Annotated in this window: 41 protein-coding genes and 2 pseudogenes; 26 read left to right on the top strand and 17 right to left on the bottom strand. The window is 65.4% G+C overall.

Annotation, left to right across the window (positions count from 1 at the left end):
• Both AB0M45_RS30400 and AB0M45_RS30405 read left to right on the top strand, forming a co-directional pair.
• A pseudogene (locus AB0M45_RS30400) lies at positions 1–340 on the top strand (hypothetical protein); the annotation flags it as partial.
• Between the two features lie 138 nt (positions 341–478).
• The gene (locus AB0M45_RS30405; protein ID WP_364336336.1) at positions 479–1,717 is read left to right on the top strand and encodes a WD40 repeat domain-containing protein; all 1,239 of its coding nucleotides are present in this window, start codon (positions 479–481) and stop codon (positions 1,715–1,717) included.
• 248 nt (positions 1,718–1,965) lie between these two features.
• Here AB0M45_RS30405 and AB0M45_RS30410 read toward each other — a convergent pair whose 3' ends face one another.
• Complete coding sequence (locus AB0M45_RS30410) at positions 1,966–2,970, bottom strand: YafY family protein (protein ID WP_364336264.1); 1,005 nt, start codon at positions 2,968–2,970, stop codon at positions 1,966–1,968.
• 63 nt (positions 2,971–3,033) lie between these two features.
• Here AB0M45_RS30410 and AB0M45_RS30415 point away from each other — a divergent pair, with 63 nt between their 5' ends.
• The 6 genes from AB0M45_RS30415 to AB0M45_RS30440 all read left to right on the top strand — a co-directional run bounded on the left by AB0M45_RS30415 (position 3,034) and on the right by AB0M45_RS30440 (position 10,832).
• Positions 3,034–5,316, top strand: a complete 2,283-nt coding sequence (locus tag AB0M45_RS30415; protein ID WP_364336266.1) for an excinuclease ABC subunit UvrA — start codon at positions 3,034–3,036, stop codon at positions 5,314–5,316.
• Between the two features lie 110 nt (positions 5,317–5,426).
• On the top strand, positions 5,427–6,305 hold the full coding sequence (locus tag AB0M45_RS30420) for a glycosyl hydrolase family 32 (RefSeq protein WP_364336268.1): 879 nt from the start codon (positions 5,427–5,429) through the stop codon (positions 6,303–6,305).
• Between the two features lie 117 nt (positions 6,306–6,422).
• Complete coding sequence (locus AB0M45_RS30425; protein WP_364336270.1) at positions 6,423–7,835, top strand: L-fucose/L-arabinose isomerase family protein; 1,413 nt, start codon at positions 6,423–6,425, stop codon at positions 7,833–7,835.
• A gap of 2 nt (positions 7,836–7,837) precedes the next feature.
• Positions 7,838–9,319: an FGGY-family carbohydrate kinase gene (locus tag AB0M45_RS30430; protein ID WP_364336338.1), complete on the top strand. Its 1,482-nt coding sequence runs from the start codon at positions 7,838–7,840 to the stop codon at positions 9,317–9,319.
• Between the two features lie 56 nt (positions 9,320–9,375).
• The gene (locus tag AB0M45_RS30435) at positions 9,376–9,825 is read left to right on the top strand and encodes a thioredoxin domain-containing protein (protein ID WP_364336272.1); all 450 of its coding nucleotides are present in this window, start codon (positions 9,376–9,378) and stop codon (positions 9,823–9,825) included.
• On the top strand, positions 9,822–10,832 hold the full coding sequence (locus tag AB0M45_RS30440; RefSeq protein WP_364336274.1) for a glycoside hydrolase family 172 protein: 1,011 nt from the start codon (positions 9,822–9,824) through the stop codon (positions 10,830–10,832). The genes AB0M45_RS30435 and AB0M45_RS30440 overlap by 4 nt, the downstream gene beginning before the upstream one ends.
• Here AB0M45_RS30440 and AB0M45_RS30445 read toward each other — a convergent pair.
• Positions 10,823–11,320, bottom strand: a complete 498-nt coding sequence (locus tag AB0M45_RS30445; RefSeq protein WP_364336276.1) for a hypothetical protein — start codon at positions 11,318–11,320, stop codon at positions 10,823–10,825. The genes AB0M45_RS30440 and AB0M45_RS30445 overlap by 10 nt on opposite strands.
• Before the next feature lie 154 nt (positions 11,321–11,474).
• Between AB0M45_RS30445 and xylB the strand changes: the two genes are divergently transcribed.
• The 5 genes from xylB to AB0M45_RS30470 all read left to right on the top strand — a co-directional run bounded on the left by xylB (position 11,475) and on the right by AB0M45_RS30470 (position 18,589).
• Complete coding sequence (gene xylB / locus AB0M45_RS30450; RefSeq protein WP_364336278.1) at positions 11,475–12,881, top strand: xylulokinase; 1,407 nt, start codon at positions 11,475–11,477, stop codon at positions 12,879–12,881.
• Between the two features lie 107 nt (positions 12,882–12,988).
• Complete coding sequence (locus tag AB0M45_RS30455) at positions 12,989–13,186, top strand: hypothetical protein (RefSeq protein WP_364336280.1); 198 nt, start codon at positions 12,989–12,991, stop codon at positions 13,184–13,186.
• 66 nt (positions 13,187–13,252) lie between these two features.
• Positions 13,253–13,753 carry a hypothetical protein gene (locus AB0M45_RS30460; protein WP_364336282.1) on the top strand — a complete coding sequence of 167 codons (501 nt, stop codon included), beginning with the start codon at positions 13,253–13,255 and terminating at the stop codon, positions 13,751–13,753.
• Positions 13,754–14,106: 353 nt separating this feature from the next.
• Positions 14,107–17,688, top strand: a complete 3,582-nt coding sequence (locus AB0M45_RS30465; protein ID WP_364336284.1) for an NACHT domain-containing protein — start codon at positions 14,107–14,109, stop codon at positions 17,686–17,688.
• A 37-nt stretch (positions 17,689–17,725) separates the two neighbouring features.
• Positions 17,726–18,589 (top strand): hypothetical protein, encoded by an 864-nt coding sequence (locus AB0M45_RS30470; protein ID WP_364336286.1) that lies wholly within the window; start codon positions 17,726–17,728, stop codon positions 18,587–18,589.
• A 53-nt stretch (positions 18,590–18,642) separates the two neighbouring features.
• On the opposite strand, the gene AB0M45_RS30475 is transcribed toward AB0M45_RS30470, so the two are convergent.
• Positions 18,643–19,167, bottom strand: a complete 525-nt coding sequence (locus AB0M45_RS30475) for a hypothetical protein (protein ID WP_364336288.1) — start codon at positions 19,165–19,167, stop codon at positions 18,643–18,645.
• Positions 19,164–19,532, bottom strand: coding sequence for a hypothetical protein (locus AB0M45_RS30480; protein ID WP_364336290.1), 369 nt, complete (start codon positions 19,530–19,532; stop codon positions 19,164–19,166). The genes AB0M45_RS30475 and AB0M45_RS30480 overlap by 4 nt, the downstream gene beginning before the upstream one ends.
• 21 nt (positions 19,533–19,553) lie before the next feature.
• Between AB0M45_RS30480 and AB0M45_RS30485 the strand changes: the two genes are divergently transcribed.
• Positions 19,554–20,147, top strand: coding sequence for a helix-turn-helix domain-containing protein (locus AB0M45_RS30485; protein WP_364336292.1), 594 nt, complete (start codon positions 19,554–19,556; stop codon positions 20,145–20,147).
• Here AB0M45_RS30485 and AB0M45_RS30490 read toward each other — a convergent pair whose 3' ends face one another.
• A complete protein-coding gene (locus AB0M45_RS30490) occupies positions 20,148–20,819 on the bottom strand; it encodes an HAD family phosphatase (RefSeq protein ID WP_364336294.1) in 672 nt (223 codons plus the stop codon).
• A gap of 242 nt (positions 20,820–21,061) precedes the next feature.
• Between AB0M45_RS30490 and AB0M45_RS30495 the strand changes: the two genes are divergently transcribed.
• Positions 21,062–21,736: a PaaI family thioesterase gene (locus AB0M45_RS30495; protein ID WP_364336296.1), complete on the top strand. Its 675-nt coding sequence runs from the start codon at positions 21,062–21,064 to the stop codon at positions 21,734–21,736.
• A gap of 174 nt (positions 21,737–21,910) precedes the next feature.
• Positions 21,911–21,973, top strand: a pseudogene (locus AB0M45_RS30500) (hypothetical protein); the annotation flags it as partial.
• A 360-nt stretch (positions 21,974–22,333) separates the two neighbouring features.
• Here the strand turns inward: AB0M45_RS30500 and AB0M45_RS30505 are convergent.
• Positions 22,334–23,535 (bottom strand): IS3 family transposase gene (locus AB0M45_RS30505; protein ID WP_364336298.1). Its coding sequence is split into 2 segments (ribosomal slippage): positions 22,334–23,259 and positions 23,259–23,535, totalling 1,203 coding nucleotides; the frame shifts between segments, so codons are not numbered across the junction.
• Positions 23,536–23,600: 65 nt separating this feature from the next.
• Positions 23,601–23,930, bottom strand: a complete 330-nt coding sequence (locus AB0M45_RS30510; RefSeq protein WP_364336300.1) for a hypothetical protein — start codon at positions 23,928–23,930, stop codon at positions 23,601–23,603.
• 14 nt (positions 23,931–23,944) lie between these two features.
• On the opposite strand from AB0M45_RS30510, the gene AB0M45_RS30515 reads away from it, so the two are divergent.
• Positions 23,945–24,625, top strand: a complete 681-nt coding sequence (locus AB0M45_RS30515; RefSeq protein ID WP_364336302.1) for a hypothetical protein — start codon at positions 23,945–23,947, stop codon at positions 24,623–24,625.
• 145 nt (positions 24,626–24,770) lie between these two features.
• On the opposite strand, the gene AB0M45_RS30520 is transcribed toward AB0M45_RS30515, so the two are convergent.
• From AB0M45_RS30520 to AB0M45_RS30535, 4 genes are all read right to left on the bottom strand, one after another.
• Positions 24,771–26,207 carry a hypothetical protein gene (locus tag AB0M45_RS30520; protein WP_364336304.1) on the bottom strand — a complete coding sequence of 479 codons (1,437 nt, stop codon included), beginning with the start codon at positions 26,205–26,207 and terminating at the stop codon, positions 24,771–24,773.
• A complete protein-coding gene (locus AB0M45_RS30525) occupies positions 26,204–26,815 on the bottom strand; it encodes a TetR/AcrR family transcriptional regulator (protein ID WP_364336340.1) in 612 nt (203 codons plus the stop codon). Before AB0M45_RS30525 ends, AB0M45_RS30520 begins: the two co-directional genes overlap by 4 nt.
• A gap of 260 nt (positions 26,816–27,075) precedes the next feature.
• The gene (locus AB0M45_RS30530) at positions 27,076–27,306 is read right to left on the bottom strand and encodes a helix-turn-helix domain-containing protein (RefSeq protein WP_364336306.1); all 231 of its coding nucleotides are present in this window, start codon (positions 27,304–27,306) and stop codon (positions 27,076–27,078) included.
• Between the two features lie 46 nt (positions 27,307–27,352).
• The gene (locus AB0M45_RS30535) at positions 27,353–28,312 is read right to left on the bottom strand and encodes a sigma-70 family RNA polymerase sigma factor (protein WP_364336308.1); all 960 of its coding nucleotides are present in this window, start codon (positions 28,310–28,312) and stop codon (positions 27,353–27,355) included.
• Between the two features lie 205 nt (positions 28,313–28,517).
• On the opposite strand from AB0M45_RS30535, the gene AB0M45_RS30540 reads away from it, so the two are divergent.
• On the top strand, positions 28,518–29,282 hold the full coding sequence (locus AB0M45_RS30540; protein ID WP_364336310.1) for an SDR family oxidoreductase: 765 nt from the start codon (positions 28,518–28,520) through the stop codon (positions 29,280–29,282).
• A 29-nt stretch (positions 29,283–29,311) separates the two neighbouring features.
• Positions 29,312–30,070, top strand: a complete 759-nt coding sequence (locus AB0M45_RS30545) for a DUF899 domain-containing protein (protein ID WP_364336312.1) — start codon at positions 29,312–29,314, stop codon at positions 30,068–30,070.
• 308 nt (positions 30,071–30,378) lie between these two features.
• Here AB0M45_RS30545 and AB0M45_RS30550 read toward each other — a convergent pair whose 3' ends face one another.
• From AB0M45_RS30550 to AB0M45_RS30560, 3 genes are all read right to left on the bottom strand, one after another.
• Positions 30,379–31,095, bottom strand: coding sequence for an SDR family NAD(P)-dependent oxidoreductase (locus AB0M45_RS30550; RefSeq protein ID WP_364336314.1), 717 nt, complete (start codon positions 31,093–31,095; stop codon positions 30,379–30,381).
• Positions 31,092–31,607, bottom strand: coding sequence for an NAD(P)-binding oxidoreductase (locus AB0M45_RS30555; RefSeq protein ID WP_364336316.1), 516 nt, complete (start codon positions 31,605–31,607; stop codon positions 31,092–31,094). The genes AB0M45_RS30550 and AB0M45_RS30555 overlap by 4 nt, the downstream gene beginning before the upstream one ends.
• 176 nt (positions 31,608–31,783) lie before the next feature.
• Positions 31,784–32,494, bottom strand: a complete 711-nt coding sequence (locus tag AB0M45_RS30560) for a DsbA family oxidoreductase (RefSeq protein ID WP_364336318.1) — start codon at positions 32,492–32,494, stop codon at positions 31,784–31,786.
• 131 nt (positions 32,495–32,625) lie between these two features.
• Between AB0M45_RS30560 and AB0M45_RS30565 the strand changes: the two genes are divergently transcribed.
• Entirely contained in the window at positions 32,626–33,012 is a 387-nt protein-coding gene (locus AB0M45_RS30565; protein ID WP_364336342.1) for a helix-turn-helix domain-containing protein, read from the top strand.
• 119 nt (positions 33,013–33,131) lie between these two features.
• Positions 33,132–33,362 (top strand): EthD domain-containing protein, encoded by a 231-nt coding sequence (locus tag AB0M45_RS30570; protein WP_364336320.1) that lies wholly within the window; start codon positions 33,132–33,134, stop codon positions 33,360–33,362.
• A gap of 82 nt (positions 33,363–33,444) precedes the next feature.
• On the opposite strand, the gene AB0M45_RS30575 is transcribed toward AB0M45_RS30570, so the two are convergent.
• The 3 genes from AB0M45_RS30575 to AB0M45_RS30585 are packed head-to-tail and all read right to left on the bottom strand — an operon-like array spanning position 33,445 to position 36,557.
• Complete coding sequence (locus AB0M45_RS30575) at positions 33,445–34,608, bottom strand: sulfotransferase (protein WP_364336322.1); 1,164 nt, start codon at positions 34,606–34,608, stop codon at positions 33,445–33,447.
• 9 nt (positions 34,609–34,617) lie between these two features.
• Positions 34,618–35,394: an SDR family oxidoreductase gene (locus AB0M45_RS30580; protein WP_364336324.1), complete on the bottom strand. Its 777-nt coding sequence runs from the start codon at positions 35,392–35,394 to the stop codon at positions 34,618–34,620.
• Complete coding sequence (locus AB0M45_RS30585; RefSeq protein ID WP_364336344.1) at positions 35,394–36,557, bottom strand: hypothetical protein; 1,164 nt, start codon at positions 36,555–36,557, stop codon at positions 35,394–35,396. Before AB0M45_RS30585 ends, AB0M45_RS30580 begins: the two co-directional genes overlap by 1 nt.
• An 84-nt stretch (positions 36,558–36,641) precedes the next feature.
• On the opposite strand from AB0M45_RS30585, the gene AB0M45_RS30590 reads away from it, so the two are divergent.
• From AB0M45_RS30590 to AB0M45_RS30610, 5 genes are all read left to right on the top strand, one after another.
• A complete protein-coding gene (locus tag AB0M45_RS30590) occupies positions 36,642–37,541 on the top strand; it encodes a helix-turn-helix domain-containing protein (RefSeq protein ID WP_364336326.1) in 900 nt (299 codons plus the stop codon).
• Positions 37,542–37,550: 9 nt separating this feature from the next.
• Positions 37,551–38,483 carry a sulfate adenylyltransferase subunit CysD gene (cysD, locus tag AB0M45_RS30595; RefSeq protein WP_364336328.1) on the top strand — a complete coding sequence of 311 codons (933 nt, stop codon included), beginning with the start codon at positions 37,551–37,553 and terminating at the stop codon, positions 38,481–38,483.
• Complete coding sequence (gene cysC / locus AB0M45_RS30600; protein WP_364336330.1) at positions 38,483–40,321, top strand: adenylyl-sulfate kinase; 1,839 nt, start codon at positions 38,483–38,485, stop codon at positions 40,319–40,321. The genes cysD and cysC overlap by 1 nt, the downstream gene beginning before the upstream one ends.
• A gap of 476 nt (positions 40,322–40,797) precedes the next feature.
• The gene (locus AB0M45_RS30605; protein ID WP_364336332.1) at positions 40,798–42,312 is read left to right on the top strand and encodes an FAD-dependent monooxygenase; all 1,515 of its coding nucleotides are present in this window, start codon (positions 40,798–40,800) and stop codon (positions 42,310–42,312) included.
• A 110-nt stretch (positions 42,313–42,422) separates the two neighbouring features.
• Positions 42,423–43,481 (top strand): hypothetical protein, encoded by a 1,059-nt coding sequence (locus AB0M45_RS30610; RefSeq protein ID WP_364336334.1) that lies wholly within the window; start codon positions 42,423–42,425, stop codon positions 43,479–43,481.
• Positions 43,482–43,592 lie beyond the last annotated feature (111 nt).

Raw genomic sequence — 43,592 nt, forward strand, 5'->3', positions numbered from 1 at the left:
CGGCCACACCGATTCCGTGCGGGATGTGGCATTCAGCCCGAACGGCACACGCATCATCTCCGGCAGCGATGATCAAACGTTGCGACTGTGGGATGCGGCCACCGGGCAACCCATCGACCCACCCCTGACCGGCCACACCGATTCCGTGCGGGATGTGGCATTCAGCCCGAACGGCACACGCATCATCTCCGGCAGCGATGATCAAACGTTGCGACTGTGGGATGCGATCACCGGGCAACCCATCGGCCCACCCCTGACCGGCCACACCGATTCCGTGTGGAGTGTGGCATTCAGCCCGAACGGCACACGCATCATCTCCGGCGGCCCCGATCAGACGCTGCGGTTCTGGGACGCGGCCACCGGACAGCCCGTCGGCGTACCGCTCTCGCCGGTGGAAGCTATTCCACTATCCCCGGAGGATGTGTGGCGGGCCGCGATGAACGACGGAGTGCCAGGGGCAGCGAACCGTCTAGCCCTTGTGAACAGCATCGCCATCGATCCGGAAGGAAAATGGATCGCCGCTGGTTACACCGACAACGTCGTACGGCTGTGGAGCCCTGCTACAGCCCGCCCGGTGAGCTTGCCCCTGGCGGGAGCCACCGACTCTGTTTGGAGTGTGGCGGCGAGTCGCGATGGGACGCGCGTTGTTTCCGGCAGCGGTGATGGCACACTCCGGATATGGGATGCCACCACTGTGGCGCTGGCCTACCACACCAATGTCTTCACGACTATGGCGTTCAGCCTGGACGGTAAACGCATCGTCTCCGGCGGCCCCGATCGAACGTTGCGCTTGTGGGATGCGGCCACCGGACAACCCATCGGCCCACCCTTGACCGGCCATACCGACACGGTCCAGAGCGTGGGTTTCAGCCCGGACGGCACACGGATCGTCTCCGGCGGCAGCGACCAGACATTGCGGTTGTGGGATGCGGCCACCGGGCAACCCATCGGCCCACCTCTGACCGGCCACACCGATTCCGTGCGGGATGTGGCATTCAGCCCGGACGGCACACGCATCGTCTCCGGCAGCCGCGACAAAACGCTGCGGTTGTGGGATGCGGCCACCGGACAACCCATCGGCCCATCCCTGATCGGCCACACCCTCCAAGTGACGACCGTGGCGTTCAGCCCAGACGGCAAACGAATTGCCTCCGGTAGCGCCGATCAGACGGTTCGGTTGTGGGATGCGGCCACCCGGCAACCCACGGGCGCGCCCCTCACCGGCCACACCAACGCCGTGGCAAGTGTGGCGTTCAGCCCAGACGGCAAGCGCATTGCCTCCAGCGGCCTCGATCAAACGGTGCGGCTGTGGGATGCGGTCGCCGGGAAACCCACGGGCGCGCCGCTGACCGGCCACACCAACGCCGTGTGGGACGTGGCGTTCAGCCCAGACGGCAAGCGCATTGCCTCCAGCGGCGGCGATCAGACGGTGCGGTTGTGGGATGCGGTCGCCGGGAAACCCATGGGCGCGCCGCTGACCGGCCACGCCAACTTCGTGACGGATGTGGCGTTCAGCCCAGACGGGAACCGTATCGTGTCGGCCAGCCTGGATAGCACCCTGAAAATGTGGCCGATTTTCGCCCCGTCGGTCGAAGACCTGTGCGCGAAACTTCCCTCGAATATGAGCCACAAGCAGTGGCGTGAAACGGTGCAGGCGAGGATCGACTACATCGAACTCTGCCCAGGACTTCCCATCAGTCCCGACAACAGCGACTGACTTCCGCGCCACACAGCGCGGTGGTCACGATGCGGAGATCGTCCGGGCTGGCGGTCTCGGCAGTAGGGGCGGGCCGACCGTGCTGAGTGCCGGAGACCTTTCGATGGTCGCGAAAATGTACAGCTGAAGTATCCCCATCACGCCGCCCGCCGGTGCACGGATTCACCGGGTGATCAACGTGCTGTGGCAGGACGAGTTGCTGTTCGACCTGAGTTCCGACGAATGCTGCACCATCCGGCGGCGCTCCGTCACCGTTGATAGATAGCACCGGTTGGCGGACGTGCCGGAGCAGGATTCCCAGCGGCACGAAGCAATTTGGTGCCGAGGGTGGTGAGCAGGTCTTTCATTTCCTGGGGTTCGATGACCTCGAAGTCGAAGTTCAAGTGCGCGATGCGGATGGCGGTCCACTCCAGGGAATCCGCCGATGTGCGCAGCAGGCAGGTCTGGGCGTCCACGGCCTCGATTTCCTCGGGACGAACACGGAAGGAGTCGACGAGCGTGTCGGCGGGGGCGTGGACGCGCAGGACCACGTGGCGGGCCGGGCGGGAGCGGGCCAGCTGGCTGGTGACGAAGCTTGCCGCGTCCGCGGCGGGGAGTGCGCGTGGCGTACAGCGTATTCCGGTGGGATGCGGGGAGGTCACGCGGTCCACGCGGAATGTGCGCCAGTCGGCGCGGTCGACGTCCCACGCCACCAGATACCAGCGGCGGCCCGCGGATACCAGGCTGTGCGGCTCGGCAAGGCGGCTGGTTTCGGCGTCGGCCTTGTCCCGGTAGTGGAAGCGGAGCCGTTCGCCGTCGCGGGCGGCGGCGGCCAGGACGACGAGGATCTCGGGGTCGATCACCGGGCCTGCGGCGGGACCGGCGAGCGACACGGTGGCGGTGTCGATCGCGTCGACCCGGCGCCGTAACCGCGACGGCAGCACCTGCTGGAGTTTCACCAGGGCGCGGGCGGCCGATTCCTCGATACCCGCGACCGCGCCTTGGGCAGCCCCGCGCAGCCCGAGCGTGATCGCCACCGCCTCCTCGTCGTCGAGCAGCAGCGGCGGCAGCGCGGCACCTGCTTGCAGCCGGTATCCGCCGACCGCGCCGAGGCTCGCGACCACCGGATACTCCAGCTCGCGCAAGCGCTCGACATCCCGGCGCACCGTCCGCACCGTGACCCCCAGCCGCGCGGCCAGTTCCGGACCGCTCCATTCGCGACGGGTCTGCAGCAGGGAGAGCAGCTGGAGCAGGCGCGCGGCGGTTTGTGTCACGCGATCGAGTATGGCCGCGAATGAGGACAGAATCCGACCTCATGGGCTCCTAGCGTGGCGGCCGTGCATGCAGATCGAGACACCATCAGGATCATCGGGGCGCGCGAGAACAATCTCCGCGACGTCTCGCTGACGATCCCCAAGGGCAAGATCGTGGTCTTCACCGGCGTCTCCGGTTCGGGGAAGTCGTCGGTGGTCTTCGGGACCGTCGCGGTCGAATCACAGCGGCAACTCAACGAGACCTTCACCTGGTTCATCCGCAATCGGCTGCCCAAATACGAGCGGCCCGAAGCCGACGTGATCGATAACCTGGCGCCAGCCGTCGTCGTCGACCAGAAGCCGATCGGCGGCAATTCGCGTTCCACGGTCGGAACCATGACCGACATCCAGTCGGTTATCCGCGTGTTGTTCTCCCGGCACGGTGTGCCCAGCGCGGGCGAAGCCACGCGCTATTCGTTCAACGATCCGCTGGGCATGTGCCCCGCATGCGGCGGGCTCGGCCACGTCGTGCGTCCGGATCTGGACAAGCTCATCGACTCCGGCAAGTCGCTCAATGCGGGCGCAATCACCTTCGCTCCCTTCGCGATCGGCACCTTCCAATGGCAGCTCTACGCCGAGTCCGGGCTGTTCGACCCGGACAAGCCGCTGCGTGAGTTCACCCCGCAGGAGTGGCAATTGTTCTTGCATGGCAGCGGTTTTCGGGTACCGCGACGCAACAGGAACGGATCGGCGGGCAACAATGCCTACGAAGGACTGCTGGAGCGGTTCGACCGGCTCTACATCAAGCGCGATCTCGCCGCGCTGTCGGACAAGAATCGCGCGGCCGCCGAGGCGGTGGTCACCGAGGAGGTCTGCCCGGACTGCGGCGGCGCCCGGCTCAACGCCGCGGCGCTGGCCAGCCGGATCGATGGGCTCGGCATCGCCGACTACGGCCGGCTGGAGGTCACCGACCTCATCGAGGTGCTCGCCGCCATCGACGATCCGGTGGCCGAGCCGATCGCGAGCGCCGCGATCGGCCGGTTGCGCCGGATCGAGGAGGTCGGGCTCGGCTATCTCTCGCTCGATCGGGAGACCTCGACCCTGTCGGGCGGCGAGGCGCAGCGCCTAAAGGTCGTGCGGCATCTCGGCTCCAGCCTGACCGGCATGACCTACATCTTCGACGAACCGAGCGTCGGCATGCATCCGCGTGACGTCGGCCGACTGAACGATCTGCTGATCCAATTGCGGGACAAGGGAAATACCGTGCTGGTGGTGGAACACTCCCCCGACGTGATCGCCGTCGCCGATCACGTGGTCGACATGGGGCCCGGCGCGGGCTCGCACGGCGGGCGGGTGGTCTTCGAGGGCACGGTCGAGCAGCTGCGCCGCGCCGGCACGTCCACCGGCGAGCGGTTGCGCCGGGCGCGCCGGATCAAGGAACGCACGCGTCGGCCGACCGGATGGTTGACCGTCACCGGCGTCGGCACCCACAACCTGAAGAATCTCACCGCGCGGTTTCCCACGGGCGTGCTCACCGCGGTGACCGGCGTCGCGGGCTCCGGGAAGAGCACGCTGGTATCCGGCGCGTTCGTCGCGGCGCATCCGCAGGTCATCGCGGTCGACCAAGCGGCGATCGCCGCCTCCCGGCGCTCCAGCCCGGCTACCTATCTCGGGATCATGGATCCGCTGCGCCAGCTGTTCGCCAAGCGGCACGGCGTGCGACCTGGCCTGTTCAGTTTCAACTCCGACGGCGCGTGCGGCGAATGCGGTGGCGCCGGCGTGATCTTCACCGACCTGGCGTACATGGATCCGGTTACCACCGTGTGCCAGATCTGTCGCGGACGCCGGTACCGGCCGGAGGTACTGGCGTACGAGATCCGCGGCGCGTCCATCGCCGACGTGCTGGAGATGACCGCCGAGCAGGCGCTCGATTTCTGGGATGAGCTGGATGACCAGCGGATTCGCACGCCGCTGCGGTCACTGCTCGACGTCGGTCTCGGCTATCTCACCCTCGGCCGCTCGCTCAGCTCGCTCTCCGGCGGAGAACGCCAGCGCATCAAACTGGCCGATCACCTCCATCGTCGCGGCGGCGTCTACGTCCTGGACGAACCGACCACCGGGCTGCACATGGCCGACGTGGACACCCTGGTCGCGCTGCTGGATCGACTGGTCGACGCGGGCAACACGGTGATCGTCATCGAACACGACCTGGACGTCGTCGCCCATGCCGACTGGGTGATCGATCTCGGACCGGACGGCGGAAAGCACGGTGGGGAGATTGTTTTCGCCGGAACGCCGTCGGCGCTGCTGGCGGATGATCGTTCTATCACCGCGGACTACCTGCGGCGCAGCGCCGCTGCCGGATGACCCGAGTGCGCGTCCACGACAGGCCGCGCACTTCGCCACAGCTCCGTAGTCCTGGCATGCGAATCCGCAGGACAGCAGTTTCGCGACGACCATGGCGGCATCATGAATGGATGACGACCCGCGAGGTGGTTCGGGCGGAGGCGTTCGCGCGGATCTACGACCCGAGCGCAGGGGAGCCGGAAGCGTGGTACATCAACGACCACACCCTGGTTCGGGACCAGGCCGGGCGATGGCACCTGTTCGGCATCACCCATCGCGAGCCGGCGGACCCGTTCGACGAAATCGAATTAGCGCACGCCTGCGCCGATCGGTTGCACGGGCCGTGGACCAAGCACCCATCCGCCTTGCGGGTCGATCGAGACTACGGGGAGACGCATCTGTGGGCGCCGTACGTGGTCGGCGCGCACGGGCAGCACTACATGTTCTACGCCGCCGGCGGCACCGACCGCACCGCCGCGGCCATGAACCTGGCCACCTCGACCGACCTGTTCCGGTGGAAGAGACTGCCGACGGGTCCGCTGTTTCACGACGGCTACGACGCTCGCGACCCGATGGTGGCGCGCGTGGGCGACCAGTGGGTGATGTACTACTGCGCGACCAGCGCCGCCACCGGTGGTCATCACGTCGTCGCCTACCGCACCAGCACAGACCTCGTGCACTGGGGTGAGCGTCATATCGCCTACACCGACCCGACGAAAGGCACCGAAGCGGGTAACACCGAATCTCCATACGTCCTGCGGCACGACGGTTGGTGGTATCTGTTCATCGGCCCTCGCCCGCATTACGTCGGCACCGACGTCTTCCGAAGCGACAGCCCGTTCCGCTTCCGCATTGGGGACAAAGTGGGCCACATCGCCGCGCACGCGGCCGAAGTGGTCCGCGAGGACGGCCGCTGGTGGATCACCAGTGCGGGCTGGGGCCAGGGTGGGGTCCACGTCGCGTCGCTGACGTTCCCGCAGTCGCGTGTGGCCAAAGCGGTTCCGCGCTAAGCGGTCCGAAGCACCCGCCACACCTTGATTTCCCGAAACGCGCCAACGAGCCCGGCCACGGCTGGTATCTGTTGATCGAGTCGAACTCTCCGACCATCCCCAACGGGAGGGACCGGCATGGCCCGTATCGGCGTTATCAGCATTTCCGATGGCCGCGACTATGTGCATGCGGGCATCGCCGATTTCATCACCTCGACCGAGGACCGTTTGGTGGCCGCGCTCACCGCGGCGGGACACGACGTGGTCCGCGGCACCGCGACGATCAGCGACAACGCACTGGCGAGCTCGGTGGCGCGCACGGTCGCCGCGGCGGGCGTCGATCTGACCGTGCTGCACTACGCGGTCTGGGCGTTCCCGCATTTCACCATGCTCGCGGCGGGCGCGACCCCCGGCCCGCTGCTGTTGCTGTCGAACATCGATCCCGTGCAGCCCGGCATGGTGGGGATGCTCGCGGCAGGTGGCGCACTCGACCAGATCGGCCGCAAGCACACCAGGCTGTGGGGCGATCCGTCCGATCCGGAGCTGATCGAGGCCATCGGCGTGCGGGCGCGGGCCGCGGCGGCCGTGTCCGGTGTGCGCGGCGCGACCTTCGGCCGCTTCGGCGGGCGGCCGATGGGCATGAACACCGCGGTCGCCAACACCGACCAGTGGCAGCGGCGCTTCGGCATCGATGTCGAGGAGATCGATCAGTGGGAGATCGTGCGCCGCGCCGAGCTCGCCGACGCCGGCGAGGCGAAGGCGGCGCGGGAATGGCTGGAGCGGCACACCGCGGGCGTGCACTACGACGGCGCGAAGCTCACGCCGGAGCTGCTGGAACGCCAGATCCGTTCGTACCTGGCGGTGCGCGAGCTGATCGCGGAATGGCGGCTGGATTTCTCCGGCATCAAAGGGCAACCCGAGCTCACCCAGTACTTCGCCACCATGGACGTCACGGAGGCGTTCCTCAACGACCCCTACGACTGGAACGGTCCGAAAGAACCGCATGTCTGCGCCACCGAGGCGGATATGGACGGCGCGCTGACGATGCAGCTGCTCAAACGGATCGCGGGCACCCCGGTGCTGTTCGCCGACGTCCGGCATTATCACGCGGACCGGGACATCTGGGATCTGTGCAATTCCGGCCAGCACGCCACCTGGTTCGCCGCGCGCAGCGCCGATCCCGCGGAGAACCTGGCGAAGGTGCACCTGTATCCGGAGGTGTTCTTCTTCCCGGCGGGCGGGGCCTCCGTGCACCATCTGGCCGCGCCGGGCCGGATGACGCTGGCACGGCTCACCCGCCTCGACGGTGACTACCGCATGCAACTGATGCTCGGCGACTTCGAAGCCTACGACCAGCAGACGAACGAAGCGCTGATGAAGCAGTCCACCTGGGAGTGGCCGCACGCCTTCGCCCGCCTGGACGCGCGAGCCGACGACTTCTTGAATCGCTTCGGCGCCAACCACATCCACGCGATACCGGGCGATCATCGGGCCGCGGTTCGCGCCGCGTGCGAGCTGCTCGACGTCACGCTGGACGAGTTCACGCGGTGACCATGTTTCTCGGCATCGATATCGGGACCTCGAGTTCCAAGGGTGTGCTGGCCGACGCCGACGGCACGATCGTGGCCAGAGCCGAACGAGCGCACGACGTCTCCATGCCCCATCCCGGGTGGGTGGAGCACGACGCGGAGACGGTGTGGTGGGCCGACTTCGTCACGCTCACCCAGGAGTTGGTGCGCGCCGCCGAGGGCGCTGCGCTCGACGGGCTCGCGGTGTCGGGGATCGGCCCGTGCCTGCTACCCGCCGACGCGGAAGGCAAGCCGCTGCGACCTGCCATCCTCTATGGCGTCGATACCAGGGCCAGCGCCGAGATCGCCGAGCTCAACGACGAATTCGGGGCGCAAGCGGTGCTCGACCGCGCGGGGTCACCGCTGACCAGCCAGGCCGTGGGCCCGAAGGCCCGGTGGCTGGCCCGGCACGAGCCGGAAATCGCCGCCCGCACCGCGATGCTGCTGATGGCGAGTTCCTTCCTGGTGCACCGGCTGACCGGCCGATACGTTCTCGACCACCAGTCGGCCAGTCAATGTGTGCCGCTGTACGACCTGCGTGCGCGCGCGTGGGCAACGGACTGGGCCGATCAGGTCGTGCCGGGATGGTCGCTGCCCGAACTGGCTTGGCCGACCGAGATCGTGGGCCACGTGACCGCCGATGCCGCGTCCGTCACCGGGCTACCAGCTGGGCTGCCGGTCACCACAGGGACCATCGATGCGTGGGCCGAGGCAGCCAGCGTCGGTGTTCGCGCCCCTGGCGATGCGATGATCATGTACGGCACCACCCTCTTCCTGGTGCAGGTGCTCACCGATCCGCGCCCGCATCCGGGCCTATGGGGCACCTGCGGCGCCTGGCCGGGCACATACACGCTCGCCGCGGGCATGGCCACCTCCGGGGCGGTCACCGACTGGCTGCGCAAGCTCGTCGGCGGCGAGTTCACCGACCTGGTCGCGGCGGCCGCCGACGTGCCGGTCGGCAGCAGAGGGTTGCTCGCGCTGCCGTACTTCGCCGGTGAGCGCACTCCCCTGTTCGATCCCGACGCCCGGGGCATCATCGCGGGATTGACGCTGGGGCACGGGCGCGCCGAACTGTATCGGGCGGTGCTGGAAGGGATCGCCTACGGAGTGCGGCACAACCTGGCGGCCATGACCGAAGCAGGCGGACAGGCGGCGCGTCTGGTCGCGGTGGGCGGCGGCACCAAGGGCGGATTGTGGACGCAGATCGTCTCCGATGTCACCGGCTTGGAGCAGCAATTACCGGCAGACACCGTGGGCGCCTGTCTCGGCGACGCTTTGCTCGCGGCCGACGCTGCCGGTGTCGACACCTCCGGGTGGAATCCCGTCGTCGACACCGTGCGGCCTCATCCTGAGCGCACCGCGAAATACGAGGAGTACTACCGGCACTACCGCGAACTCTATGAATGCACGACGAATATCGCGCATTTCCTCGCGGCCGAACACCATCGCGCCGGCACGTCTTCCTGATCGCGGATATCGATGCGACGATGCAAGGTCAACGCGCAGAACCACACGAGGATTCCATGCCGACAATCACCTTGACCCAGCACAATTTCGAATCCGTCGTCGCGTCCAACCCGATCGTGCTGGTCGATTGGTGGGCGGACTGGTGTGGGCCGTGTCAGCGTTTCGCGCCCGTGTACGAGGCGTCGTCGGACCGGCACCCGGAGATCGTGCACGGCAAGGTCGATACCGAGACCGAAGTCGCGTTGAGCACCAGCGCGCAGGTCACCCAATATCCGACGCTGATGGCCTTCCGGGAGGGGGTGCTGGTGTATTCCGAGGCGGGCGCCTTGGCGCCGGACGCGCTGGAAGGCCTGGTGCAGCAGATTCTCTGGCTGGACATGGACCGGATTCGCCGGGAACTGGCCGAGCAGAACGCGCGACAGCTCGCCACCACGGGAGCCTCCGCCAGCACACGCCGGGCCGGGCTCCCGCCGGTCTCGCCCCGATACGGCTGGCCAGGACTGTGACCACGCCGGGCGCGGATCTGTGGCGGCTGGACGGCGCGCGAACGCGATCGGTCAGCGCCGAGAACCCCACCGGAGCACCCGGCGCAGGCGCACGCGCGCTCGACGGCACCGGCGCGCACGCGGCTCGATTGCTCGGCGCCGGGTGGAAGGTATCGCCCTCGATCGCGCTCGCCGACGGCGAAACTGCCACGCTGGCCGACATTTCCGGCCCGGGAGTGATCCGGCACTTCTGGTTGACCACCGAGCGCTCCGTGCTGTGCTCCCTGACGCTGCGCGTGTACTGGGACGACGCGCCGCAGCCCGCGATCGAGCTGCCGCTCGGCGATTTCTTCTGCAACGGATGGGGCGAGCTGGCACTGCTGGCCTCGGAAATGGTGGTTGTCGCACCCGCGGGCGGCCTGAACAGCTACTGGCCCACGCCGTTTCGGCATCGGGCGCGGATCACGCTGGAAAACCGCTGCGGCCGGGAAGTTCCCGTCTACTACCAAGCGACATACACCGAGGAGGATGTTCCGGACGCCGCCGGTTATCTGCACACCCGGTGGTCGCGTACGCCCCGCTTGGGCAACCCGGCCGTGCACCCGATTCTGGACATGGTGCCGGGGCCCGGCCGCTACGTCGGCACCTACCTCGCCATTCGGCCCGGCGCGCCGGGATGGTGGGGCGAAGGCGAAGTCAAGTTCTATCTCGACGGCGACGCCGAGTACCCCACTATTTGCGGGACAGGCACCGAGGATTATTTCGGCGGCGCCTGGAATTTCGACCTCGACGGGACATATCGGACATATTGCACCCCATATCTCGGGTTGCATCAGATACTGCCGCCGGACGAAATCTATCGAGCGGACCAGCGGTTCGGGATGTATCGCTGGCACGTGCGCGATCCGATCTGTTTCGAGCGCGATCTGCGCGTCACCGTGCAGGCGCTCGGGTGGCGGGACGCGGAAACCTATCTGCCGCTGGAAGACGCCGAGATCGCGACGACCGCGTGGTGGTATCAGTCCTGAGCCGCTGAATCCGGCGGATCCGATTCCTGGAAGTCCAGCGCCAGCAGTTCGTCGGCGCGGGCCAGTGCCGCGTCCATGCCCGCGGTCAGATCGCCCATCGCGGTGAGGCTGTCCAGCAGCCCGGTGAGTTCGTCCCGCATGGCACCCAGTTCCGCGATCGCTGGATCGACCGGGTACCACGCGACCGCCTCGTGCCACCACGGATCGCCGGACAGCCAGGACCACAGCACGTCCCGCACCAGCACCGGGTCGGAGGTGTACATCTGAAAGAGCTCGTTCGTCGACCCGGCCCGGTGCTCCAGCTCGTAGACGCCGTCGGGTAGGCGCCTGGCCCGGATGTCGTGCAGGTCGGCGCGGCTGAGCTCGAGAATGGCCTGGTCCGGGCAGGGCGGTTCGTCCAGCAGGTCGCCGAGTGCGTTCTCGGTGAGTTCCGGCAGCGGTGTCCCGTCTCCCGCGCGGATGCGCACGTCGGTGGGGTCGATGCTCATCGCGTCAGTCTGCACGATGGGACGGCCGGTTACCCGAAATGCGCCATGGCGCGGCGATTCGGGTGCAAGGTGTGGATATGTCTGTGCTGGGAATGGTCAGCAGGGTCCCCGCCGGGATCGGCGATATGAGCCGAATCGGATCAGGGGTGGACGAATGACGACGGTCGCGGGAGTGGACAGCTCCACCCAATCGTGCAAAGTGGTCGTCTGCGACGCCGGCACCGGTGCGATCCTGCACCAAGCGCAGGCGGCGCACCCCGCGGGGACCGAGGTGGACCCAACCGCTTGGTGGGACGCGTTGCGCACCGCGGCCGCCGGGTTGCTCGACGGCGTCGATGCGATCGCCGTCGCGGGCCAGCAGCACGGTCTGGTCGCCTTGGACGCCGCGAGCCTTCCTGTGCGGGACGCTTTGCTGTGGAACGACATTCGCTCCGCCGAGGCCGCCGAGGAATTGATCGCGGAGCTGGGCGGGCCGCAGGCGTGGGCGGACGCGGTCGGCAACGTACCGGTGGCGGCGTTGACCATCGCCAAACTGCGCTGGATGGCCGATCACGAGCCGGAACTCGCCGACCGCACCGCGCGGGTCCTCCTACCGCACGACTACCTGACCTGGCGACTGCGCGGCGGCGAGCCGGGACGCATGCCAGAGCCGGCCACCGATCGCGGCGACGCTTCCGGCACCGGGTATTGGTCACCCAGCAGCGGCGCTTACCGCGAAGACCTGCTCACCATGGCCTTTCGCGGACGCACACCCGCGCTCCCCAGAGTGCTCGATCCCGCCGAGCCGGCGGGGCGGACGCCGTGGGGCGCGCTGGTCGCCGCGGGAACCGGAGACAACGCGGGGGCCGCACTCGGTTTGGACATCGCCGAAGGCGACGTGGTCGTCTCGCTCGGCACCAGCGGGACGGCCTTCGCCCGCTCCAGCCGCGCCTGTGCCGACCCGAGCGGCGCGGTCGCCGGATTCGCGGACGCGACCGGCGCGTTCCTCCCCCTGGTCTGCACGCTCAATGCCGCCCGCGTCCTGACCTCGACCGCCGATCTGCTCGGCGTCGACCTGCCCGCCCTCGAATCGCTGGCCGCACAGGCGTCACCGGGCGCGGACGGCGTGGTCATGCTGCCCTATCTGGCGGGTGAACGCACGCCCAACCTGCCGCACGCCACGGGCAGTCTGCACGGGTTGCGCCCGGAGGCCATGCGTCCCGCCACCATCGCCCGCGCCGCCTACGAGAGCATGCTCTGCCACCTCGCCGACGCGCTGGACCATCTCACCGGCATCGGCGTGACGCCGCGACGGGTGCTGCTCGTCGGCGGCGCCGCCCGCTCACCGCTGGTCGCGGCGATCGCCGCCCAGGTTTTCGGCGTCACGGTGACGGTGCCGCAACCGGCCGAGTACGTCGCACTCGGGGCCGCCCGGCAGGCCGCGTGGGCACTCAGTCGTGCGCCCCGGCCGCCCGTGTGGCAAACGCGCACGGTCACGGAGATCCCGGCTCCGGCCGACGCCGCGGTCGGGCAACGCATTCGGGCGCAGTACCGGCGGGCACGCCAGGCGCTCTACGACTGACCGAGGCGCCCCTTGGACCGCCTTCTTCGACTTCAGCTACGGCTCCGAGCACAGTCCAGGAAACCCTTCGGCAAAGACGCTTCATCGAGTTCATCGCGCAGGCACCCGTGGCCGATTCCCGCCTCGAGCTGGCCCGCGTGATCGCCGACGACCAGGACGTGGTCATGCACTACCGCGTGGTTGCGCCCGACGATGAGCGTGGCGCGCATCCCGGCTCGTATGCCGTTGTAACGCAGCGCCTTCCATCCGCTCAACCGCTGAGGCAGATCTCGCCCAGCCGCACCACGGTGGTAACGCCGCTGTAATCGCCACACCGCAAACACGTGTGAGCATGCAACGAAATCGCCTATTACCGAAGGGAATCCAGCTCCGTGTGGCAGCTGTATCGAGCAGTACTCTGCACCGACGACCATCGCCTGCTCGGCTACGTCGAGGCGGGCGCGAAGCTCATGGAACATGCCAGGATCGGCCACCACCTCGTCCAAGGAGTCGAGCGGCTGCTCGAGACGCCCGCCCGGGTGGTGTGGGCTGGTCACGCGGCTCCGCGAGGTCAACCGGACGGCGAAAACCTCTACTGGGCAGCAAATTCCGTCGCGGCACTGGTAGCGCCCGAGCACGGCGCCGTCGGCCGCTACCTGCTCAATCACGACCTGCGGGTCTTCGTGGACAAGGCGACCGTACTGGAAAACGACGCCCGTCACCGCATCCACCCGCTACCTTTGCTCACCGCGGAACCAGCGCCGGACACCGGCAGCACCGTCGGCGACCACACCCTCCTCGGCTCTTGGGCGTATGCCCTGGTGTCGGTGCGCGACATCGCGCCGGCGGGATTCGAGCAAATGAAGTTCGACTTGGTCGAACGGCGCACCTGATCAGCGGGTTATCGACGGCTTGTCCGCCGTTGAAACAAACAGGCGGTGCGCCAGCTTTCGATCAGCTATGCATTGCCGCACCAATAACACCGGTCAGTCGTCCAAACTTTGTAAACACGACACGTAGGGCGCGGTCGCAGACTGTGTCGATGAAAACCACAGCGCCCGGCCCGAGTTATCGGAAGCAATTGACGTAACCGATGGTAACATATATCGGCCGTTGCTCGATAATTACCGCGGGCGCTGCCATCACCTTGGTAGGCTGATAGCCTACCTGCCGCAGCTATCCCAGGACTGCAATGTATTCGCACAGAAGGCTTGCAACTGCGACGCTCCGTCTCGGATTGGTCTCAGTGCACATTTCGTTAGCCCAAACGCTGAACGAGGATTCACGTTCATGGGCGGAAACACTGATTCCAGACACTCGCGATACATTTGTCGTGGAAGAACTCCAGCGGCACTTCGAGAGTGCCATCGGCCGACTCGCCAAGGCGCTGGACTCCATCCACTCAACGTGGCCCGACGATATCAATACTGAGACATACAATTATGTCTTGGACAGATTGACCGCATTGATAACCCAGCAGACCGGAAAGATCGAGGCACATCGCGATCTGTCCACAGCCACGGTCAGCGACATAATACGACTCCTCGAGCCTCGCCTTATCGCACAATGGCGTGACGACGCAGACAGCGATGTGCGCCATCTGATAAGTCAAGCCGCTCTGACGCTGTGCAGTCATGTACTACTGGCCTGGATAACCGCGATACCGAGCATCTCCACCGATGTCGCATGGGTCAGCATGACCGCCACACCGCGACTTATAGACAATACTGTCGACGCTCTCAAAAACGTTCGCCTCCCCGGTTTGTTGACGATTGGAACGGCGAGAATAGTTGAGATGCAGCGACAAGACGTTTTGTATTCGCTGCGTTACATGAAGCTATTCGGATTGCCGGTCGATGTCCGGTATCGCACGGTGCCGATATCCGTTTCCCATCTAGCGGCTAGGGTCTCCGAAGGAGATGGTTACGGTGGTGAATCCATCTCGCTTGAGCGAATATTGATGTCTCCTGGCCTGCATGGGCTCGGGCCCAGCCGCCGGGTGCCCAGCCGCCAAGGGCGCAGCGCCACGGAATTACCTGCGAAAATTGGACTGCGACTTGTAATTACCGGCAAAGCGGGCTATGGGAAAACCACCGCTGTTCAGTGGCTCGCGTACAGGGCTGCGCGCGGAAGGCTCCGTATCTTCGACGAGGGGCGTAGGAAAGTCCTACCTCTGTTTGTTCAGCTCAGAGATGTCGTGACAACAAAGTATGCCCCGGACGACAAGGCGTTGCTGTATGGAAAGCAGATTCGGAATGAAGCGCAACCGGATTGGTTGGATAAATGCAGGGGCGAGGTGACACCGCTTATACTGCTCGATGGCTGGGATGAGATGTCAGAGGCCGGGTGCGCAGGCGCATCAGCGTGGGTGGAAAGTCTGGCAACACGGTATCCAGAAGCACATATCTTGATCACATCAAGGCCGGACGGCATGCCCCATAGCGACCTGATCCGTCGCCTCCATTTCCGACAGGTCAAGATACTTCCACTCGGCCCTCCAGATGCATTGGCCCTCATCCAGCGTTGGTTCAAGGGCCTCGCTGAGCTGTTGAATGACAGCGACGACGTCAGATTGGTCGATTTGGACCGGGCGGAACGAGATCTGCTGCACGATCTACGATCGCCCGCTATGCAGGATATGGTCGATACGCCACTCATTGCCTCGATGCTGAGCTGTTTATACACCAGCAGTGGACGTAGGTCTCCTGCACATAAGGGGTGGTTATACACCAACGTAGTGAACGCTCTGCTCGATCGACGTGAGCGGGAGCGGGGTATGAGTTCTATAAGTTCCTCCGACTGGGCAGCCAAAGAATTGGGTGCCAAGCTCAGGCTGGTAGGCGCTATCGCGCAAAATATGGCCGAGAACCGCAGACATAGTATTGCGATAGAGAAGAGCTCCAGTTCAGGCGAAAATAATTGCGTAGATTCTATATTGTCGCAGGCACTGCCACTGGTAGGCGAGAGCAGCCACGAGGCACGGCGTTGGCGAGACGCCATCCTTTCGAGAAGCATTGTTTTACAGAAAGTGTCCAGGAATGACGCCGAGTTCGTGCATCGGAGTATTCAAGATTACTTGACCGCAAAAGTGGCACAATTGGACGGTGATGTCGAACGCATTCTACGACTTGCCGAGTCCGGACAATGGTCGCTTCTCCCCTTTGCATGCTATGAATCGGGCCTTCCCACCGCAGACCGAATCATTTTGTGGTTGCTCGACAAATTGGAAGAATCCACCACACAGATTGCCGGTAGAAATCTTCGTCTCCTGGTTGTCGAGTGTGTCGGATCGGCTTCATCTGGACTTTCCGAATCGGTTCGCACCCGAGCAGATGCGGCTGTCGCGTCTTTGTTTCCGCCGCGGGATATCAGTGAAGTCAAGGTGATGGCCGCGCTTGGAAACCACGCCGTCCCATATCTGCGATCGGCGCATAACGCCGGTGTCGAGTCCCGTAGACTGGCGATCCAGACATTATGTCGTATCGGATCCGACCTTGCCATAGATGAGTTGGCCCGATACGCACGGTCCGGCAGGTACACGGACTTGGGCGAAATTTCCAAGGGAATAGAGTGGTTCAACCCAAAGAGATACACTGAGCGAGTTCTGTCACAATTGGAGCAGAATTTTTCAGTAATTGCGACCGGAGATGAGTATCTTGACGCTCTCGACCGTGCACCGAAGTTGAGCGAGTTGGTGCTCTATGGATTTCCGCTATCGCATCATACGAGGGCAGTTGTGAAGAGCTTGCGGCGGCTTCGACAGTTGAGGATCAAGGACTGTCCAGCGATAGGTCCGCTCGATTGGACCTACTCGTTGGAGGATCTGAAATTTATTTCGATATCTGGGTCCAAATATGAGGATGCACACGAAAAAGAAGGCGACCCGCTGACATTCTTTCAGCAGCGTCGCGTAGCTTTGGGTCCGGCCAGTCTCTGGGCTATTCATTTGGATAGAATAAGCCTCGATGGCTTGGATTGGGATGCCCTGTTGGGGGACAAGTCCGAGCTCAGGATTCTCTATCTATCCAACCTCAAGGGCGATAGGTCAACTATTCCGTCAACCGCCACATCGGCTCTGTATCGGCTGAGAACTGTTTCGGTACCCGAGAATGTTCGCTTCGAGTCACTGTCATTCCTTTCTCGTAGTAGAGAGTTGTCCCGACTTGAGCTCGGGTACGAACTTCGAGACTCCGATTTGCTCCAGCTTGCTGGATGTAGATCGTTGAGGTACGTCGATATACATTTTTCCGCAAGTTTTTCTCCTTCGCATGCCGACAACAGATCCGATGCCAGCGCCGAAGAAGCGCGTGTATCTCTCGACGATCTGGTTTCCACATTATCCAGTGTCCGGAGTCTCAAGATGCACAATCCGCCCGAGGCTTTGCTCGAGCTGATATGGAAGATTCCAAGCATCGAATCGATTCATTTGGTTAGTGCGCATTTCTCTATGGCCACAGTGGACGAATTCAGTGCAAATCTCAGACGGTTGTCTTTTACTGATTGCACGTTGATCTATGACACGGCAATCTCGGAGATTCCCAATCTCGAGCAGCTGGTTTGGAGTTCGGGTGTTTTGGGCAGTCTGAGTAATCTTCCAAGATGTCCGAGGCTCAGCTCTCTTATCGTTGAAGACGACGAATCCTTGACCTCTCTCGAGGGCCTCGAGTGGTTGCCAAATGGATGTTACGTGCACCTGATCGGCACGCCCGAAAAGCTTGATCCAGCGCCTTTGGTATCCTTGGAGCAGAGGTGCTTTCTACGATATGAGCCCGCAGGGGACAGCGAATGGGATTCCGTCGGCATGTACATAGACTTCGCCGTTTCATGATCGAGCCGTCCAACTGATATGAGCAGAAAAGCATACTATGACGATTGACGGAATGATCGTCCCATTATTGATCGCATCCCCTGGTGACGTGGCCGCAGAGCGTGATGTGGTGGAGCGAGTAGTCCACGAATGGAATGCCACACACTCGACCGAATCCGGTGTGGTTCTGCTGCCACTCAGATGGGAAATGAACGCCATTTCGGATCTTCATCTCGATCCGCAAGAGGCTATAAATGACCAACTAGTGCGATTCGCGGATATAGTTGTCGTCCTTTTCAGTGCGCGTTTGGGTACACCGACTCCACGGGCCCTGTCCGGAACAGTCGAAGAGTTGGATCAAGCAATACGTAACGGCGTGCGAGTGCACGGGTTCTTCAATGGAGGGCCCCTTCCCCCTGACTCGCAGTTGGATCTCGAGCAGTTGGCTTCGTTGCGCAAGTTCAAGAATGAGTGGAAGCGGCGCGGCCTCTGGTCAGAATATGTGGATCTCGAGGCATTGTCGGTCAGCGTGATGAGGACAATTTCAAGAGACGTGTCCCTGCTGACCAAAGAGCGCCGAGTCGGGGCTGGGGTCGGCAGCTCTGCGAAGTTTTCGGTCGAATACCATCTGGACGGCGACAAGTCCGTGGGCGCAGCAACTTCTTATGCTCATGTGGAGCTCTGCAATGTAAGTGCATACACGGCGGAGGCTGTTAGGTTCGAGATTCTGGCTGATGATGACAGAATGCCACCGATATCCGGCTTACAAATGCACGACTCGAATCTCGCTCCAGGCGAGAGAGTAATTGTTCCACTCTATCCATCTTTTGCAATGTCGGAATCTATCCGAATTTTGATTCGGTGGCGAGAGGGGTTGCGCAGCTTTGAAGTATCTGTTCCACTGACGAGGTCGCGGGGATGAGACGGGAACTCACGTCACGACATTCGCCCGGATGGGATAGTCTCGCAGTCCCGTCAGTCGGCTGATGCTGGGCCCTTCTCCTCCGTTGAGCCGGAGCGGTATTCGGCCTCGGCGAGTTCCTTCAACGTCAGCAACTGTTTGCGCATCATGATGACGTCACCGAGCGCCAGCGCCACCGCGATGGGTTTGGGTCCGCCGAAACGTATCCGGACCACCAGCCTGGTCCCCGCCTCTTCGGGACGAACCGCATAGGTGACGCAGATCTTGCCGGTGATCAGCGTGATGTGCCGGCCGAGGACGAAGGAGTCCAGGTCGAACTGCGACATGAAACGCTGTCCCACTGCCAATTCGGTGAGTCCCGGATCGCGCCGGCGCGGGCTGGACTTGCCGAAATTGTCCAGCAGGTCGTAGCTGTAGGGAGCGATGCGCAACTGGCACAGCCAGGCGAAGACGAGTGCGGGTGGCGCCGCGATGCTGATCGCGCGGTCGGCCTGAAATCCACCGGGCTGCCGTTCGTCGCACGGTAGCGGTGCCTCACATTCGGCCTCGGTGGCGCCCCAAACCCTGCCGGGAATCATGCCGCCGCCGCGATTCGACGCAGCATCCTACGCACCGCCATGCGGTGGCCGCCGGTGCCGATGACCAGGGCACGATAGACCTTGCCGGACAGTCCGGGGAATTCGGCGAAGCTCCGCGCGCGGACGCGCGTCCGGCTCGGACCCTCCTCGTCCAATTCGAAGATCAACTGGTACTTCGAGAACCAGTGCTCGCCCCGCAACGCCAAGCGACGCGGCTCCTCGGCGGATTCCAGGGCGAATCCGCCGCCCACCGACGACGGATCGTGCGGATCTTTGCAGACGACTTTCAGCACCGCTTTCCACGCTCGATCCCGGTTCGCGTCGACCGATCTGGCATGCTCATCTATGTAGGACAACCGCTCCATATAGAAGGAACGTACTAGTAGATGGCGCCACCCCGCAAGCACGACACCGACGTGATCCTCGACGCAGCACGCACCCTGGTGCTCGCCGACGGACCCCGCGCGGCCAGTGTGTCCGCGATCGCCGAGGCCAGCGGCGCTCCGGTGGGCACGCTGTATCACCGCTTCGGCAACCGCAACGGTGTGCTCACCGCCGCATGGTTGCGCGCGCTGCGGCGTTTCCAGGACCGCACACTTGCCGCGGCCGACGAGTCCGACCCGGTCGAGGCCGGTGTCGCGATGGCGCGGGCCGCCCTGCGGTTCGGGCGCGAATTACCCGAGGACGCGCGGCTTCTGCTGAACCTGCGACCCAGCGATCTGCTCGATGGCGGCCCCGACGTGGAGTTCAACGCCACCTTGGCTGAGATGAACGCACCGTTGATCGAGCATCTGCGTCGCGTCACGCACGCGTTGTTCGGCCGCGACGGCGAGCGCGAGATCGACGCGGTCACCCGGGCGATCGTCGACCTTCCTTACGCGGCGCTGCGTCGCCACGCCCACGCCCCTGCGCTGCCCGAATGGCTGGAAGACGACGTGACCGCCGCCGCCCGCACCCTGCTGACCTCCTACCGAAGCTGACTACTCCGGCGCCCCGGTCGTCGGCGTCTCGATCAGCACGGGAATGAGTTCGTCGAGATCGGAGATCACTTCGGAGGCCAATCGCAGCGCATCGGCGGCGGGCGGGTATTCCGGACGCGGGGCCGCGATGACGCGCATACCCGCGGCGTAAGCCGAGCGCAGCCCGTTGCTCGAATCCTCCACGGCGACACAGTCGGTGGGCCGTTGACGCAGGAACGTCGCTACCGTCAGGTAGACGTCCGGCGCGGGCTTTCCACGATCGACTTCCTCGGTGGAGAACGTGACGGTGAAGAATTCGATCAGACCGGTACGGCCGAGCACGCTATCGATCAGGGCACGGGGCGACGAGCTGGCCAGTCCGAGCGGCCAGCGTTCGCTGATCCGCTGCACGGCCTCGACCGCGCCCGGCAGCAGCGGGACGCCCTCGTCGTAGTGCTCGGCCATCCGGTCGACCACCTCACGGGCGACGGTCTCCGGCGGCTCACCGACGCCGAGCTCACCGCTGAGGTACTCCGACCATTCACCGGTGCTCATCCCCATCAGCCGCCGCTGGGTGTCGGGCAGCCACTGTCCACCCTTCTCCGCGACATACGCGCGCCGCACGCGCTCCCACACCGGCTCGGAGTCGATGAGGACGCCGTCCATGTCGAAGACGACCGCCGTAACACCCATGCACACAAAACCTTTCACCAGACGAAGAGGTCGATCGAGGCCGAGTCCCGCACCCGGCCGCCGGAACCGCGCCGAGCCACTCGGAGCTACGCGATAGCCGATCGCGCACCAGCCTAGGCGGCTGCCTCGCCTTCGTTCGGCTGGCGCGCGTGAAGAGGGACCAATCCGGCGGTACAGCACGCCACCGGAGGACCCGGCACCCGCCCAGCGAACATTCACCAGACAACCTATAACGTGTTCTCATGAACGAACCGCAGACCGGCGACGCGGTGCCGAGCAAGGAGCACCACGAGGGCGGGTTCCGCCCGATGCCGGAACTCATCGCCGCCCACGAGGCCGCCAAGGACGACATCTCCCGCGGCGGGCCCCACTACGGCCGGTTCATCGAACAGGTCCGCGGCCTGATGGACCGTGTTCGCCTGGCCAGTCCCTCCGACGACCTGGCGGTAGAGGCGATCGGCCTGCTCAAGCAGCTGAACGACAAGCTCGACGACGCCCTCGTGGACGAGTGGTCGACCCCGAACTGGACCCGCTTCGACCTGCCCGCCTGTGGCAACATCACTCTGCCACCGTTCGTCATCGACCACGTCGACGAACATGGCGTCGACGCCCGCATCACCTTCCGCACCTACCACCTCGGCGGCAACACCGCCGCCCACGGCGGCCAGATCGCCATCGCCTTCGACGACCTACTCGGTATGGCCGCCGCCGTCCACGCGGGCGCGGTAACCAGAACCGCCTCCCTCACCGTCGACTACCGCTCCATCACCCCACTGAACACCGAACTGAAGGTGCGCACGTGGGCCGAACGCCAGGAAGGACGCAAGGTCTACGTCCGCGCCACCCTGCACGACGGCGACCGCCTATGCGCCGAGGCCAACGGCCTGTTCATCGTCCTCAAACCCGGTCAACCCTGACCTGCGGAGCGGTGTCGGAGGATCGGTTCGTCGCTGTGGCATGCGCCAGTCCTGCATGAATAGCCGTGCGGCCGTCGAGCAGGCGACAAAATCCAGACGCAGACCGCGTTCGCCGGACCGGATCCGCTGCTGCGACACGTCCGCACCCGTGTCCGGTCACCACAGACCAATGGTGTGATCGAGCGGTTCTTCGGCACCTTGAAATACGAGCGCCTTTTTCGCGGCGTCATCGCCGACGGCGACGCCCTGGACATGGAGGTCCACCGATTCCGGATCCTCTACAACACGATCAGGCGCTCCGGTTCGCGCACGATTCATGGCGGGCGGGATCCGCTGGCATGGCTTGGTTCCCGACACGACTTCTCGTCACCGTCCCATCCGACAGCGACGAAGTGCTCAAGGGGTGGCACCGCTGTGCGGTGCCACCCCGTTTGTTTTCTGAAGGCTTTGTCTGGCTGCCGCGAGCGAGGTCGTCGACCAGGTTTTGGTAGGCACCGCCCAGCTCGGCGAGTTGGGCGGACGCGTCGTGGAACAAGGTGTCCGGCGCGGTGGCTATCGCGATGTAGGTCTGCACCGTCAGCTGAGCCAGTTGATCGACTACCTGTCCAATCGTGTGGGTATGAAGCTTCGCGGCCGGAAATGGCACCGGCGCCGCCCACCAGTCCCGCAGGCCACCGGATGGTGGGTGTGGGTGCAGGCCGCAGCGTACTCGGCCGGGGTCAGGTAGCCCAGCGCCGAATGCCGGTGCCGCCGATTGTGGTCGACTTTGAAATCGCCGATCACCACCCGAGCCTCGAGCAAGGTGGTCCAGTGGTTGCGGTTCAAGCACTCGGTCCGCAGCCGCCGGTTGAACGATTCGACGAAGCCGTTGTTCCAGGGCGTACCCGGAGGAATGTAGGAGATCCCGACCCGGTCGGCGCAAAACCGTTGCAGGGCAGCCGAAATCATCTCCGGACCGTTATCCATCCGCAGTACCCTCGGCGGGCCGCTGGTCGTGGCGAATACCTTCTCCAGCTCGGCGACCAGCCGCTCGGCGGTGATCGACCGTTCCACCACGTGCAGCAGGGATTCTCGGGTGTGTTCGTCGATCATCGACGCGATCTTCACCGCCCGACCGTCGACCGTGGAGTCGAACTGGAAATCCAACGCCCACACCACCTTCGGTGCATCAGCCTCGACCGGCGGGACCGAGGAAACCCCGGCTCGTTTTCGGGGATGGTGTTGCCGGACCTGCAGGCCCTCCTCGCGCCAGAGGCGGTGGACCTTCTTGATGTTGACGCCTGCGCCCTCGTCGAACCGCAGGACGGCCCAGGCACGGCGGAACCCGTGCCCCTGATGTTTGACCGCGTACGAGCGCAGCCACGCCCGCAAACCGGCATCCGGATCGATCGGGGTGTCCTTGATCGGCAGCCGCCGATAGGTCGACCGAATCAGCCCAACGACCTTGCACGCGAACCGTTCCGACATGCTCTTCATAGTGCGAAGCATGTCCACAGCGCGGCGCTTGGCTGCCGGGCTCAGAATTTTCCCCGAGCGATCTCCCGCAGCGCGTCCTTCTCCAGCTCGGCATCCGCGAGCAACCGCTTCAGGCGCGCATTCTGCTCTCGCAGCTCCTTGAGCTCTTTCGCCGCGTCGGTATCCACACCGCCGTACTGGCGGCGCCAGTTGTACAACGTCGCCGTCGACACCCCGATCTCCGCGGCAACCTCCTCGCCGGTCTTACCGGCGGCAGTCAACTCGTCGGCACGGCGCAGCTTCCGCACGATGTCCTCCGCGGAATGCCGCTTACGTCCTGCCATGTCTCTCAGTGTCCCTTCTCGGCCCTCACCAGGCCAAACAGGACTCTAATACCGAGTGGTCTCATTCATCGGGGACGGCCCAGTTGGACATGAACCGACGCGAAATGCTCGAAGTTCTCGCCGTCGCGGGAACTCTGCCAGCCGCCGCGCTGCTGGCAGGGCTCGAACGCGGCACCAGCGGGCAACTGACCCGCGGACTGACGGTGCAGCTCGACGCTACCGCTATCGATCAGATCGAAAACGTGCTCGACGCTGTCGGCCGTCAGTACGAGGCATTCGGCCCGAAAGCCGTGCTCGCTGTCCGCCAAGGTCAGGCGGACGTGGTGGACGCGCTGCTGCGCGACTGCCCCGCCCCCTTCGGTCGCGACTGTTGTCGGTTCGGGCGTCGCTGGCACGGTCGCTGGGCTGGATGTCATATGACGCGGGCGATCTGCGCCTGGCGGGCCACCACTACGAATTGGCTCGCAACGCCTCTCACGAAGCGGCGAACCCATCGTTGACGGCGCTGGTGCTGTGCAACATGTCGCTGGCTGCCACCAAGGGCGGGCAGCCCGGAGTTGGAGTCGATCACGCCATGGCCGCCGCCTACTGGGCCAGTCGCAGCGACGACGGTTACCTCCTCGCGTACGCCCGCGATATGGCCGCTGAGGCGCACGCCGAACTCGACCAAGTCCGCGAATGTCGCACCGCACTCGATGAGGCACGCGAGATCATCGAAACTGCGGCATCCACGCATCTGCCCACCTACGTGTACGACGCCGCCCTGAACGCGGGATTCGCGGCGGAATGCCTGATCAAGCTCGGCATCGGCGACCAAGCAGTCGCCGCGGCAAAGGGGTGCGTGGAACGCATTGACCCCGCCTTCGCGCTCTCGCGCGGATTCGCCGATGTTGGTCCGGGCACCGCGCTGTGCCTGGTCGGCGAAGCCGACGAAGCCGCACGCATCATCGCCCGCACCGCCGCTACCCATGGCTCTGCCCGCCTGGCCAGCGAAGTCCGCGCTGCCCGCGACACCATCAGCCACACCGCACCCGGCTCGGCCAGATTGCGCGAACTCGACACCAAACTCGCCGCCAACAGCCTCGTCTGACCGAGGGCCGCCGTCCTCATAACACCGGAGAGCGGTCTTCGCGGGCACGCAGTATGCGGGTGCACGCGCGAATTCGATGAGGGCGACAAGGCTCACGGCTGCTCTGTCACCGGTCGAACGGTGTGGCTGATTCCGAATGATGAGGTCATCGTCGGTAGGTGACGACCGCGGTTGCGAAGGGGTCGAGTGTCACGACAGGGTCGGTGATCGGCGCGCTATGGAGACCCTTGGTTCCGATCTGCTCCAAGACGCATCCGGAATCGACGGTGACCGCGATCGTCACGTCGGTTTTGTTGATCAGTGCAAGCTTTCGTTCACCGGATGCGGTCACAAAGGCTTGCGCGTGCATCCGTGGATCGGGAAATCCGGTTGTGGTAACGACGAGCAAATCGCCTGGGCCGAAGTGTCGCAGCAGCAGTTCCAGTGCCAGGTATCGCGGGTTCGGTGCGCCGGTTTCCCAGTCGATGAGCGAGGTGCCGGGGATCATGCCGGGGTAGTCCATGAACTCGGCGATCCCCACCAGGTCGATCCCCGATGCGACCAGTTCGGCCCACAGGTAGGACTGGACTGCGGCGCTCAATGCCCAGTACTCGTCCGGGATCTCGGGGGCGGGATTCATCACATCGGGGGCGTAGGTACCCAACTCGTTGATGAACGTTTTGATGTCCGGGGCCAACCTGCGCCGGATCGAATCGATGAACCGCACTTGTTCGAGGAATCCGTCGGCTCGCGCGAAGAAGATGTCGCGCCAGTGCGCGGACGGCGCATTGCCCTCCGGACCGAACGGGTTGACGATCTCCGGCGACGCGTAGAAGTGATACGAGAATGCGTCGAGCGCGACACCGGACCGATGGTTGGCCGGATCCAGAAAATGCCAGTAGTACTCGGGCTCGCGGTGCATGTGACTCAGCGACAGCCCGACGAACTTCATATCGGGGTCCAATGGCCTGAGGCGTTCGACAACAGCGTCGTAGAGCCTCGTGTAGAGCTCCGGCGTGATCCGGTGCCCGAGATCGGGTTCGCACAGCACTTCCCAGTATGCGAAGCGATAGTGATGGCCGGACTCGTGCCTGCGCCCCAGTTCGTCGGTGAACCCGCCCGCGATATACCAGCTGGCGACGCGGTAGAAGTAGTCCGCGACCTCGGCGAGAGCCGGATCACGGAATTCGCTGCCCTGCTCGTAGTCCCAATGAATCTGATCAGGGTCCTCCGCTACGGCTACCGGTTCGTCGGTACGGAACATCCAGGCCGGAATGGTCGCGAAGTTCGCGACGACCGGCCGACCCCCTGCGGCGTCCATGAAGTCCTCGATCACGGGATCGAGCAGGTCGAAATCCCAGTATGTTTCGGTCGCCGTCGGCGCAGCCAGCTCGGCGACAGCGATACGCGGGTGCGAGAACCACGGCAGGAACCGAACGAGGTCGGCGTCGAGCGCACGCAACGCGTCGAATGCCTTGTCGTGGATCGGTGAACCACGCCGCAGTGGGGGCGCGGTCCACAGGTGCGTGGTCAGCGTGGTGCGCGAGGTGCCGGTGGTCGTTGTCCAGTCCACGTGGACCGAACTCGATGGTGCGCTTGTCATTTCGCCTTTCGCTTGGTCGAAGGTGGGAATCCGAGCGCGGGCAAGAGGGCTTCGTCGACGATGGCCGACCTGATGCGCTCGTCGGGCCACTGGCCGGTGTCGATGTGATGCTTGATCACCAGCGCCTCACCGATATCGCTCACGATCGGCGTGACCAGTGTGGCGTCGATCTCACCGAGCGCCGCGTAGTGATCGAGAACCGTCCTGGTGAACCGTCCGCCGCGCAGGTCGAAGACGTTGCGGTACAACGACTCGACCAGGTCCGGTCGCCGCTGCCGCTCGCTCAATATCGCAGCCGTCGCCGATCCGGTCGGGCCGGACAGCCACTCCGTCAACTGCTCGAGTGCCCGCAGCAGGTCACCGCGCAGATTCCCGCCCGCAGGCGACGGCACTTCCACCGGATACGCCTGCGCCAGCGCCTCGATCAGCAGATCCCCGACCGTCGACCAGTGCCGATAGAGCGAGGTCTTGGCGACACCCGCCCGGCGTGCAACACCCTCCATCGCCAGCCGGCCGACGCCGGTCTCAGCCGCCTCCGCGATGACGGCCGCATGGCAGTCTGCGCGTAATTCGAGCTTGGTGCGGCGGCCTTTCTCCGGGGGGTTCATCGCGTCCACACGGGAAATATAGCTACTATATTGTAGCTAGTCAATAGTAGCTACAATCTAGTAGCTATAAGTCCAAGGGCCTGGTGATCAATCGTCGAGACGACATCTCATCGGCGACTGGCCGGATCGCCCCCGATTCGGCCAGTCAGCCGCACAGCGGGACATCACCCTCTCGATCCATCGACCTCACCGGGTTTTCGACGGAGGGCGAGACGTCGAACGAGCAGGAAGGGGCCTGGCCGATTGCGGCGCTAGACCCGTCACGGGTCGAAGCGGCGACGGGCGGCTTCGATGTGGCCGAGATATTGGTGGGTCCAGTCGCACATTCGGTGAACTGTCTCGCGTAGGGCTTGGCCCGGTTCGGTGAGGGTGTACTCGACGCGTGGCGGCACCGTGGGGTGCACGGTTCGCTCGACCAAGCCGTTGCGCTCCAGCATGCGCAGGTTCCGGGTGAGCATCTCGCTGGTCGAGATCGAAGCCACCGCGATCATCGACTGAACAATGTTCTTCGCCTCGAGCTTGTGCTCGGCTGCCCGGTCAATCGCCCTTCGGGCGGGTCAGTGGCATGCCGAAAGCGGCGAACAGCGTTGGTTCGAGAAAGACGGTGATGGCGGTGACCCCGCCGGCGCTGGTGGTGATGACGTGTATCGAATGGGCTTCGAGGTTGCCGCCCGCGCCGCGACGGTATTCGGCGACAGCGGGTTGTCCGTTCGCGGCCGTCGGGATCAGCATGAGATCACCCGGCTCGGCGAAGGCACGCTTGGCAAGGAACTGGGTAACAGCGTCGCGTCCGGTGAACCACAGCGGCACCGGCGGCATCTCGAGCCTGACGTCGGCGGCCAATAGCTCGGTGAGGGTTGCGAGGTCCGCGTTCTCGAATGCCGCACAGTAGCGGTCGAGCAGTGCTCGGCGTACGGCGTCTTCCGGTTCGGTCACGTTTTCGTCGGTGGGGGCGACCTCGGCGAGATGGGCGCGTGCCCGCTGCAGGGCGCTGTTGACCGCGGATGGGGTGGTTTCGAGCAGTTCCGCCACTTCGGCGGCACTGAACTGGGCGACGTCGCGCAGGATCAACACGGCCCGCTGACGCGCGGGCAGCTCCTGCATGGCCGTCACCACGGCCAGCCGCACGCTTTCCCTGGCGACCAGTGCCGTTTCCGGTGTCAACGCGTCGGGCAGCGGCTGCATCCATTGGTACGTACCGGCGTCGCGGTGGAGACCCGCATCGGGGTCGACCGAGCCGCCGCCCAGGCCGGCCGGCAGCACCCGGCGAGCGCGGTTCTCCAGTGCGCGCAGGCATGCGGTCGTCGCGATGCGGTACAACCAGGTGCGCAGCGCCGCGCGTTCCTCGAACGCCGCATAGCCGCGCCAGCCGCGCAGGTACGTCTCCTGGACGAGATCTTCGGCATCATGCACCGACCCGAGCATGCGATAGCAGTGCGCGATCAGTTCGGCACGAAACGGCGCCGCCTGCTCGATGAAATCCTCCTGGACCGGCAAGGTCGTACTCCTAGGTCTCGACGTGGCAGGGATGGGCACCCCTACCAGTAGAGATACGTCCGGCGGCCGAAATTCATCGGTCGGCTCGGCCCCGATCGTCAAAGAAGGCGATCGGTCGGCCCCGCACCGATGAATCGCGGCGGCTCGACGTATCTGAATTTGTGGGAACCCTCCGAGCACACCACCAACGAAAGCGAATACGACCGTGAACCAAACACTCGAGACCGGCGGCCTCGACGGCACGACGTCGATCGTGACCGGGGCCGGCCGTGGATTCGGCCGCGGCATCGCCAGGGCCCTGTCGGCTGCCGGTGCCCATGTCGTCGGCATCGCCCGGACGAGCGCGCAGCTCGACGCCGTGCACGACGAACTCGGCGGTAGCTTCACCGCGGTGACCGCGGACGCCGCCGATCCCGCGACGGCCAGGCGACTGCTCGACGAACATCGGCCGCGCACGGTGGTCCTGTGCGCCGGGGCCGCTCCGCGGATGAGCCCCTTGCAGGATCAGACGTGGGAGACCTTCAGCCAGAACTGGAATGTCGACGTAGCGCAGGCGTTCCACTGGGTGCGAGAAGCGCTGCGGCGGCCGCTGGCGCCGGGTAGCTCGGTGATCGCGTTCTCCAGCGGCGCGGCGATCAACGGGTCGCCGCTGAGCGGCGGCTACGCGGGGGCGAAGGCCACTGTCAGGCTCATCACGAGCTATGCCGCCGTCGAGTCGGAACGGGCCGGGCTGGGGATCAGGTTCGTGTCCGTCCTCCCTCAGTTGACGCCGGCCACCGACCTGGGAGCCGCGGTGGTGGCCGCCTACGCCGAGCGGCAAGGCGTCGATGTCGACACGTTCGTGCGGTCCTTGGGACCCGCCCTCGCCCCGGAGCAGGTGGGCAAGTCGGTTCTCGAAATCGCGACGGCTGCACATCCGGTCCACCACGCCAACACGCTCACCTCCGCGGGCATATCACCGCTGGCCTGAATGACCGAAACCGAAAGGAAGGGCATCGTATGCAGACACCGCCGATCGTCTCGCCACAGGAGTGGCAGGCAGCGTGGCAGCAACTGCTCGTGAAGGAGAAGGAGCTGACCCGCGCGCGTGACGCGCTGGCCGCCCAGCGGCGGCGGATGCCGTGGCAGGCCGTGGACAAGGCGTACGTGTTCGAGGGACCCGAGGGCAAGGCGAGCCTGCTCGACCTCTTCCAGGGCCGGCGTCAGCTGATCGTCTACCGCGCCTTCTTCGAACCCGGCGTGAGCGGCTGGCCCGACCATGCCTGCCGCGGCTGCTCCATGATGGCCGATCATGTCCCCAACCTGGCCCATCTCAACGCCCGCGACACCACACTCGTCTACGCCTCCCGCGCGCCGCGAGCGGACATCGAGCGCGTGAAAGCTCGAATGGGCTGGGAGATGCCGTGGTACACCATCACCGACGACTTCGACGCCGACTTCGGCGTGGACGAATGGCACGGCACGAACGCATTCATTCACGACGGCGACCGGGTGTTCCGCACCTACTTCATCAACAACCGCGGCGACGAGGCACTGGGAACCACGTGGAGCTACCTCGATATGACCGCGCTGGGACGCCAGGAGCAGTGGGAGGACTCACCGCAGGGCTATCCGCAGACCCCACCCTACGAATGGTGGGACTGGCACGACGAATACGGTCAGCACACGCCGTCGCGGTGGTTCGGCGACCCCGACCCGGACAACCCCAACGACCAACGGCCGCCGCGAGCCGACTCGGAGGACCGCGCCTCCACGTGATCGACTCGAGGTCAGTACTTTCCTCAGTCTTCGCCGTCACGACCGCTGTGCTCGCGGCGCATGGCCTCTTCGAGGCGCACTGGCGTGAGATGCCCATTTCGGCGGCCACATGCGCGACCGGCCGTTTTGTTCCGCAACGCAATGGGCAGAGCGGGCTCGTCGGCTCTGATGACGATGGGTTCTGACAATCAGTCGGGTAGCGCCGGGTCGTGCCACAGCGCCGCTGATCGGTGTGGAAGTCCCTTCGGCGTGACCCAGCGGGTTGTGGACCCGGTGCGCGCGGTCGGCAACCCGCAGGGACTGGTGTCTCAGCTGGTCGGGAGGTCCGGGTGGACTTCCTCGACGCGGTCGCGCTTGGTGTACATATCCCAGTAGATCTCGGCCAGTTCGGCTGGGTCGACCAGGGGCAGTACCGGGGCCTGCGGGTCGGCCGCTGCGGTGATGGTCTGTGCGGCCTCGCTTCCGTCGATGAAGGCGGCGATCGACAGTGTGCCGGCGTAGATGCCGGAGGCGGCCAGCTCGCCGTTGAGGGAGTAGAGCCAATTGCGGGCACCGGCCATCAACGGAACGACCCCGCTCGCGTAGGGCATGGGCTGCACTGCACCGGCTCCGGTGGTCATCAGGAATGCGCCGTCGCCGCGTTCGGTCCATTCCGGCAGCACGGCCTGAACCACCGCGAGCGGGGTGAGCATCAGCAGGGGAATGCCGACGGCCAGTGTGGCTGGGTCCAGCTTGGCGGCGGGGGTGAACCCGCCGTTGGGGACCGGCCCGTACTCGATGACGTCGATGCGGCCGAAGCGCTCGCGGATGGCATCGACGACGATGGGAGCTTCTTCGGGTGAGTTGAGGTCAGCGGTGAAGCCTGCCGCGTCGATGCCTGCGGCTGTGAGTTCGTCGACGAGGGCATCGAGACGGTCCTTGCGGCGCGCCACCAGGGCGACCCGGAAACCCTCGGCCGCGAAACGGCGAGCCATGGCGGCACCGAGGCCTGGTCCGGCGCCGAAGATTGCGCTCACTTTCCTCATGCAATGCTCCTCGAGGTGAGGTGGGACGGGGCAAATCCGGCCAGATCGGCACGGCTGACTCGGGGGGCCGGCTCAGCGTTGCCGGTCTGGGACGCCCGCAGCGGGCCGACGGCCGGTTTATCGCTGAGTGCGACGGCCCGGGCCAGTGTCCAATCCGTGCCGAAGGCACGGATGAGGTGGTCGAGAGAGCGGGTGCCTTGCTCGTCCATCACTGCCAGCGTGTTGCCGGCGGCATCGGTCATGAACATCGACGGGCTGATGGGCTCGGCCCATGGGTTGTCGGACGCTCGGGAGTTGTTGAGGACACTGATGACGGCCTCTGTGCCCTGGGCGGCCTTGCCCAGGTCGTCGATGTTCGCGGGCGTGCCCTGGATGAGCTCGACGGTGGGCGGGGCCTGGACGACGTCGGGGTTGCGCACCAGGGCGCGGACGCGGTGGCCGCGGGCAGCGGCGTCCTCGAGGTCGTGGGTTCCGGTGCGGCCGCTGCCGCCCAGAACGAGCAAGTTGGTCATGGGGATCACCTAACGGGTTGCATCAGGCGGCACGCGGTGTGCCGAGGGCGGTGACGAGGGCGCGGACCTTGTCGTGGGCGGCCGCCATGGACGCTTCGTGCAAGGAGAGGAGCGGGGCGAGGGCCGGAGCGATCGTGGCCATGGTCAGCTCGGGTGACGTTGCGTGTTGCGGTGGTTCAGGGGTGGGCCGGGACGACGCAGCCGTCAGGGCCGCAGGCCGGCGTGTCGCCGCCGGGTGCTACCGCGGTGACCGGATGGGCCTCGTTCCACGCGGTCCGCAGCAGCCCGAGCAGGGCGTCGCTGCCCTGTGCACCCGGTACGGCGTAGCGGCCGTCGATGAGGATGAACGGAGCGCCGGTGGCTCCGAGGGACTGGGCGCGGCGGGCGTCGTCTTGGACTTGCTGGCGGTAGCGGCGCTCGGTGAGCACTTCACGGATCTGTTCACGATCCAGACCGAGCTTGTCGGAGAAGCCGAGCAGGTCGTCGAGGGCGAAAATCGGCCCGGCCTTACCGAAATAGGCCCGGAAGAACATGTCCCAGGCTTCGCGGTTCTTGCCCATCGCAGAGGCGTGGGCCAGGAACTCATGGGCAAGGTCGGTGTTGCCAACCCGGTTGTCCAGGACCCGATAGGGAGCCAAGCCCTCGGCGGTGGCCATACCCTCGATGTCCAGTGCGCCGGCCTGCTCGGGGATGGCGCCATACTTGGCCATCACCGCCTCGCGGACACTGAGCGTGCGGTTTTCGGGGAAGCCACTGCTCAGGGGGAACGAGCGGTGAACCACCTCGATCTGGTCGCTGTGCTCGAACCGTTCCACTGCCCGGTCCAGCCGGTGGCTGCCCAGGCCGCACCACGGGCAGGTGATCTCGGACCAGATTTCGACCTTCACGCCCCTAACCTCCAATTCATACAGTTTGTTCGTAACGACATGATGCGTCAGAATGGAGATCCATACAAAAGGCACACCGGTGTACGTGACGGAGAGGGATGGGTGCCATGCAGGACGATGCAGCAACAGCGATGGCGGCCACGGCAGGCCCATGCGCGAGCATCCCGGCCGACCACATGGAATTCATTCGTCAGATACTCGACCGAGTCGGCGACAAGTGGAGCATGTTGATCATCGCCGTTCTCCAAGACGGTGCACTGCGCTACACCGACCTACAACGCCAGATCCCCGGCATCTCCCAGCGCATGCTCACCCACACCCTGCGCCATCTCCTGCAAGACGGTCTGATCACCCGGACCGCCTACGCCGAAGTCCCACCGCGCGTGGAGTACACCCTTGCCCCGCTGGGGCAGGGCCTCAACGACATCGTCAAGCAGCTGATCGGCTGGGCCGCCGACCACCATGACGAGATTCGCACCAACCGCTCTCGCGCTGAGACCGCCACGTCCCGGTCCTGAGCAGCGAACCTCGATATCGAAATAGAGGCGCCGCCACCCTCGGGCCGGCCGAGATCCCGACCGGCGACCCGGCAACACTGGGCCTCACAGCGGACGGGACAACCCGCAACTCGGCGGCATTGCGGGGCCACCGCTCCGATGACGGCCAGCCGTCTACAACCTCATGGCCTGCAACAGCCAGCCACAACAGGCGGCACCGGCGAGCCTTCGACGGCGTCACCGAAGTCCGGTTCCCCTCGGAGCAAGCGCTGATCACGGCGCTCGCCACACCGGCCGGGATACAGGCCGAGCAACGGCTCGCCGAAGACGAGAAGAGCTTCATCGATCTGCCCGGTCTTCGTATTTCCTGACCAAGGAGCACGTGCTGCTCGACTGAATATCAGGGCGAGCAGCGGTCCTACCGACAAATGCCGCTGCGGAACCGAAAGGCACTCAGCGCCCCGGGAAGTGCGCCTCCCGATACGCGCCGAACCGGGCGTCCACCCGTTCGGCGGTCAGGCCGAAATCATCGAGGGTGTAGCGATGCGCCGGACGTGCTGCGCCCGAGGTGCTTTCGGCGTGCAACGCGGTCATCGCGGCGGTCGCTTTGTCGGTCAACGGCAGATCGAAGTGGCGATAGATCGACTCGACCGTGCCGATCGGATCGGCGACGAACTCGCCGTAGTCGACGTCGCAGAACTGTGCCGCGTCGTGTCGCTTGCGGTCGGTGAGGAAGCGTTCCGCGCCGCGCGCCCAGAGGTCCAGTTGTGCCGCGCCGACTACCGGTCCGCGGAATTTCTCCGACCAGCCCGCGGACGCTTGTTCGTTCAGGCTGCACACCGACGCGATGATGGTGCGCGGATCGCGGTGCATTTGGATGATCAGCGCGTCCGGGTAGACCTCGAAGATCGCGTCCAGGGCGAACAAGTGGCTCGGGTTCTTCAGCACCCATCGTTTTCCGGCGTCCGGAAGCCCGATCAGTTGCAGGTTGCGCCGGTGCCTGCGGTAGGCAGGGGTCCAATCTCGGTCGCGCAGCCATTCGGAATAGCGCGGCAGGTAGGCCAGGCACTCGTAGGACACCGACATGGCCGATTGCCGCAGCAGCTGCCAGCACTCCTCGACCTGGTCGGCCGAGATGTGGTGGACGCCCATGAATTCCGGGTGCTCCACGTGGTGCTTCTCGTAGGCCGCCGCGAGGCGTTGGTACACCGGGTTGCTCCCCCACGTCTCCCGCGGCGGGCGCGGCTGCGGCATCTCGGTCAGCCACATTTCCAGCCCCTGGTGCGCCGGGTCGGCGTTGAGCAGGCGGTGCACCGCCGTCGTGCCCGAGCGCGGCAGCCCGGTCACGAAGACGGGACGCTCGATCGCCACGTCGGCGTGTTCCGGAAAACGTTGCCAGGCAGCCTCGCTGAGCAGCCGGGCGATCAGCGCACCGCGCAGAAAAGCGCGATTCACCTTGTTGCCGAACGGGGTGAGCTCGGCGTCCTTGGTGTAGGACTCGAGCAGCACCTCGAGCCCTTCGCGATAGTCGTCGGTACCGAAATCGTCCAGCCCGACCACCTTGGTCGCCGAGGCGTGCAGATCGTCGATGGTACCGACGTCGTCCCTACCGATCACGGTCATCTCCTAGTGGTGGTATTCGCCGCCGTTGACGTCCAGGCACGCGCCGGTGATCGCGCGCGACAGGGCGGACGCGAAGAACACGACCGCGTCGGCGATCTCGTCGGGTTCGGGCAGTTTGCGCAGGTCGATGGTCTTCGCGGTCTCGGCGTAGACCTCCTCGGCGGTGATCCCCCGCTGCTGCGCCAAGTAGTTGAAGTACCACTTCAAGTTGTCGGCCCAGATATAGCCGGGCGCAATGGAATTCACCCGGATCCCGTTCGGCCCGAGTTCGGTGGCCAAGCTCTGCGCGAGCGCGAGCAGGCCGGCCTTCGCCATTTTGTACGGACCGAAGGTCCGCCGTGAGTGGCGCAGCACCGCTGAGTTGATCATCACGACCGAACCCTTGGTCTCGGTGAGCGCGGGCACGAACAGCCTGGTCAGCCGCAGCGCGGCCAGCACGTTGGTCTCGAAGCCCGCCCGCACCTGATCCAGGTCGACATCGAGGAGATCGACGATGGGCGGGATGGCGAAGGCATTGTTGACCAGTGTGTCGACCTTGCCGAACGCGCTGTGCGCGGTCTCCACCAAGTTGACCGCCGCGGCCTCGTCGTTGATGTCGGTCGGCACGACGACCGCGCGCCTGCCCAGTTCGGTGATCTCCTTGGCCACTTCGGTCAGGCGGGACTCCGTCCGCGAGGCGAGCACCACGTCCGCGCCCGCCTTCGCGCTCTGCACGGCGATGGCGCGGCCGAGTCCCGGCCCGACACCGGAAACCACAACGACTTTGTCCTGCAACAACATCAGCCGAGCATCCTTTCCGCGACGGCCACCTGCCGCGCCGCGATCCGCTCGCGCCACTGCTCCGGCGTGACGCGCGCCTGGTCGTAGAAGGGCAGCCGCTCGGGCAGATCGGCGACCGAAACGATCTCCACGGTCGGCCCGTCGTCGGGTTTCATGTCCCTGGACAGCCGCTGCCAGCGGAACTGCAGATATCCCCGTGCGTGGCCGGTGCGTTCGATCCAGTTGGCCAGGCCGGGGTCGCGCTCGCTGACCACCAGCCGGATCATTCCGTCCGGGTCCACGTGTGCCTGGTCGGCGGTGAGGCTGGTCTGATGGTTGATGTAGTCCAGCGACAGGTACCACATGCTGCCGAGCTGGAAGCCCTGGTACGGCGCATCGGATTTCGGCACCGTGATGATCATGGCCTGGTCGTCGTGCAGGTCGTAATGGCCGACCGAGGAGAACTGCGTGGTGAGCCCGCCCGGCGTCGAGCGCGGCTCGGTCAGCGTGTTCACCGGCAGGTTCAGATAGAACCACTCCGGGAAGGCGAGGAAGGTCTTCAACCGCGAAACCAGCATCTTGCCCGCCACGTCATACCGCTTGGTCAGCACGTCCTTGGTCAGCGGCGGCGGAGCGTCGCCGATCCGGTCCACCCGCTGGATGCGAATCGTGCCCGCTTTCTCGGCCGACCAATCGCTGTAGACCTCGCGGACCACGAGCATCGCCGCGTCGGGGCTCAGGTGCACGTAGCCGGGGCGCGCCTCGCCCGGACCGAACCGGAGCTCGTAGGACCCGTCCGCGCCGATCTCGAGTTCGCGATCGTCGAACGCGGTGAGGCTGTCGGGCACGTCCACCGGCGAATAGTTGCCGTTGAGCACCTGGAAGCTCAGGTCCCGGGTGGTGCCGCGCGTGCCGGTCACCACGTATTCCGCATCCGGCCGCAGGTAGGAGTGGAAATAGAGGGTGTCCGGATTGTCCAAGCCCATCTTCGTGTACGGGCCGGTGGACTGCACGAAGAACGGAAAGTCCCGCTCATAGGCCCAGGCCATCTGCAGCGACGCACGGATGCTGCCTGCCAGATAGTCGTAGCCCTCGACGAGGTCCTGTTCGGTACGGATGTGCGCGGCTGCGGTGATGATCTGCTCGGCGGCGGCGATGGCGTCCGCGAACGGCTGGGTCAGCAAGAGGCTCTCTCCGGTGTTCCAAATATGTACCACTCTGGTACATTTCTATAGGAGAGAGATTAGAACGTGTTCTAGGAGTGGTCAATGGTCGGCCGTCGGTCCGCGCCCACCGCCAGGGTGATTCAGGTCCTGGATTTCTTCGTCGAGCAGCGCGGCAAACGCTTCGGGCTCTCCGAGCTCGCCCGCGAGCTCGGCCTGGCCAAGCCGACCTGCCTGGGCATCCTCACCGAACTGACCGCGGGCGGCTACCTGGTGCGCGACACGGATACCCGCATCTACGGGCTCGGACCAGCGCTGATCGCCGCAGGCCGGGTGGCGCAGGACAGTTTCGCGATCTCCGCACTGGCCCGCGTCGAGCTGGAGAAACTCACCGCGCGCTACCGCACGACCTGCACCGCGTCGGCCGTGGTCGGCGAGCAGATCATGGTACTGGAAAGCACCGGGCCCGGCCTGGTCAAGGTGGGCGCGGCCTACCATTTCGCGCCGCCGGTCGGCCTGATGTACGTGCTCTGGGATACCGACGACGCCTTCGAGGCCTGGCTGGCCAAGCCGCCGGCGGTACCGCTGCGACAGGACGAGGCGCGGCTGCGCCAGGTGGTCGCCGAGTGCCGCGAGCGCGGGTTCCTGGTAGAGAGCATGACCGCCGCCGGACGGCGGCTGTACTCGCTCCTGGCCGGGGTCGCCGACCGTGATCTACCGCCCGAGCTGCGCGAACTGGTCGCCGAGCTGGTGACGAGTCTCGGCGAGCGGGTCTATCTGGGGTCGGATCTGCGGCCACGCAAGGAGCACGCCGTAAGCCTGCTCGCCGCGCCCACCTACGACGGCGACGGCAGGCAGAACATGGTGCTCACGATGTACGTCGGCGCCTCGATCACCGGCGCCGAAATCGCGCGGCGGGGCACAGCGCTGGTGGCCGCCGCCGACGCGGTGACGGCGAGCTCGGGCGGCCACAAACCATTGACCAATAACCGCAACGTGTTCTAGTTTTGCGATGTGAGCCAGTACGCGAAGTCGACGGCGAGCACCTACGAGCTGCCCCATCTGGACGCGCTCGAGGCCGAGTCGGCGCACATATTCCGTGAAGTGGCAGCAACATTCGAACGCCCGGTGTTGCTGTTCTCCGGCGGCAAGGACTCGGTGGTGATGCTGCACCTGGCGGCCAAGGCCTTCTGGCCTGCACCGCTACCGTTCCCGGTGCTGCACATCGACACCGGGCACAACTTCGACGAGGTGATCGCCTACCGCGACGCCACGGTGGCGCGCTTGGGGCTGCGCCTTGTGGTCGGGCGGGTGCAGGACGACATCGATGCCGGACGCGTGGTCGAGGAGACCGGTCCGCGTGCCTCCCGCAACCGGTTGCAGACAACGACGTTGCTGCGCTCGATCCACGAGGGATCGTTCGACGCGGTTTTCGGCGGGGCCCGCCGCGACGAGGAGAAGGCTCGCGCCAAGGAGCGGGTGTTCAGCTTCCGCGACGAGTACGGCCAGTGGGATCCGCGCAGGCAGCGCCCCGAGCTGTGGAACCTCTACAACGGCAGGCACCGGCCGGGCGAGCACATCCGGGTGTTTCCGCTGTCGAACTGGACCGAGCTGGATATCTGGAGCTACATCGCCGCCGAGGGCATCGAGCTGCCCGCGCTGTACTACGCGCATCGCAGACCGGTGGTGCAACGCGACGGAATGCTCTTGGCGCGCACCCGGTTTCTCGAAATCCTCGACGGCGAGCAGCCCTACGAGGCCACCGTGCGATTCCGCACCGTCGGCGACGCCACGTGCACCGGCTGCGTCGAATCCACCGCGACCACCCCGGCCGAAGTGGTGGCCGAGGTCGCCGCCGCGCGGGTCACCGAGCGCGGCGCCACCCGCGCCGACGACCGCATCTCCGAGGCAGGTATGGAAGACCGCAAACGCGAAGGCTACTTCTGATGACGACCACCACCTTGTTGCGCCTCGCGACCGCGGGCAGCGTCGATGACGGCAAGTCGACCCTGATCGGACGACTGCTGTTCGACTCGAAGACGCTCTTCACCGACCAGCTCGCCGCGGTGGAGCGCACCAGCCGCGACCGCGGCGACGACTACCCGAACCTGGCCCTGCTCACCGACGGCCTGCGCGCCGAACGCGAACAGGGCATCACCATCGACGTGGCGCACCGGTATTTCGCCACGCCCAGAAGGAAATTCATCATCGCCGACACCCCGGGTCACGTACAGTACACCCGCAACATGGTGACCGGCGCCTCCACCGCGGATCTGGCGCTGATCCTGGTGGACGCTCGCAAAGGCGTGATCGAGCAGACCCGCCGCCACGCCTTCCTGGCCGGCCTGCTCGGCATCCCGCACCTGGTGCTGTGCGTGAACAAGATGGATCTGGTCGGCTGGTCGCAGCAGCGTTTCGAGGAGATCCGCGAGGAATTCGCGCGATTCGCCTCCAAACTCGACGTCTCCGATCTCACGTTCGTGCCGGTGTCGGCGCTGCACGGCGACAACATCGTGCACCGCGGCGCCAGCATGCCGTGGTATGAGGGCACTCCCCTGCTGCACCACCTCGAAGAGGTGCACATCGCCTCGGACCGCAACCTGATCGACGCCCGGTTCCCGGTGCAGTACGTCACGCGCAGGCACGCCGAGGATTTCCGCGGTTACGCGGGAACCGTGGCAGGCGGGGTGTTCAAACCGGGCGACGAAGTCGCGGTGCTGCCTTCGGGATTCACCACCACGATCGCGGCGATCTGGGGTCCGGGTGGCACACCGGTCGCGGAAGCCTTTCCACCGCACGCGGTGACGATCCAGCTCGCCGACGAGCTGGACATCTCCCGAGGCGATCTGATCTGCCGCCCCAACAATCGCCCGCACGCCGGCCGCGACCTGGATGCCATGGTGTGCTGGTTCGCCGAGGACACCCAGCTCGCCCCCGGCGCGACCTACACGATCCGGCACACCACCCGCGCCGCCACCGTCGAGGTCCGCTCCCTGGACTACCGTCTGGATGTCAACACCCTGCATCGCGACGAAGACGCGGAGTCGTTGACGCTCAACGAGATCGGACGCGTCCAGCTGCGCAGCCGCCAGCCGATGCTGTTCGACCCGTACCGGCGCAACCGCGCCACCGGCAGCTTCATCCTGGTCGACGACGCCACCAACAACACCGTCGCCGCGGGCATGATCACCGGCCCGACCCTGCCGTCCGCACGGGTGGTCTGGCACTCCACCGCGGTCGGGCGCGACGAGCGCGCCACCCGCGGCCTGACCGTCTGGCTCACCGGCTTGTCCGGCTCCGGAAAATCCACCGTCGCGGTGGAACTGGAGCGCAGGTTGGTGGCCGCGGGGCGCCCGGCGTTCCTCCTCGACGGCGACAACCTGCGACACGGGCTCAACGCCGACCTCGGATTCAGCGCGGCCGACCGGGTGGAGAACGTCCGGCGCGTCGGCGAGGTGGCCAAACTGTTCGCCGAAGCCGGTGTGGTGGCGGTGGTTTCGCTGATCAGCCCGTACCGGGCCGACCGCGACCGGGTGCGGGCCGCGCACGAGGCCGCGGGCATCCCGTTCCTCGAGGTGTTCGTCGATACACCGCTCGCGGTCTGCGAAGCCCGCGACCCCAAGGGCATGTACGCCAAGGCACGCGCGGGCGAGATCCACGGTTTCACCGGCATCGACGACCCCTACGAGGCACCGACGAACGCCGACATCGTCCTGCGGCCGGACCACGGCGACCCCGCCTCGATGGCCACGACCATCATCGCGCGACTGACCAGGATGGACTGAGCGACGTCATTGCCGGCCTCGACGAAGGCACCATGTGGCCGAATCCGGGGATGTCAGGAGTTGCGCGGGGTCACCAGGCCGGATTCGTATGGCAGCACTGTCCTTCATCGCAGCGTTGATCACGTACACCTGGGGCATCATCCGCGTGGTGCGTCGGTCAACAGTGCAACGCACCGCAGATCGCGGGATGGAAGACCGCAACCGGGACACTCCGGTTATCGCGTCCGTGGCGACTCCGGCGATCGTGGCCGGAGTCGCGACTGAGGTTCTATCGCGGACCTCCTCGAGAACTTCGACATCGACTGAAGCGCCCGCGGCAGACGTGGTGTGTGGCCCCAGCCCTCGGGGGAGGCGAACCTGTGTCGCCAAATCGTGATCACACGGCAATTCCCTCAATTGGGGATAGACGACACTCGTGGCAACAAACGGGCTCCTCGATACGATCCGGGGTCTAGGCGATCGGAAGGTCGTTCATCATGGCCGATTCAGGACACGCTGTTGTCATCGGGGGCAGCATCGCGGGCATGTGCACCGCACGGGCCCTGCGTGGTCGCTTCGGCAAGATCACCATCCTCGAGCAGGATGTTTTGCCTACTCAGGCGCAGGGACGACGCGGCACGCCACAAGCCTGGCACAACCACTTCCTCCTCGACGTGGGACGGGAAGCGATCGAGTCACTGTTCCCCGGATTCACCGAGCGCCTGCTCGAGCTCGGCGGTATGGATCTGGATCCCGGCTATCACGGCGCAACGTGTTTCGCGACCGGATGGATGCCACGGGCACGAACGCGGATGTCGGTATTGTTCGCCTCACGACCGACCCTCGAGGCGGCGATGCGGGACGTCATGCGCGGCGACTCGGGGATCGAGCTGCGAGAAGGTATGCGCGTGCTCGCGCTGTTGTCCGACGACAGTGGGCCGGAAGCGGTGGTAACCGGCGTCAGCTATCGCGAACGGACCGGCGCGCGTGGCGAACTGGCCGCCGATTTCGTCGTCGACGCCACCGGCCGCGGCAGTCGCAGCCCGGCATGGATGCGTGAGCTAGGGTTCGAGATCGAAGAACTGACCCTCGATGCGAAGGTGAGTTACTCCTCGCGCCTGTACCGCCTACCGGAGGAATCAGTCGCCTGGTGGAAGTGGATGACCGTTCTTCCCGACTCCGATCCGAACGCTCCAGAAGCCCATCAATATCTGTGCATCGTCTTCCCGATCGAAAACAACTTCATCATCGCGATGATGGGATCGTGGGGGCTGCCCACACCTACTGATGCGTTGTCATTCGAACGATTGGCACGCGACACCCGCTCCCCGGAATTCGCTCGGGTACTCGACGCCGCACAGCCGATGTCGGAGGTCCATCACACTCGCTCGACGCACAACAGATGGCGGCGATTCGATCGACTATCCACGCCGCCACCACGTTTCATCGCTGTGGGCGACGCTGTCGGCGCGTTCAACCCGATCTACGGACAAGGCATGTCCTGCGCGGCCGTGACCGGGCTCATCGTGCAGCGTCTCGCACGCGATCTCGATCCACTGGCAACGGAGTTTCCCGCCGCCTTCTATGCCGAACAGGCGCGCTTTCTGCGACGTCCGTGGGCACTGGCGCTGACCCGTGACCGCGGCTATGAACATGCCCGCGGAACCGAGACGATCTCCGCGGGCCCGCACCAACGGCTGTTGCGACGCGTCAACTGGCCGGCATTTCAGTTCTTCGCCGAAGCGGTATGGCAGGACGCCGCGCTCGACCGGCACTTCGATCGCCTACTCAACGTCCGAGAGTCCCTGCCGGAGTTTCTCACCAATCCGCGCGTGCTCGCCGGGCTGGGACTTTATGGAACACGGCGGTTGCTCGGATTGACGCGCATACCGTCTACCGTTCCCGCGCATCTTCCGCCCCCAGGAACCGATTACTCGTCGCTGCGTCGCCTGGAGGTATCGCCGCACGATAAGGCTCTGGTCCACCGCGTCCATGGCGGGACGCAACCGTGAGCCCATGTGGCATCGAATTCATTGAGATGGCGGCTCCACTCGGCGGAATTCACTGTGACAGTGGGAGATTCGTCAGTGTCGAGAATCCGTTCGCATTGCAGCACTGGACGATGCCGCTGATCGAGTACGCCATGATCGTCGGTGCCATCGCCGCTCTGGTCCACGCGTATCGCTGGTTTCGAGCGCGGGGCGATGCTTCGAATCTCGTCGTGTGGATCTCGTCTGTCGTCTGCGTCCTGCTGCTGGAACCGTTCGCTTACGCTCCGCAGTGGTTCGGGCTCGAGACGCAGCCCGGACCACTGATCGTGCACAACCGGTTCTCGGTGCAGTTCCTCCACGATCGCCTCCCGTTGTACATCGTCGCGATGTACCCGGTGTTCGTCTACGTGGCCTATGTAATCGTCCAGCACACGGGGGCGTTCCGGCGCCATGGCCCCGTCGTCGGTGCGACCTGTGTGATGTTCGTATTCCACTGCCTGTACGCCGTCATCGACACCGTCGCGGTGCAGTTCCGGTGGTGGGTATGGAGCGAGACGCTGTCGCTGTCGAAACCCGCGCTGGGCGCGGTCCCGTATGTGAACATTCAAGCCTTCGCGTTGGGTGTCCCCTTCGCACTCGCGCTGGCGACATCTGTCGTGACACGACGGACACGACCCGGCAGCGCGATCATGGTGGGTTGTGCCGTCGGAGTGGTCTGCCTACTGATCTGGCCGATCGAACTCGCGCTCGCCGCGCCCGCGGTGATCATCGACCTCGTAGGAGCGTCGACAGAAACCGGGCGGTTCGTCGGGACCTGGCTGCTGGTCACCATCGCTGGGGCGGTGACGGCCTCCGTCTTCGCGCGCATCGACCGTCACCCCGACGTCGACGTGACCGATGCCCGAGAAGGACGGGACCGGTTCGCGTTGACCTGCGTAATGGTGTATCTCCTCATCGCCGCTGGGATCTGGATCGCGGCGCTGCCGGACTACCTCACAGCGCGTGATGGACACACCCTCGACGGAGCGCCCCTAGGCTCGTTGCCCTACGCCGTCATCACTTTCGTACTGTCCATTGCCCTCACGACACGCGCGTATCGGCGCACAACCCGACGGTCATCCCAAGTCACCGGGAGACCGGCCGTGCCTGGCGCCAGCACCATGCAATCTCGGGATACGGCGGCGGGGTGACTGTTACTCCCTCGTTTCGCCCATCTCCTCGGCGATGCGCATCGCCTCTTCGATGAGCGTTTCGACGATCTGCGCCTCCGGGACGGTCTTGACGACTTCACCCTTGACGAA

Origin of the sequence: Nocardia sp. NPDC051787 (assembly GCF_040681325.1) — a bacterium.
Taxonomy (GTDB): domain Bacteria; phylum Actinomycetota; class Actinomycetes; order Mycobacteriales; family Mycobacteriaceae; genus Nocardia.

Excerpts from the sequence above, each read along its gene's own strand:
- AB0M45_RS30420 (WP_364336268.1), top strand. The coding sequence starts at position 5,427 with ATGACGACCCGCGAGGTGGTTCGGGCGGAGGCGTTCGCGCGGATCTAC.
- AB0M45_RS30425 (WP_364336270.1), top strand. The coding sequence starts at position 6,423 with ATGGCCCGTATCGGCGTTATCAGCATTTCCGATGGCCGCGACTATGTG.
- AB0M45_RS30430 (WP_364336338.1), top strand. The coding sequence starts at position 7,838 with ATGTTTCTCGGCATCGATATCGGGACCTCGAGTTCCAAGGGTGTGCTG.
- AB0M45_RS30435 (WP_364336272.1), top strand. The coding sequence starts at position 9,376 with ATGCCGACAATCACCTTGACCCAGCACAATTTCGAATCCGTCGTCGCG.
- AB0M45_RS30445 (WP_364336276.1), bottom strand. The coding sequence starts at position 11,320 with ATGAGCATCGACCCCACCGACGTGCGCATCCGCGCGGGAGACGGGACA.
- xylB (WP_364336278.1), top strand. The coding sequence starts at position 11,475 with ATGACGACGGTCGCGGGAGTGGACAGCTCCACCCAATCGTGCAAAGTG.
- AB0M45_RS30470 (WP_364336286.1), top strand. The coding sequence starts at position 17,726 with ATGACGATTGACGGAATGATCGTCCCATTATTGATCGCATCCCCTGGT.
- AB0M45_RS30475 (WP_364336288.1), bottom strand. The coding sequence starts at position 19,167 with ATGATTCCCGGCAGGGTTTGGGGCGCCACCGAGGCCGAATGTGAGGCA.
- AB0M45_RS30480 (WP_364336290.1), bottom strand. The coding sequence starts at position 19,532 with ATGGAGCGGTTGTCCTACATAGATGAGCATGCCAGATCGGTCGACGCG.
- AB0M45_RS30485 (WP_364336292.1), top strand. The coding sequence starts at position 19,554 with ATGGCGCCACCCCGCAAGCACGACACCGACGTGATCCTCGACGCAGCA.
- AB0M45_RS30490 (WP_364336294.1), bottom strand. The coding sequence starts at position 20,819 with ATGGGTGTTACGGCGGTCGTCTTCGACATGGACGGCGTCCTCATCGAC.
- AB0M45_RS30495 (WP_364336296.1), top strand. The coding sequence starts at position 21,062 with ATGAACGAACCGCAGACCGGCGACGCGGTGCCGAGCAAGGAGCACCAC.
- AB0M45_RS30515 (WP_364336302.1), top strand. The coding sequence starts at position 23,945 with ATGTCATATGACGCGGGCGATCTGCGCCTGGCGGGCCACCACTACGAA.
- AB0M45_RS30520 (WP_364336304.1), bottom strand. The coding sequence starts at position 26,207 with ATGACAAGCGCACCATCGAGTTCGGTCCACGTGGACTGGACAACGACC.
- AB0M45_RS30525 (WP_364336340.1), bottom strand. The coding sequence starts at position 26,815 with ATGAACCCCCCGGAGAAAGGCCGCCGCACCAAGCTCGAATTACGCGCA.
- AB0M45_RS30530 (WP_364336306.1), bottom strand. The coding sequence starts at position 27,306 with ATGATCGCGGTGGCTTCGATCTCGACCAGCGAGATGCTCACCCGGAAC.
- AB0M45_RS30545 (WP_364336312.1), top strand. The coding sequence starts at position 29,312 with ATGCAGACACCGCCGATCGTCTCGCCACAGGAGTGGCAGGCAGCGTGG.
- AB0M45_RS30550 (WP_364336314.1), bottom strand. The coding sequence starts at position 31,095 with ATGAGGAAAGTGAGCGCAATCTTCGGCGCCGGACCAGGCCTCGGTGCC.
- AB0M45_RS30555 (WP_364336316.1), bottom strand. The coding sequence starts at position 31,607 with ATGACCAACTTGCTCGTTCTGGGCGGCAGCGGCCGCACCGGAACCCAC.
- AB0M45_RS30565 (WP_364336342.1), top strand. The coding sequence starts at position 32,626 with ATGGCGGCCACGGCAGGCCCATGCGCGAGCATCCCGGCCGACCACATG.
- AB0M45_RS30580 (WP_364336324.1), bottom strand. The coding sequence starts at position 35,394 with ATGTTGTTGCAGGACAAAGTCGTTGTGGTTTCCGGTGTCGGGCCGGGA.
- AB0M45_RS30590 (WP_364336326.1), top strand. The coding sequence starts at position 36,642 with ATGGTCGGCCGTCGGTCCGCGCCCACCGCCAGGGTGATTCAGGTCCTG.
- cysC (WP_364336330.1), top strand. The coding sequence starts at position 38,483 with ATGACGACCACCACCTTGTTGCGCCTCGCGACCGCGGGCAGCGTCGAT.
- AB0M45_RS30605 (WP_364336332.1), top strand. The coding sequence starts at position 40,798 with ATGGCCGATTCAGGACACGCTGTTGTCATCGGGGGCAGCATCGCGGGC.
- AB0M45_RS30610 (WP_364336334.1), top strand. The coding sequence starts at position 42,423 with ATGCCGCTGATCGAGTACGCCATGATCGTCGGTGCCATCGCCGCTCTG.